A 55,772-nucleotide genomic window follows, 5' to 3' on the forward strand; every position below is an offset into this window, starting at 1 on the left:
GAAATGCGGTATCATGCGCCCGCTGAATGCCGCGCCGCCGACGGTCCCCAGCAGAAGCCCAAGCATCGCGATGCCCGACTCTGCTGCCGACAGGCCGAGCACCGCCTGAAGATAGACGGGCAGGTACACAGCCATGCCGACGCTTGCGGCCTGAAGCAGGAACATCGAAAGCGTGCCTGCCAGAACGATTGGATTGCCAAGCACTTCAAGCGAGATGAGCGGCTCGGCGGCTCGCATAAGCCGCAAGGCAAAAGCGCCCCAGAAAATCGCCGAACCGCAGAGAACGCCGATGACTTCAAGCGAAATCCAGGGATAGGCGCTGCCGCCCCAGTTCAATGCGAGCAGCAGCAGCGCCGTGGCAATGATCAGAAGCAACGCGCCCAGGCCGTCGATACGATGGCGCTTTGCGGCAACGGGCAGTTTCTTGAGCGGCTTGTTGATGATCGCCATCGCAAGAACACCAAGCGGAATGTTGATCCAGAAGATCAGTGACCAGTGCAGGTGCTCGGCGAAAGTGCCGCCGAGCAACGGACCGGCAACGCTGGCGACGGCCCATGTGCCGGAGAGCCAGGCGGCATAGCGTGCCCGCTCGCGCGGCGGAACGAGATCGCCGACGACGGTCTGCGTCAAAGCGAACAAGCCGCCGCCGCCGGCGCCCTGGATCGCCCGCCCGACAACCAGCACAAACATGTTGGGAGCCATTGCACTGACCAGCGATCCCGCCAAAAAGATCAGGATCGCGGCATAGACGGTTGGCCGGCGTCCGTAGACATCGGAAATCTTGCCGTAGAGCGGGGCCACGGCGGTAGCGGTCAGGAGATAACCGGTGACGATCCATGGCAGATAGTGTGCGTTTCCGAGCGCATGCCCGATGGTCGGCATGGCCGGCGCGACAATGGTCTGATCGAGTGCCGCCAACAGCATCGACAACAGCACGCCGCCGATAATGGCGTTCTTTTCGCTCTCTGTTATCGGCGTGCCGGTTTCCGCCATCGTTTTGTTATCGACAGCCTGGTCCATGATCGTTCATCCATAAGCTTGCGATTTGACCGGCGCTGTTCAGCCGTTCCGGTTTCTCGACCGTTCGGATCGCATTGGTGTTTTATGCTCGCGTCTGGCGAGCCTGATATATGTCGTCCCATATAGGCCGGTTTCGACAGCGGCTCGAAAGTTTTTCGAATCTGGCACTACGCTTCGGCGAATTTGGCTTCAGTTCGGGTGCGTTCAGGCCGGCGGCAGTCGGCCGTTGCCGATGCGCTCCATGCGGTAGCGCAGCAGCCGCAGGATGCGGCTTTCGAAATTGACGCTTTCGACGCGGTCGAACTGAAGCTGGGCGCGGTCGTGCCTGGCCAGGACAGCCGCGGTGATCGCGGCCGCCTTGGCCTTGGCGGCGTCGCAGTTCTTTTGCGGGTAGGTGGCCTTCAAGGCCTCTTCGAGTTCGCCGCCATGGTTCTTGGCGATTTCGACATGGCGCTCCTCATGGCGCTTGATGTCGGCGGACAGCGTATCCCAGAACAGCCTGACATCGGCATCGGCCTTGCGCGGGCGGCGCCACTCGGGAAGGATCACCTTCACCTTGACGGTCACCACCGCGTCGGCGATTCGGCAGGAACTCGGTGTCTGCGCATAGCTGATACGGGTGGTGAAGGCCATTTGCGTGGCGCCCGGGTGCCGGGTGCCGGTGCTTTTCACCTCCGGCCCGCGTTTGGAGAGTTGTGCCTCGATGTCGTCGAGCGTGCTGCCGCCGACGGCGAAATAGCTGTACGTCTTGACGAGATTGGCGGCAGCCGCCGGAAGCGGGGTCATGGCGAGCAGCAGCGCGCAAGCCAAGGATTGTTTCACGCCCAAGGACGGTTTTTTCATGCCAAGCATGGATCGTTTCATCATGTTGCCTCTTCGACCACCTTGCTTTACGGCCGTTGCCGGCGCAATGAAATTGATCCGCCAGGGATCACACATGATTGATGAACTCCATGGTCGATGAGCAATGACGGCCAGGCGATGGCAGTTGGCGCATGGACGCCATCTCGACCTTGGCGGCAAGGCCGTGGTCGTCGGCATCCTCAATGTCACGCCCGATAGCTTTTCCGACGGCGGCCAGTTCGACGCCCCTGAAAAGGCGCTGGCCCAGGCGCGCCGCATGATCGGGGAAGGCGCACTGGTCGTCGATGTCGGCGGAGAATCGACGCGCCCAGGTGCTGCCGCGGTATCGGCCAGTCAGGAACAGGACCGCATCCTGCCTGTGATCGAAGCGCTGGCGGGCGTGAGCGAGGTGCTGATTTCGGTCGACACCTATCGCGCCGACACGGCGCGGCTGGCGGTTGCCGCCGGCGCGCATATCGTCAACGATGTCTGGGGTTTGCAGCGCGAGCCCGATATTGCGCGTGTCGCTGCCGACACCGGCGCCGGGCTTGTCATCATGCATACCGGGCGGGATCGCCAGAAGCTGCCGGATGTGGTTGCCGATCAATTGACGTTCCTGCGAAAGTCGCTGGAAATCGCCCGCCAGAACGGCATCGCCGACGATCGTATCGTACTCGATCCCGGTTTCGGATTCGCCAAGGAGACGGCGGAGGAAAATCTCGACCTGATGGCACGCTTTTCGGAATTGCATGCACTCGGCTTGCCGCTGATGGTCGGTACGTCGCGAAAACGCTTCATCGGCACGGTCACCGGCCGTGATGCCGCCGACAGAGGGGTCGGAACAGCGGCGACCAGCGTCATATTGAGGCTCCAGGGCGCCGATCTGTTTCGCGTCCACGATGTCGCATTCAACGTGGACGCTTTGGCGCTCGCGGATGCTATGCTGGCGCGCCAGACGGACCGGGCGAGAAACTGAGCGATGTATGTCATCCGCATGAAGAACTGCGCTTTCTTTGCCCGGCACGGCGTGCTGGACGAGGAGGAAAAGCTCGGCCAGCGCTTCTATGTCGATGCCGTTCTCACCGTCGATCCAGGCCGGGCGCTTGCTGAGGATTCCATCGAGGATACGGTCCACTACGGCATTGCATTCACCGTCATTGAAAAGATCATCACCGGGCAGCGCCGTTTTCTGATCGAGTCGCTGGCGCTCGAAGTGGCCCGTGCGCTGACGGCGCGTTTTCCGCAGATAAAGAAAGCCGAGATCACGGTGCGCAAGCCGAACGCACCGGTGCCCGGCGTGCTCGATTATGTCGAGGTGACCGTTGTCTGGCCCGAATAGTACCGTTTATCTCAGCCTTGGCGGCAATCTTGGCGATCCGGCGAAATCCATGGGCGCGGCGCTGCGAATGCTGGATGCCGACGCGGATACGCGCGTCACCGGCGTCTCGTCGCTTTATCGCACGCCGCCCTGGGGCAAGCTCGATCAGCCGGATTTTCTCAATGCGGCCGCCGAGATTTCCACCGTGCTTGCACCGCGTGCCTTGCTCGACCTCTGCCTCGATGCGGAGCGCAAGCTGAAGCGGGTCCGGGAGGAGCGCTGGGGGCCGCGGCTGATCGATATCGACATTCTGGTGTTCGGCGACCGCGTCATCCACGAGACCGGGCTGGAGGTGCCGCATCCGCGCATGCTGGAGCGCGCCTTCGTGCTGGCGCCACTGGCCGAGATCGCGCCCAGCCTGGTTGTCAGCGGCCGCAGCATCACCGACCGCCTGGTCGCCGTCGATTCTTCAGGCATCGAGCGATTGTCGTCCGGCCGGGATTGGTGGCTGGCCTGATTTCTGGGCAAGGCGACGGCCGAACTTTTAGCCCGAGAAGCCGCCACCATCCAGGAACGCCTGCTCCTGCACCGTGGTTTCGCGGCCAAGCATCCTGTTTCGATGCGGAAAACGGCCGAAATGCTGAATGATATCGCGGTGTTCGACAGCGTATTTCAGGTAGGGCTCGGCCCTGGCCTGCGTCAGCTCGACCGAAATGTCCTGGTCGGCCAGCAGTTCCGAATGCTCGTACGGCAGGTAGAGGAAAACGCGGAGTTCTTCCTCGAGTGCCAGGTCATGGCCGGCCGCGACCGCCCTCTCTGCGAAATATCTGGCGAGCGGATCGGTCGCGTACATATGGCCGGTGCCGCGAAAACAGTTCCGCGGAAACTGATCGAGCAGGATCATCAGCGCCAGCGCGCCTTCGGCATGTTCCAGCCAGTCGTCGCATTCACGCCGAGCGGCGGCATAGTGCAGGCCGAGAAAGCGGTCGCGGAACTCGGCATCGAATGCTTCGTTCTTCTCGAACCAGGCATCCTCGCCGGCATCGCGCCAGAATTTGGTGACCGATAGGGCCCGGCTGTCCAATTCCATGCATAGTTCCTTGCTCAATCGGCGGGTTCGGACTTGTGCAGCACACCCGCGGTCTCTTCATTGAGTGCCTGACCAGGCCGGCGCGGCGTGGAGAGCGGTGTCGGAATCGGCGTGCCGATATTGCCTCTCAGGAAGCGCTGTCCGGCGCGAATGCCTTCGGCAAGCTGGGTTTCGAAGCGATCGGTGTCGCGGCGCCTGACGTCTTCGATCGTTTCAGCCACGTCTTCGGGGTCAACGCCCAGCGATTCCAGTGCCGAGCCACCGAAAACAAGTGCGGATTCGAAGGTTTCGCGCAGCTGGTAGTCGACGCCGGCACGAATGAGCTGCAGCGCCGTTCCACGGTCGAATGCGCGGGCCAGCACTGTGAGCAGTGGGAATTCGGCCTTGATCAGCTGGGCGATGCGAACAGCCACATCGGCCTTGTCGACGCAGATCAGCACGGCGCGCGCCCGGCCGGCACCGGCGGCATGCAGGATGTCCAGTCGCGTGCCGTCGCCATAGTAGACCTTGAAGCCGAAATCGGCCGCCGCCTGGATCATTTCGACATCATTGTCGATGATCGAGACGTCGATGCCGCGCAGCAGCAGCGGCTGGCTCGCGATCTGGCCGAAGCGGCCGAAGCCAATGACCAGCACGCTGCCGGTCAGGCCATCGGCGACATCGACGCCGTCGAGCGACTGCTCGTCGCGCGGCGTCAGATAGCGCAAGGCGATGATCGCCAGCGGCGTCAGCACCATGGAGATGATAACGATCGCCGTCAGCGTCGCGTTGGCGTTGCCGTCGATGATGCCGACCGCTGCGGCCGCCGAGTAAAGGACAAAGGCGAATTCGCCGCCTTGTGCCATGAAGACCGCGCGCTCCAGGGCTTCGCGGTGGCCTGATTTCAGGATGCGGGCGACGATGTAGATACCGAACGCCTTCATCACCATGTAGGCGACGACATAGACGGCGATCAGCCGCCAGTTCGCCGCGACCACATGCAGGTCGAGCGACATGCCCACCGCGAGAAAGAACAGACCGAGCAGGATGCCGCGGAAGGGTTCGATGTCGGCTTCGAGCTGGTGGCGGAAGGTCGATTCGGACAAAAGCACGCCGGCCAGGAAGGCACCCATCGCCATAGACAGGCCGCTGAGCTGCATGGCGAGCGCGGATCCGAGAACGACCAGAAGTGCCGCCGCCGTCATTACTTCGCGGGCGCGGGCATCCGCCAGGATGCGGAAGAACGGATTGAGCAGATAGCGGCCTGCCACCACCAGGCCGACGATCGCGGCGAGCCCGATGCCGACCTCGGTCAGCCGCTCCGACAGGCTGGTGTCGGCCCCACCGGGTGCCAGGAACGCGATCAACGCCAGCAGCGGCACGATGGCAAGATCCTCGAACAGCAGGACCGATACAATGCGCTGGCCTTTCGGCGCAGCGATTTCACCGCGTTCCTCGAGGAGTTGCATGACGATCGCCGTCGAGGTCAGCACGAAGCCTGCGCCGGCGACGAAGGATTGCGCGATCGGAAACCCTCCCGCCATGCCGACACCGGTCAGCAGAAGCGCGCAGACGCCGACCTGCAACGCACCGAGGCCAAAGATCTCACGGCGCAGGCCCCACAGCCGCGATGGCTGCATTTCCAGCCCGATGATGAACAGGAACATCACCACGCCGAGTTCGGCGACATGAAGAATGGCTTCCGATTCGGAAAAGACGCCGAGGCCGAACGGGCCGATCACCACGCCGGCAGCCAGATAGCCGAGGATCGAGCCGAGGCCCATGCGCTTGAAGATGGGGACGGCGACGACACCGGCAGCAAGCAGCGCCACCACCTGAACCAGATCACTGCCCGATGCTTCCGCCGCCATGCCTCTTGTCCCTGTGTCTCACAGCACTCCTTGCATGCAGTTGGAGCGGGAGGCAAGGCGAGAAATCTGCCGGGAAAGGTAGGGTGCCGTTGCAGCGATTTCCCTGGTGGAACAACGGTCCCCGCTTGCCTGCCGGACGTTCGGCATCTATATTGCGTATATGTCTGACTATTCGTCCCGGCCGTCTTCGACGCCACATATCCCGATGGATGCGCTCAGCGAAGTTTTACAAGACTTTCGCTTGAGTGGTGTCAACTATGGTCGCTGCGAGCTCCGGCACCCATGGAGCATAGACTTTCCGCAACAACAGCTGCTTCGGTTTCACTTTGTCGGCCAGGGCCCGTGCTGGATTCATACTGAATCGCAAGGCTGGCAGGAGTTGCGCGATGGCGATCTGGTGCTGCTGCCGCAAGGCATCGCCCATCGGCTGGCCAGCGCGCCGGACGTTGCAGGGGACTCGCTCGAAGGTTGCCAGGTGATCAAGTTGGGGGGCAACGTCTGCGAAGTGGTACGGCAAGGAACGGGCGCGACGAGCACCCTTTTCTGCGGCTCCATGGCCTTGGACTCCTATGCGCTCAACCCATTGATCACGTTGATGCCGCCTGTCATCAAGGGTTGCGACGTGGCCGGCAATGACCCGGTCGTCGGTCCTTTGCTGGCGGCCATGACGGTGGAGGCCTCGCAACCGCAGATGGGCAGCGCCACGATTCTGTCGCGTATGGCCGACTTGCTGACGGCCCGGCTCATACGCTGCTGGGTCAATTGCAACGGAGCCTCGACCACCGGTTGGCTCGCAGCCATCCGCGACCCCCATATAGGCCGCGCTTTGGCGGCCATGCACCGCAGCCCCGGCCACAACTGGACGCTGGGAAGCCTGGCCGGCGTGGCAGGCCAATCGCGTTCGATTTTCGCCGAGCGTTTCAGTGCGGTATTGGGGGAGGGTGCCGCACACTATCTCGCCCGCCTGCGTATGCAGCTTGCCCGCGAATTGCTGGGCCAAAACGGCTTGTCGGTTGCCGAAGTCGCTACCCGTTTGGGCTATGATTCCGAGGCATCCTTCGCGCGCGCGTTCAAGCGCATCACCAATGTCTCGCCGGGCGTTGTGCGCCGCACAATTCCCGGACGAATGGATATGAATTTCGGATTCTAAGATACATATCATCCGAGCGGACTCGCCTATTTAAGACCTCCAAACTTTGGAGATCTTTCCGTGACTGACACAACATTACAGATTGAAGACGCCGCGATTGGCCTTGATGCCGATGCACCAGCCGCGTGGAGTTCAGCCACCTGGTTCGCGGTCATTTCATTGGCGGCCACCAGCTTTGCCCTGGTGTCGGCCGAATTCCTGCCCGCAGGTCTGCTGACGCCAATGGCACGCGATCTCGGCATCAGCGAGGGGACGGCCGGCCAGGTCGTCACCGCCACCGCTTCCGTCGGCGCCGTGACGGCCATGTTGAGCAATGTTCTCATCGGCCGCTTGAACCGCAAGGCGGTGCTGGTTGGTCTCAGCGCTCTTGCGGTCGGTTCCAATATCCTGGCGGCGCTGGCGACCGATTTCTGGCTGTTGCTGTTGGGCCGGGCCGGGCTGGGCATCGCTCTCAGCGCTTTCTGGGCACTTTCGGTCGCCGTCGTGGCGAGGCTGGTTGGCGCCAATGCGACAGGTCGGGGCATGGCGATCGTCACCCTCGGCGTCTCGCTTGCCACCATTGCCGCACCGTCGATGGGCGCGTTGATCAGTGACTGGATAGGGTGGCGCAGTGCCATGGCCATGACGGCGGGGCTGGCCGCGCTTGCCATGCTGCTGCAGTTTCTCAGCCTGCCGACCTTGCCTGCAACGGCAAGCAACAGCCTTGCAGATGTATTTCGGCTGACCCGGCGGCGCGGCATCCAACTCGGCATGCTGGCTATTGTTTTGCTGATGACGGGGCATTTTGCCGGCTCGGTCTATGTGCGTCCCTTCCTCGAACAGGTGACACTCCTTACAACCGGACCGATTGCCCTGGCTCTGCTCGGGTTTGGCATCGCTGCCGTGATCGGTAATGTTGCCGGCGGCCGCATGGCCGACACCAACATCCACATGGCCCTCGCAGTCACCGCGGCGTTGATGGCGGTTGCGGCACTTACTTTGGTGCTTTGGGGCTCGCATATGGGCGTTGCCTTCGGCTTCGTTACGCTGTGGGGTTTCGCCTTTGGCATGGCGCCGGTGGTGCTGCCGACCAATATGTCGCGCGCGGCGCCTGATGCGCTGGAGGCAGCGGGCAGCCTGATGGTCACCTCTTTCCAGATTGCCATCACCATCGGCGCGGTTGTCGGCGGCTATGTCGTGGACACCTATGGCGCGACCGGGCCTTTGACTCTGACTGCTGTCCTTGCCGCATCGACCGCCGTCTTGGCGCTGCTGCAGCCACGCAGCTGAACTTTGCTGCCGCTGACAAAATAGCCTGAATCCGGGCCGCCGCCGATGTTGCAGGCGCGATACACAAGTTGAGGCCGGGAACACGTTGCATCTTGCCGCAATCGAAGGCTAAGGACGCTCGGCTTCGGCCATTGGAGGGTGATCGACGATCAAGTCGCGCCCTTTTTGAGGAGATGACTGACATGAAGAAGTTTTTGTTTGTTGCCGTCGGCCTGGCGGTGCTTGCCGGTTCGGCTTGCTCGAAGGCGCCCGAGTGCACGGCGGAAATCGCGACCAAGAAGGCGCAGGACATGGCTACCGCGCTGCAGGAAGCGATTACCAAGGACCCGTCCAAAGCGGCTGATCTGACGGCCAAGGTCCAGGCGGTGACAACCAAGTATCAGGGCGCTACGACATTGGCCGACGCCTGCAAGGCCTATGACGAACTGACGGCCACAATCAAAGGCTAACGCCCTGATTTGAGATCAAGGCCTAAGCGCCTGATTCGATGGGTCAAGGGAGAGGGCGGTGACCGTTGGGTCGCCGCCTTTTTTTCGGATTTTCAGTTCGGCGCGATTTCAGTTCGGCGCGATGGAGCCGACTTCGACTGCGTCGACGCGCTTCAGGCTCATGCCGATCACCGGCACCAACTGGTCGTCGACGCGCACGGCAATGGTCACTGTCATCGAATTGTCGTCAGGGATGCGAGCCTGCATGACGCCGCGCAGCTGGTTGCGGTTGATGGTGAAGACCACTTTGCGGGGATCGACGACGTTGCCGCCGATGATGTCGAGGCCGGAACCGGTCGCGCCACCCATAAAGCTGCCCTTGTAGCCCTCACGGCCCTTGCGCTCGATCTTGGCCGACATCTGCTGGGTAAACATGCCAACCCGGCAGCCGCCGTCGAGCGACATGCCGACCTTGCCGTCGGGCGTCGAGCCGGTGAAGCTGCAGTTGAACTTGGTGCCTTTGTACTTGCCGGCGACGATTTCGCCGGGACCGATCCACTTGCCTTCAGCAGACTGGAAGAACTGCTTGTCCGGCTCCGCCGCAGAGGCCATTCCGGCAATGCCGACGACTGCCGCAATCACCGTTGCCAAGGGCAGGACGCTGGATAGAATTACGCTTTTCATCGACGACACCCGGCAACAAAGATGCTGTTTGGAACCCGTCTGACCATGAACAAGATTGGTTAATGCTTCGTCACCGAGGGGCCGCCGCAAAGCAGTCCGGTAACGATTCCGAATGTCCGGACACTCCAGCCCGTCTCACTTGCCGGATGGGGTCGTTTCACCATCTTTCCTGGTTGCGAACGATGTCAGCGCCGAGAGGAAGTCGCCCAATCCGGGACGCTTGGCGGCGCTGAAGGGCAGGGGTCGCGCCGTCTCCATCGCGGCGATGCCGATGCGCGCCGTCATCATGCCGTTGACGACGCCCTCGCCAAGCTTGGCCGAAAGACGCGCGGCCAAGCCGTGGCCGACGATCTGCTGGACGAAACTGTCACCGACCGCGATCGAGCCGGTGACCGCCAGATGCGCCAGCACGCTGCGCGCCAGGCGAAAGAAACCCAGCGTTCCGGGCCGTCCGCCATAGAGTTCCGACAGACGGCGAATGAGCCGTCCCGCCTCGAACACGACATAGGCGACATCGACGAGTGCGCGCGGGCTGACCGCCGTCACCAGCGAAACGCGTTTGGCGGCCTCGAGGATCATCACCTTTGCCCTGGCATCGAGGGGGCCCAGAATTTCTGCCTCGGCCAGGCGCACGAGATTGCCGCCGTCGATGATTTCGCCGCGCAGTTCGGCCAGCGCGCGCCGGCCGGCCGCGGTCTCGGGTTTGGCCGCGACAAAGGCCGACAGCTCGTCGACGACCGATCGTGCCGCCTTGGGATCGTCACGCTCGATTGCGTCGAGCGCCCGTTTCTGCAGCTTTTCGACCTCGGCGAGACGGGCGATCGCCAGGAATTCTCGAATCAGGATCACCATAAGCGCCAGCACGGCGATGGCAGCCATGCCGGCGGCCAGCCAGCCCAGCCATTCGGCGCGCGCAAAGAGGTCGCGTATGAGCTGGTCGGTCCACAAGCCGACAGCCAGCGAAACCAGCACGCCAAAGGCGCCGAAGAAGATGCTGCCGAGCAGCGAGCGTTTCCTGGGGGCAATGGCCGGTGGCGGCTCCGCGGCAATGATGTCGGGCTCGTCGAAGACATCGACTTCCGCCGGGAGGACCATCGCGACATCGGTCTTCATCGCGCGCGGTTTGCGCTGAGCATCGGCCTGGGGGCGCGGTTGTGGGTGCATTTGTCTTGATGTGGCTTCCGGCTCGATGCGGAATGCCGCCGGCTTGCGGGGCGCGATCATGCCAAATGATCTCCAATCAGGAACTGCAAGGCACGGTCGAGTCTGATATGCGGCAGCGACAGGGTGATACCTTCGGCCGTGCGTTCTAGCTTTGGGGGACGGAAACGGACGAAGCGGATTGCAGGGTCTGCGGCATCCTGCTTGTGATCGGCTCCCGAAAGATCAAAAACCGCATCAATTTTCTCCGGTAAATCACCAGGAAATATGGCTGTTTCAGTTTTTCCATCGAAGGTTTCGCCGTTGATCTTCTCGCCGGCGATCGGCGTGCCGATAATGACTGGCAACGTCTCTCGGCCTTGCTTGACGGTGCCTTCGCGCGTCGCGCGCACCGCCGCCATGGCGACCACATCGACGTCGGCGCCGGTGAAATTCGCCCGTGCCACGGCGCGGTCGGCAAGCCGCCGCACGATCGACTGCAGGCGGTCATGGCTTTCGTGATGCAGATGGTCGGCTTTGGTCGCGGCAACCAGGATGCGGTCGATGCGCCGCGAGAACAGGTCGGTGAGGAAGCTGCCCCGGCCGGGTCGGAAACAGCTGAGGATCTCGGTTACCGCGCGTTCCAGGTCGGCCATGGCGCCGGGGCCGGCGTTCAGCGCCTGCATGGCGTCGATCAGCACGATCTGGCGATCGAGGCGGGTGATGTGTTCGCGGAAGAAGGGTTTGACGACATGCGTCTTGTAAGCCTCATAGCGTCTGTCCATCATGGCGTGCAGCGACCCTGCGCGCGGACGCTTATCACCGATCCCGGCCAGGGGCGCGAAGGTCAGTGCCGGCGAGCCTTCGAGATCGCCCGGCATCAGGAAACGGCCGGGCGGCAAGGTCGAAAGCGCCCGCTCGTCGAGCTTGCAGGCCTTCAGATAGGCGGCGAAGCTTTCGGCCAGGCGGCGCCCCGTCATCTCGTCGGCGTCGGCGTTCGGATCGATCCCGGCCGACAGCGCCCGCCAGCCCTGCGAAAGGTCCTCGCGCACCGGCAGAACGGCCATTTCAAAGGCTTCGTACGAAAAATCTGCGAAGGATTTGCCGAGCAGCGGCAGATCGAGCAGCCATTCGCCGGGATAGTCGACGATATCGACCGACAATCTGCCCGAGGAAAACATGCGGCTCCAGCCGGAAGCCGATTCATATTCGATGGTCAGCCGCAGTTCCGAAATGGCGCGCGTCGAATCGGGCCAAGCACGATCGTTGACCAGGGCGGCGATGTGGTCCTCGTACTGGAAACGCGGCACCGCGTCGTCGGGCTGCTGCTCGAGGAAGGCGCGGGCGATGCGCCCAGATTTCTGCGCCTCGAACAGCGGCAGGCGGCCGCCATGGATCAAATTGTGGACAAGGGCCGATATGAACACCGTTTTGCCGGCGCGGGACAATCCCGTCACGCCGAGGCGCAGCGATGGGGAAAAAAGCCCGGTGGCGCGGCCCGACAGCGTGTCGAGGGCAATCCTCGCCTCGTCGGTGAAGGTGGTCAGCGATGATGCCAAAATATGCTCTCTCGGACTTCGGTCCGTCCGATATAGGCTCTACAACCAGGCTTTGAAATGGCTTCAGAGATCGGCCGGCGTCAGGAACGCTTCGAGATAGCCGGTGCCTTGGGCGGCGCTGGCAAGATCGCCGTCGAAGCGGACGACCGCCAGGCCCGCGGTCGGGAACCCATGGTTCAGCGTGGCCCGCGCAGTCTCGTCGCCGTCGCCCGAAACTGCCATGGTGAGGTCTTCCATCATCGGGTTGTGGCCAATGACCAGCAATGAGCCTGATCCGCCATTGTCGCGGATAAGGTGGAGGTACCCGGCCGCGTCCGCGCTGTAGAGCGCGTCGAAGAACAGAACCCGGCCGGTGTCGGTCTGGCCGGCCAGGCCTTCCAGCGTCTCCTTGGCGCGCTTGGCATTGGAGCAGAGCGTCCGGTCCGGAAGATAGAGGCGGGAGCGCATGGCGGCCCCCACCATTTCGGCATCGGCGCGGCCGGACGCATCGAGCGGGCGATCGAAATCCCGCATGCCGGGCAGTGCCCAGCCAGCCTTTGCATGTCGCAACAGATAAAGCCTGCTCACCCAACCTCCGAATGCCGAAGCGTCCCGGGATTAGCCACGAGAACGGCGTTGCGCACAATGGCCCGTGCTCTTCAACACGGCGAATCACCCAATGCTGCTTGCTGCAAAGGTCTCTTGCGTATCGGCCCCCGGGGTCACGGCAATCTCGGAAAGCATGTGCCACCGGATCGAAAGTGTCTCGGCGAATTTTGTACCAAAGCGACCGTACGCGGCCGCAGAGACGCGTGACGGGTACTTTAACAATTGCGTGAGACAGCGGCCGATTGCGCTTGTGCAGGCGTCGGACGACGAATATATAGGCGCCAAAATTGGGGCAGTTTGGGTGAGTCGAATGAACGACATCGTTACCGCCGATTACGTACCCTCCGAAGACGAGCCGTTCATGAACGAGCGGCAGAAATCCTACTTCCGCTCAAAGCTCGTCACCTGGAAGAGTGACATATTGCGCGAAGCGCGCGAAACACTGGAAATCCTGCAGCAAGAGAACGCCAACCACCCCGATCTGGCCGATCGCGCCTCTTCGGAAACCGACCGTGCCATCGAACTCAGGGCCCGCGACCGTCAGCGCAAGCTCATTGCAAAGATCGACTCCGCCCTGCAGCGCATCGACGAAGGCACTTACGGCTATTGCGAAGAGACCGGCGAGCCGATCGCGCTGAAGCGGCTCGATGCGCGTCCGATCGCGACATTGTCGATCGAAGCGCAGGAGCGGCATGAGCGCCGCGAAAAAGTCTATCGCGACGACTGAGGTCAAGGCCGGCGGCGCACGGCCGGCTGTCTCGAACGAACTCGATTCTGAAATGGCCGGTTTTCCGGCCATTTCTATTGGTGTGGCATCCACCGCTCTGAGGCGCGCGAAGGCCGCAAACCCTTGATATTTTGCGCTTGGACGAGGTGGTTCGGCAGCGGACCGGCGACGATGTTTCGCGGGATAGCGACCCGGCGGTCGCTCATCTCTTCTGACTGGAGAGTTCGCCGAGAAGCTTGGTCATCTCGTCGTCGAGCGACGGCGGCGCCGCCGCCTTGCCCACGGGGCCGCCCGAACGGGGCTGGTCCAGCGACACTTCGAGTTCCCTCATCAGCGTGTCGTCGATGCTGTCCTGCACCGGCTGCGGTGGTGGCGGCGCGTGCCGGGCGGTGTTGGCATTGGCGGAGCCGTAGGCCGGCAACGGCGTGACATTGGTCGGCTGATAGCTTTGCGTTGCCGGCTTCGGTGCAGGTGCCGGCGGCGCTGTTGTACGCGGGCGGGCGGGTGGCGTCGTGTTCACCGGCTGTGGAGCGGGAGCCTGTCTCGCCGGCGGCGGAGCGGGTTGCGGCGGACGCGGTCTTGCCGGGGCCGCGGCGGCCGGAACCGGCTGCAAGCCGCCATCTCCGGTCAATGCCGGCCGGCGTAGCGCCGAAAGTCGGATATCGCGCTCGACGACGACGTCGGTCGGGCCGCCGATCAGAAGCAGGTGCTCGATATCGTCACGGCGTATCAGCACCAACCTGCGGTGGCTGTCGACGGCGGTGGCATCCATGACGGCCAGTCGCGTCTTGCGGTTCCGGCCACCGGCGACGAAGGTTCCGAATGTCAGGTTGCGCACCAGCTTGATGATGACGAGAACGATAACCAGCAGGACAAGCGCTGCAAACGTCCACAACAATGCTGCGGCATAACCGGGACCTGCCACGCTATCGAGCCATTGCATTGGGTTCCCCTGATCGCCCTTGGAAGTGACGAGACACTAGACCGTTGCAGCGGGCCACCGCAAGTTGCGTTTCACGCTGGTGAACAGCTAGAAAAACTCCGAAGCCTGGAAGACATCATTTTTATCCGACATTTGCCGCCCAGGCCTTTTCCGGACTAGGAGAATGTGATTCAACCCGCTAGGGGCGGGTGTCGGAACACCGGAATTCACGAGCAGGGGGCACATGGCCAAGGAAGCGCGCGGCGATTTCTATCCGGTACCGATCGTCGACCAGAATACGCGACCCGGCGCGGTCACCCGGCTTATCATTTTCATCGTCGTTCTGACGGGGGCGGCGATCGTCTTCGGGCTTTTCCGCGAGCGCCTCGGCGATCCTTTCCTGCTCGGCATGCTCGGCGTGCTGGCGATGATCGGCGTCGGCTTCCTGTTCGCGACGGCGATCGGCTTCGTGCAGGTCACGCCACGCTCGACAGGCGACGAACTGTCGAAATCCTTCGTCGATTCGATGTCGCAGGGGCTTCTCGTCACCGACACCAAGGGCCGCGTCGTCTACGCCAATCGCGCCTATGCGGATATGACCGGAGCATCGTCCGCTGCCGACCTGAAGACCGTCGAGGGATTGCTCTCGGATGTCCCCGAAGCCTCGGTGACGATCTATCGCCTGGCATCCGGCCTGCGCGACGGCCAGCCGGGCGACGGCGAGTTTAGGCTCGCACAGTCCATTCGGCCCGGTGCCGAGCCTGGCGCCCGCTGGTACCGGGCACGCGCCCGCGCCTTCAGCGTTCCAGGCCAGCGGCTGCCGATGCTGGCCTGGCAGCTTGCCGACATCTCGCAGGAGCGGGCCGAGCAGGAGCGCTTCTTCCTCGATCTGCAGAAGGCGATCGATCATCTCGACCACGCGCCGGCCGGCTTCTTTTCGGCCGACCAGGAGGGCCGCGTCACCTATATCAACGCCACGCTCGCCGAATGGCTGGGCATCGACCTCACCAGCTTCACGCCCGGCGCCGTGTCTCTGTCGGAGATCGTGGCTGGCGACGGCATGGCGCTGGTCCGCTCGGTCAAGGCCGACCCCGGCACCACACGCAACGCGGTGATAGATCTCGACCTGACGACCACGACGGGCGAAGCGCTGCCGGTGCGCTTCATGCACCGCGTTTCGGCCAGCCGCGAAGGATTGAACGGGCCGACACGCACGATCGTGCTCAACCGCACGCAAGGCGAGGATGCCTCTGCCGATTTGCGGGCTTCGGAAGTGCGCTTCACCCGCTTCTTCAACTCGACACCGATGGCGATCGCCGGCGTCGACCACAATGGGCGCATCCTGCGTACCAATGCGCCGTTCCTGTCGCTGTTTTCGTCTGTCGTCGATCGCGACGCCGTCGACCGTCGCGTAAGGCTCGACACGGTGATCCACGAACGCGACCGGCCGGCCTTCGCGGCTGCCTTCGAGAAAGCGCAGCAGCGGCAGGCCGACATCGAGCCGATCGACACGCTTTTGCCTGGCAACGACGAACGGCACATCCGCTTCTACGTCAACGCCGTCGCCGACGGCACCGGCGGCGAGGGGGCCGAGGAGTCGGCCATCGTCTACGCCGTCGAGACAACGGAGCAAAAAGCGCTCGAAGGGCAGATGGCGCAAAGCCAGAAGATGCAGGCGGTCGGCCAGCTTGCCGGCGGCATCGCGCATGATTTCAACAATGTGCTGACCGCCATCATCATGGCGTCCGACCTTTTGTTGACCAACCACCGTCCGTCGGACCCCTCCTTCCCCGACATCATGAACATCAAGCAGAACGCCAACCGGGCGGCTTCGCTGGTGCGGCAGCTTCTGGCCTTCTCGCGCAAGCAGACATTGCGGCCGGAAGTGCTCAACCTGACCGACGTACTCGCCGATCTCAGGATGCTGTTGGCTCGGCTGGTCGGCAACGACATCAAGCTGAAGGTCGACCATGGCCGCGATCTGTGGCCGGTCAAGGTCGATATCGGTCAGTTCGAACAGGTGGTGGTCAACCTTGCGGTCAACGCGCGCGATGCTATGCCGGCGGGCGGCGATCTGACAGTGCGCACCCGCAATGTCACCGCCGAGGAGTGCAAGGCCTTTTCCTACCGTGAACTCGCCCCGGCCGACTATGTCGTGGTCGAAGTCGAGGACACCGGCAGCGGCATCGCGCCCGACGTGCTGAAGAAGATATTCGAGCCCTTCTTCACCACCAAGGAAGTCGGCAAGGGCACCGGCCTTGGCCTGTCGATGGTCTACGGTATCATCAAGCAGACCGGCGGCTTCATCTTCTGCGATTCCGAAGTCGGCAAAGGCTCGACTTTCCGCATTTTCCTGCCGCGTCACATCGCCGAAGCGAAAAAAGCAGGCGAGCCCGGCGATGCGCCGGCGGCGCCGGCAAAGGTCGCCGATCCGGCCAAGGATCTGTCGGGCTCGGCCACGGTGCTGCTCGTCGAGGACGAGGATGCCGTGCGCATGGGCGGCATGCGGGCGCTGACCTCGCGTGGCTACACCGTGCACGAGGCATCGTCGGGCGTCGAGGCGCTGGAAGTGTTCGAGGCGCTGGGCGGCAAGGTCGATATCGTCGTTTCCGATGTGGTCATGCCGGAAATGGACGGACCGACACTGCTTGGTGAATTGCGCAAGCGCCAGCCGGACATCAAGTTCGTCTTCGTGTCCGGCTACGCCGAGGACGCATTCGCCAGAAACCTCCCGGCAGATGCGCATTTCGGCTTTCTGCCCAAGCCGTTTTCGCTCAAGCAACTGGCGACGATCGTCAAGGACGTGCTGGAGTCTTAGAGCCTTTCCCATGTTCCTCCTTGCACAACGCCGTGACAACGCCATGATTGCGGGTGAAACGGCAGGAAGGCTTAAGGGAGCAACTGGTGACGCCGCACAACGAAGCGGACAAGGACGACTACGCCGACACGGTATTGTTGCCGGGTGACCCGCAGCGCGCCGAGTGGATGGCGCAAACGTTCCTGGAAGCGCCGCGCTGCATCAATCGCCGCCGCGGCGCGCTTGGCTTCACCGGGCTGTTTGGCGGCAAACCCGTCAGCATTCAGGCGACGGGCATCGGCGTTTCATCATTTCTGATCTATGCGCATGAATTGCTGGACCATTATGGCGCCCGGACGTTGATCCGCACCGGCACCTGCGGCAGCCTGACCGCAAAGGCAAAACTGCGCAGCCTTGTCATCTCACAATCGGCACAGGCGGAAAGCGCCCAGAGCGGCCAGGTTTTCGGCCTTTATGGACCCGCTGGCCCCGACCCGGCGCTCCTCGCATCGTCGCTGGCCAAGGCGGTAGAATTCGGCATCGACCATCATGCCGGCCTGACGGTGTGCAGCGACATCTTCTATCACCCGGAAGGGCGCGCCCGTTTTGCCGTTGCGCAAGCGGAAGGAGCCCTGGCCGTGGATATGGAAACCAGCGCGCTCTATCGCATATCGGAGCATTTCGGAGCGCGTGCGCTGTCGATGTGTGTCGTGGTCGACAACATCGAGACCGGCGAACAGACCGACTATTCCGAGCGCCAGGCGCTTTTCACCGACATGAGCCGTCTGGCGCTCGCTGTCGCAGCCGAGAGCTAGCCGAGTTACGGGAGCAATTGCTTGCGCACGGCTGCCACATCGTCGGAGGCGACCGCTGGGGCGGTGTTGCCCCAGCTGGCGCGCACATAGGTCAGGACGTCGGCGACCTCCTGGTCCTTCAGGCGCCAGGCCAGGGACGGCATGGCGGGCGTTGTCGGCGCATCAGCCGTATGCACGGCCTGACTGCCGGCAAGGACGAGCCGGGCCAATGTTTCGGAACTGCCCTGCGCAACGATAGAATTGCCGGGCCACGATCCCGCCAAGCATCCGGCCTACCTGCCCGGATGCTGGACCGATAGAAACAGCATCGTGCCATCAGCCATGAATCAGGACCTGATCGCTCTTGCTCAGCTGGCAAGCAGCCTAAGGAGTTTACGGCCTGGACGACGCCTTATAGACTGAACACATGGCGCTCAAACGGATGGACAACATAGGAATCGTCGTCGATGACCTCGAAGAGACGATTGGTTTTTTTGGCGAGCTCGGCCTTGAGCTCGAAGGGCGGGCCATGATCGAAGGGGAATGGGCCGGACGTGTCACTGGACTGGGCGATCAGCGCGTCGAGATTGCCATGATGCGGACGCCGGACGGCCACAGCCGGCTCGAACTGTCCCGTTTCCTCACGCCGCCTGTCGTCGCCGATCACCGCAACGCCCCGGTTAACGCCCTGGGCTACCTCCGCGTCATGTTCACCGTGGACGACATTGACGGGACGCTTGAAAGGCTCCGCAATCGCGGTGCGCGGCTCGAAGGCGAAGTCGTCCAGTATAAAGACGTGTATCGGCTATGTTACATTCGAGGGCCTGGAGGGCTTCTCATCGGGCTCGCGCAAGAACTCAGCTGAGCGCAATGCGCTAAGCAGCCTCCCGCTTCGGCACCATCTGCTCATCCATTCCCGGCCGATGGCCCCGCAGATAGAGCGCGCAGGTGGTTCGCAGCATCGACGCAAAGTTCGGGATGGCGCCGTTGATCTCGATGGCTTCGTCATAGAGCTTGGAGATGAATTTCGGCGTCGTCAAATCCTGGTTTTCGGCGATTTCGTCCAGCAAAGCCCAGAATGTCGCTTCGAGCTGGATGCTGGTCGAGTGGCCGTCGATGCGAATCGACCGGTTGATCTGGCGATAGCCTTCGGGATCCTGGCCCGCAAACACCCTGCACATCCGACAAACCTCCCATGATTGTTGGTCTTGGGTGGACGGGCGTGCAGTTTGATACTGCTTGACCTGTCCCCACATGCATTCTCGGGCAAAATTGCCGGTCCGGCAATCGGACTTTCGTCCCGTTCGCGGCTGCGGGCGTGGTAACCGGCTGCCACCACCTTTTGTCCGTGCCGCGCATAATCGCCTCCACACCAGAACGGAGACTGATTTGGCCAAGGCGATCCACAGTATGATCCGGGTTCTCGACGAAGCCCGATCGGTCGATTTCTACAGAAACGCCTTCGGGCTCGATGTCGCCGACAGGCTGGATTTCGAGACATTCACGCTCATTTACCTCAGCAATGCCGAGGCAGGGTTCGAGCTCGAACTGACCGTGAACAAGGATCGGCAGGAGCCTTACGGGCTCGGCGACGGCTACGGTCACCTGGCGGTCTCGGTCGCCGACCTCGACAGCGAACATGACCGTCTCGGCGCGCTTGGCCTCAATCCGAAGAAGATCGTCGAGTTCAACCGCGACGGGTCGCTGATCGCCCGCTTTTTCTTCATCGAGGATCCCGACGGCTACAAGATCGAGGTTCTGCAACGCGGAGGTCGCTTCCAATAGGAGACATCGCGCTGTCCCCTGACGGGGGCAGCGCGCCAGCAACGGCGTTCTGAAGAGAGCGCACATAGCAAGCAGGGAGGAATAAAATGGTCACGATCTATGACGCGAAGCCCGGGCTTTCCCGTCGAGAGCTTCTTAAACGCGGCGGCATCGGCGCGCTGCTCGTCATTTCAGGCAGCGCCGTCATCAGCCCCGAGCATGCCTGGGGACTGGAGACATCGGCACTCAAGCCCGAAACCATGGCGACGCTGATCCAGATGGCGCGTGACATCTATCCGCACGATCAGGTTCCGGACAAATATTACGCCATTGCCGTGAAAGGCCACGACGAACAGGCCGGCAAGGACGCCGCCTACAAGACTATGCTCGAAGATGGCATCGCCGACCTCGACAAGAAGTCCGGTGACGGCGGCTACCGCGGCCTTGGCTGGGAGGACCAGCGGATCGCCGTGCTGAAGCAAATCGAGGCGACGCCGTTCTTCCAGGCCATTCGGGGTGGCCTCGTGGTCAGCCTCTACAACCAGAAAGAGGTGTGGCCGATCTTCGGTTACGAGGGCGAGTCCTATTCCAAGGGCGGCTACATCGCGCGCGGTTTCGACGACATCGAGTGGCTCTGAGCCCCGTCGTTCTTGAACCCGCAAACAGAAATCATGGGAGGAAACCATGGCAGCTTCATTTGATCTGAACAACGACGGCGTGGTCGTCATCATCGGCTCGGGTGCCGGCGGCGGCACGCTCGGCAACGAACTCGCCCAGAAGGGTGTCGACGTCGTCATCCTGGAAGCCGGCGCGCGCCACGAATACGAAGACTTCATCAATGACGAGTGGGGTTCGTTCAGCCAGCTCGCCTGGACGGACAAGCGCACCACGTCGGGTGACTGGCGTGTGGCCAAAGACTTTCCCAACCTGCCGGCCTGGATCGTCAAGTCGGTCGGCGGTTCGACCACGCATTGGGCCGGAGCTTCGCTGCGCATCCAGGAGCATGAGTTCAAGACGCTGTCGACCTACGGCAAATTGGAAGGCGCCAACCTGCTCGATTGGCCGATCACGCTGGCCGAGCTGGAGCCCTACTATGCCAAGGCTGAAGCCAAGATGGGCGTCACCGGCACCAATGACTGGCCGCGGCTGCCGGGCAACAACAATTTCAAGGTGCTGAAGGCCGGCGCCGACAAGCTCGGCTATAAGGAATGCCACACCGGCAACATGGCGATCAATTCGGTCGATCGTGACGACCGCATGTCTTGCCAGCAGACCGGCTTCTGCTTCCAGGGCTGCAAATGGGGCGCCAAATGGTCGACGCTCTACACCGAGATCCCCAAGGGCGAGGCGACAGGCCATCTCGAAGTCAGGCCGAATGCCATGGCGATCAAGATCAACCATGACGCCAGCGGAAAGGTGACCGGCGTTGTCTACGCCGACAAAGACGGCAAGCTGCAGGAGCAGAAGGCGCGCATCGTCGCGGTTGCCGGCAATTCGATCGAGAGCCCGCGGCTGCTGCTCAATTCGGCGTCGGGGAAATTCCCCGATGGGCTTGCCAACTCGTCGGGTCAGGTCGGCAAGAACTACATGCGTCACACCACCGGCTCGGTCTATGCCATCTTCGACAGACCGGTGCACATGTATCGCGGCACGACCATGGCCGGCATCATCCGCGACGAGGCGCGGCATGATCCATCGCGCGGTTTCGTTGGTGGCTACGAGTTCGAGACGCTGTCGCTCGGCCTGCCGTTCATGGCAGCGTTTCTTGATCCGGGCGCATGGGGGCGCTCGTTCACCACAGCACTCGATCACTACGACCACATGGCCGGCCTTTGGATCGTCGGTGAGGACATGCCGCGCGCGGAGAACCGCATCACGCTGCATGCCGACGAGAAGGACGCGCACGGCATGCCGATCGCCGACGTGCATTTCGACGATCATCCAAACGACACCGCGATGCGTAACCACGCCTACAAGCAGGCTACGGCACTCTATGATGCGGTCGGCGCCACCCGCACCTTCCCGACGCCGCCCTATCCGTCGACCCACAATCTCGGTACCAACCGGATGAGCGAGAAAGCGGAAGACGGCGTCGTCAACAAGCACGGCCAGGCGCACGACATCAAGAACCTGTTCGTGTCGGATGGCAGCCAGTTCACCACCGGGGCCGCCGAAAACCCGACCCTGACGATCGTGTCGCTCGCGATCCGCCAAGCCGACTACATCGCCGCGCAAATGTCGGCAAAGACGATCTAGTCACATCCTCCCGACAGACTGCTGGCGCGGAACCCGCAAGGTTCCGCGCCTTTTTCTTGCCGCCTCATTGCTTGGTGCAGGTCGAGGCGGTGAAGGCGCCGTCGGGCTGCTTCATGATGATGTCGAAGGAGGGCACGGTTTCGCCGTCCAGCGTCGCCTGGGTCAGCGACAGTGAATTGCCGCCGGCGGTATATCCGCCCAGCGGCCCCAGCCACGAGATCACGCCGTTTGCGTCCATTTGGTAGTTGTAGCCCTGCCGCGCGGTGCCGAAGACGCTAAGGCTGGTGTAGACGGGGCCGCTGTAGACGTTCCCCTTGATGGTGATGTCGCCGAGGCTGAGGAACATGCCAAGCAGGTACACTTCGCAATGATAGGCGCCGTCAGGCATCTTGCCGTCGCTGAAATCGGCTCGCGCTGCCCCGGTTGCTGCCGTCAGAAGCAGTACGCCGATGAAAATACGTGAAATACCTGAAACCATGGCGTCGCTCGCTTGAAGAGCGAGCTTGCCCCATTTTTGCACCGCGCCGCAACATCGGTCGCCCTGAGGTAATTGGTGAGGTCAAAATCTAGGCAGATTATGAAAATGGTCGAAAATTAGGCAGAGGCTGCGCAAGCTGCGCAAAATTCCCTCAATCGATTTCTGGCCACCTCTCTTTGTTTTGTAAGCCCTATATTCCAAGGTGCTGATATCTATAATTTATTTGTGCCTTTTCGGGATTGCCAGAGCGGTTGGCATGGGGGTTGCTTTGTAGTGTTGCGGTGCAATCAACTAGCTTGGGAGTCTGTAATATGAGGGGTAATTTCTCGACAATAACAAAAATGTTTTCGGCGAGCGTGGTCGCCGCCGGCCTGTTGATGTCCGCTCCGGCGAAGGCCGCCGACGACACGATCAAGGTCGGCATTCTCCATTCGCTGTCGGGGACCATGGCGATTTCGGAGACGACGCTGAAGGACGCCATGCTGATGCTCATCGACGAGCAGAACGCCAAGGGCGGCCTGCTCGGCAAGAAGCTCGAGGCGGTCGTTGTCGATCCGGCTTCCAACTGGCCGCTGTTTGCCGAAAAAGCGCGCGAACTGATCTCCAAGGACAAGGTCGCGGCGGTGTTCGGCTGCTGGACCTCGGTGTCGCGCAAATCGGTGCTGCCGGTGTTCTCGGAACTCGACAACATCCTGTTCTACCCCGTCCAGTATGAGGGCGAGGAAAGTGAGCGCAACGTGTTCTACACCGGTGCGGCGCCAAACCAGCAGGCCATTCCGGCCGTCGACTATCTGATGAGCGAGGATGGCGGTTCGGTGAAGCGCTGGGTGCTGGAAGGCACCGACTACGTCTATCCGCGCACCACCAACAAGATCCTCGAAGCCTATCTGAAGGCCAAGGGCGTGGCTGCGGAAGACATCATGGTCAATTACACGCCGTTCGGCTTCTCCGACTGGCAGACCGAGGTTTCGGCGATCAAGAAGTTCGGTTCGGCCGGCAAGAAGACCGCCGTCGTCTCGACCGTCAACGGCGACGCCAACGTGCCGTTCTACAAGGAACTCGGCAACCAGGGCGTCAAGGCCGAGGATATTCCGGTCATGGCCTTCTCGGTCGGCGAGGAAGAGCTTGCAGGTCTCGACACCGCGCCGCTGGTCGGCCATCTCGCTGCCTGGAACTATTTCGAGAGCATCGATACGCCCGAGAACAAGAAGTTCATCGCCGACTGGCACAAGTTCATCAAGAACGACAAGCGCACCACCAACGATCCGATGGAGGCCCATTATATCGGCTTCAACATGTGGGTGAAGGCGGTCGAGAAGGCCGGCACCACCGATCCGGACAAGGTCATCGACGCCATGATCGGCGTGTCGGTGCCGAACCTGACCGGCGGCTATTCGACGATGATGCCGAACCACCACATCACCAAGCCGGTGCTGATCGGCGAAATCCAGGCCGACGGCCAGTTCGAAACCGTGTCGCGCACGCCGGGCCTGGTGATGGGCGACGAATGGTCCGACTATCTGCCTGATTCCAAGGACCTGATCTCCGATTGGCGCGCGCCTCTGTCCTGCGGCAACTTCAACGTTGCCACCGGCAAGTGCGGCGGCAAGGGCACGAACTGATCCCTCCCAGGGCTGACCTAGTCAGACCGCGCGCGTCCGGACGGCTACTACCGCCGTCCGGACGCCCACTTCAACCTTCAGGGGTTACCAGAAACCGATGAACCTGTTTCGTACGATTGGTTCGACGCTGTTGTTCCTGCTGGCGACGCTGTCGTCTTCGGGCGCCGGCCAAGCCGATCTGCGCGGCATCATCGCCAAATTCGCCACGGCCAAGGGCTTTTCCGAGATCGGAGCCGTCGTCCACGAACTGGCTGCCGCCGGCGATCCGGCTGTAGAGCGGCCGCTTGCGGCACTTGCCGACGGCAACCTGTATGTCCGCAAGGCTGATTCCCTGGTGTTTGTCGGCAAGGAAGCGGGCGAAAGCGTCCAGCTTTCCGACCCGTTGAGCGGCGAGGCATCGGGCGAGGCGGCCAAGGACGGCATCACCAAGGTCAAGGTCAACAACACGCTGCGTCGCGTCATCCGCGATGCGTTGGGCACGCTGACGCTTGGCGCCAAGGATCCGGCCGTGCGCATTGCCGCCGCCGACACCATGTTCAAGACGCCCGACGCCGCAAACATCGGACCGCTCGACACGGCAATCGCCAGTGAGAGCGTGGCAAGCGTCAAGGCGCTGCTCGAACAGGCTCGTGCCGCCTCCGTTCTGGTCTCCGACCGGCCTGAAGCCGACAAGCTCGCTGCCATCGCGCTGATCGGGGCGCGGGGCGACCGCGACGCGGTTTCGTTGCTCACGTCTGTCGAGGTGAATTCCACCGACGCGGTCAGGCAAGCGGCGACAGCCGCGATCGCCAACATCAATTCGACGCTGGCCTTCTGGGATGCCGGCCAGAACATCTGGTACGGCATTTCGCTGGGCTCGGTGCTGCTGCTGGCGGCAATCGGCCTTGCCATCACCTTCGGCGTCATGGGCGTCATCAACATGGCGCATGGCGAGATGGTCATGCTCGGCGCCTACACGACCTTCGTCGTCCAGCAGGTGATCCGCACCTCCTTTCCCGGCCTGTTCGACTGGTCGCTGGTTATTGCGCTGCCGCTGGCTTTCCTCGTCGCGGCCCTGGTTGGCCTGATCATCGAGCGCGGCGTCATCCGTTTCCTCTATGGCCGGCCGCTTGAAACGCTGCTGGCGACATGGGGCGTCTCGCTGATCCTGCAACAGGCCGTGCGTTCGATCTTCGGGCCGACCAACCAGGAGGTGGGCAACCCCTCGTGGATGTCGGGCTCGTTCAATGTCGGACAGTTGGCGATCACCTGGAACCGCCTGTGGATCCTGGTTTTCGCGCTCGCTGTCTTCGGCATCCTGCTCTACGTGATGAAGCGCACGCCCTGGGGCCTGCAGATGCGCGCCGTCACCGCCAACCGGCGCATGGCCGCCTCGATGGGCATCAGGACGCCATGGGTAGACGCGCTGACTTTCGCGCTCGGCTCCGGCATTGCAGGCATTGCCGGTGTCGCGCTCAGCCAGATCGACAATGTCTCGCCCAATCTCGGTCGCGGCTACATCATCGACAGCTTCATGGTCGTCGTCTTCGGCGGTGTCGGCAATCTGTGGGGCACGCTGGTCGGCGCCTTCTCGCTTGGCATCGTCAACAAGTTTCTCGAGCCCTATGCGGGCGCGGTGCTCGGCAAGATCGTCGTGCTGGTGCTGATCATCCTGTTCATCCAGAAGCGCCCGCGCGGCCTGTTCGCGCTCAAGGGCAGGGCGGTGGAAGCATGATCACGGGACGCTTCTTTGCCGCCGGCGCGGACCGCCGCATCGCCATCACGATCTTCATCCTGCTGGCGGTGGCCGTCATCGTGCCGTTGCTCAACCTTGCGGTGTCTCCCACCAGCGCCTTCTACGTCCCATCCTACATCGTCGCGCTCACCGGCAAATATCTTTGTTATGCGCTGCTCGCCTTGGCGCTCGATCTTGTCTGGGGCTATTGCGGCATTCTCTCGCTCGGCCACGGCGCCTTCTTCGCGCTCGGCGGCTATGCGATGGGCATGTATCTGATGCGCCAGATCGGCTCGCGCGGCGTCTACGGCAACCCCATCTTGCCCGACTTCATGGTGTTCCTGAACTACAAGGAATTGCCGTGGTTCTGGTATGGCTTCGACCATTTCTGGTTCGCCGGCCTCATGGTGCTGGCGGTGCCTGGCCTGCTGGCTTTCGTCTTCGGCTGGTTCGCCTTCCGCAGCCGCGTCACCGGCGTTTATCTCTCGATCATCACACAGGCGATGACGTACGCGCTGCTGCTTGCCTTTTTTCGCAACGACATGGGGTTCGGCGGCAACAACGGCCTGACCGATTTCAAGGATATTCTGGGCTTCAACGTGCAGGCCGACGCGACGCGCTCGGCGCTGTTTGCCGCCAGCGCCGTGATGCTGGCACTTGCCGTCTTCGTCACCTGGGCGATCGTCGGCTCCAAATACGGCAAGCTCTTGATGGCTGTGCGCGATGCCGAGAGCCGCACGCGCTTCCTCGGCTGGCGGGCGGAGAACGTAAAACTGTTCGCCTTCACCGTCTCGGCCGTCATGGCCGGCATAGCCGGCGCGCTCTACGTGCCGCAGGTCGGCATCATCAATCCGGGTGAATTCGAGCCGGCCAATTCGATCGAGGTCGTTGTTTGGGCCGCCGTCGGCGGGCGCGGCACCATTGTCGGACCGATCATCGGTGCGTTGCTGGTCAATGCCGGCAAATCCTGGTTCACCGGCGTGCTGCCGGAATTCTGGCTGTTTGCCTTGGGTGGGCTGTTCGTCGCCGTGACGCTCTTGCTGCCCAAGGGCATCATCGGCATGTGGGACAGCTGGCGCGGCAACGCCAGGGCGTTGCGGGCAGCTTCGATTGCCGAGGAAGCCGGCACCGATGCCGACGTCCCGCCGCCGGCGAAAATCGTTCGCAGCGAGGCGAGAAAGCCCGGCGACTGGTCCGCCAGCAACCCCGAACCGCAGCCGGCGGAGTGAGCGACCATGTCAAAGTCGAACACGATCCTTTATCTCGACGGAGTTTCGGTCTCCTTCGACGGCTTTCGCGCCATCAACAATCTGTCGCTGGTGCTCGACAAGGGTGAGATGCGCGCCATCATCGGCCCCAACGGCGCCGGCAAGACGACGATGATGGACATCGTCACCGGCAAGACGCGGCCCGACGAAGGCGACGTGTTCTTCGACGGCCAGGTCGATCTGACCAAGCATGATGAGGCCGAGATCGCCATGATGGGCATCGGCCGCAAGTTTCAGAAGCCGACCGTGTTCGAAAGCCACACGATCGAGGAAAACCTGATGCTGGCGCTGAAGGGGCCGCGCTCGATCTTCCCGGCGCTGTTCCATCGCCGCTCGGCCGCCGAGACGCGGCAGATCGATGACATCCTCGGCATCATCCGGCTTGGCGACAAGCGTGACGAACTGGCGGCCAATCTGAGCCATGGGCAAAAGCAGTGGCTCGAGATCGGCATGCTCTTGGCGCAGGACCCGAAACTGCTTCTGGTCGACGAACCGGTCGCCGGCATGACCGATGCCGAGACCGAGGAAACCGCGCGGCTGCTCAAGGATATTGCCCGCGACCATTCGGTCATCGTCGTCGAGCACGACATGCATTTCGTGCGCGAGCTCGGCGTCAAGGTCACCTGCCTGCATGAGGGCTCGGTGCTGAGTGAGGGCACACTCGATTTTGTGTCGGCCGACGAGCGTGTCGTCGAAGTCTATCTGGGGAGATGAGCATGGTTTGGCGGGTGCAGTTCCATCACTTCGATTTGTCGTTTCTGCGGTTCTGGAAAAGGCGCTGACATGCTCGAAGTTTCCAATGCCACGCTGCACTACGGCGCCGCCCAGGCGCTGCGCGGCGTGTCGCTGAAGGCGGGCGCCGGCAAGATCACCTGCGTGCTCGGCCGCAATGGCGTCGGCAAGACCAGTTTGATGAGATCGATCGTCGGCCACCACCGGCTGACGAGCGGAAGCGTTGCCTTCGAGGGGAAGGCGCTCGACCGGAGCGCGGCGTATGACCGCGCCCGGTCGGGCATCGCATTCGTACCGCAGGGCAGGGAGGTCTTTCCGCTGCTCACCGTGCGGGAGAACCTGGAATCAGGCTTCGCGCCGCTGAAACGGGCCGACCGCAACATTCCTGCACATGTCTTCGAATTGTTCCCGGTGCTGAAGCAGATGCTCGGCCGTCGCGGTGGCGATCTTTCCGGGGGCCAGCAGCAGCAGCTCGCCATCGGGAGGGCATTGGTGATGCGGCCGAAGCTGCTGGTGCTCGACGAGCCGACCGAAGGCATCCAGCCGTCGATCATCAAGGACATCGGCCGCGCCATCCGCTACCTGCGCGACCAAGCCGGCATCGCCGTGCTTTTGGTCGAACAATATCTCGATTTCTGCCGCGAACTCGCCGACGAGGTCAACATCATGGACCGGGGCGTGATCGTCCATACCGGTCCGGCGGAAGATCTGGACCGTGCCGATGTCCGGAAGTTCCTGACGGTGTAGAATCGCCGCCGCACTTCAGTTGACGATCCGAAGTCCTTGCCAAGTCCAATATTTCTCCGGCCCTGCATCAGCGTCTCTGGTGCATCGGCAACTGCGTGCTAGTCTTTTCCTAGGCTTTTGTGAGTCGGCCGCTTCCGTACCAGTCTGGTTTATCGCAGATCGAGGCCGCGGCTATCACTGGCAAGTCTCACGCAAGCAAGGCTTCCTAGCTTCTCTCCTGCGATCTTTGTCGTTCAACACGTTTGGGCACACAGGCTAAGGGACAGCCATGGAACGTTACGTCGAGGACTACCAGAAGCGGCGGCTTACCGAGCGCGTCGATATCATCACTGCCATCAACATCTTGAAGTCCCAAGGCTACGGCCATGACGACCTGATCGAGGAGATCACCAAGGTCTTCTATGTCGACCTGGATGCATTCAATGAAATCGTGATGGCGGCGTAGAGCAATTCTGGGAAAGTGCGAAGCTTTCCCTGGATAATTGCATCAGGGTTAGAGCAGCTCCCCGTTTCCTTGAAACGGTGAAATGCTCTGGAAGTCGCACCGCTCATCGTGATCGTGGCTGCCACAGATGCGCGATCAGCCTGCGCGCCTGAACGGAGAGGCGGTGACGCGGTTGCGGCCACCGCGCTTGGCGTCGTAGAGCGCCTTGTCGGCGGTATTGAGCACCTTGTCGAAGCCGAGACCTTCCTTGGTGCCGAAAGCAAATCCGGCACTGACCGTGCATATCAGCGAGCCTGTCTCGGTTTCGATGCGGTGCGCGGCAAAAGCTGTCCGTATGGCCTCGGCGGTGGCCTCCACCGTTTCGGGCAAGGTCCGCTTCAGCACCAGCGCGAATTCTTCGCCGCCCATACGCGCGGCGACGTCGGCCGGGCGGAGATTGCCGGCGAGTTCCCGTGCAAATACCTTCAGCACCTCATCGCCGGCGGCGTGGCCGAATTCGTCGTTGATGGCCTTGAAGTTGTCGAGATCGAAGACGACCACCGCCGTGAAGGCGCCGACCGGCGCATCGCCGTGCAGGTCGAACAGGGCGCGGCGGTTGAGCAGGCCAGTCAGCGGGTCGGTCAGGGCATTGTGGCGGTGATGCCGGGCCAGACGTCCCTGGTTCAGGGCCAGGGAAAGCGCTCCGATGCCGGTCATGCTGGCAATGACGATGATGAGGCTCAGTTCCTCGGCCCAGTTGCTTGGTGCATGTCCAAGGACCTGCTTTCCCTCCCAGGCCAAAACCATGGCGCAGAGAGCGAAGGATGCGGCCGTGGCCGAATAGAGCGCGGTGATACCGATCGTCAGGGCAGGGGCTTCGTCGCGGCCTTTCCAGTATTCGACCGCCGTTGCGAACAGAAGCAAGGCGGCGAAGGCATTTTCGAACATGAAGCCCAGCCCGTCATAGCCTAGAGCCATGGGAGGCAACGTCACGGCCAGCGAAATGGCGCTGCCAAGCACCGTTCGCGGCACTGGCGAGCCGCCGGTTCTGAACTGGTAGGCTGCGCCCAGCATGGTCGAAAAGCCAAGCAGGAGCAGGGCAAGGGTTGCAATGCCGAGCAGGCGCCCGGGCATGTCGATATAAGCATCATAGATAAAAATATCGCCGACCACGAACACCAGGCTGATCGCCCATGTCAGCAGGAATTTCTCCGAGCGAGCGGTCAGCCACATGCCAAACAATGTCAGGCTCAGGCAGGCAGCGGAAAAACCGACAGCCAGCAGAAGTGAAGTGTAGTCGAGCGACATGCCCCTCGTCCTTGCCCGCGGCGGCCCAGATCTGCGACTGGTTTAGCTGGATTCATGCAGCAAGGAGGTATCGATAAGGTTACGACAGTGGCGAAGATGCCATGATTCCGCTGCGTCAGGACGCCGGCAGTCCCTGGTCCACTCGCTTCATCAGTGCCATGGCGCCGAACGGCGCGCGCACCTTGCCCTCGGTGATGAAGTAGACGAACACGTCGCGCGGCTTGACCGGCGCATCGATCGAAGGATCAGCACGTCGGAGATCGCTGGGCACCTTGCCTTCCGCCCAGACCTTTGCCCGCGCGGCCCATTCATCGAGGCCCTTCGGCGTGTAACAGTCGGGATTGTCGTCACTGCCGGTCTGCAGCCGCGCATAGACGAAATCGGCGGTGACGTCGGCGATATCGGGATATTTGGCATGGTCGGCGTAGACGATCGCGGCCTTGTATTTTCGGGCAAGTGCTGCGAATTCCGGCACGACAAAACTGTCGTTGCGGACTTCGAGCGCATGGCGCAGCGCAACGCCGTCCTGCTTTTCCGGCAGCAGCTTCAGGAAGGCTTCGAAATCGTCCGGATCGAATTTCTTGGTCGGCGCGAACTGCCACAGGATCGGCCCGAGCTTTTCACCGAGCGCGGCAACGCCCGAGCCGAGGAAGCGCATCATCGATTCGCCGGCCTCGCCCAGCACGCGCCGGTTGGTGACGAAGCGGTTGCCCTTCAGCGAGTAGACAAAGCCGTCGGGTGCCTCGCCGGCCCATTTGACGAAGGTCGGCTCCTTGAAGCTGGAATAATAGGTGCCATTGACCTCGATGCTCGGCACCTGCCGAGTGGCGTAATTCAGCTGCTTGGCCTTGGAAAGCTTGTCGGGATAGAAGGACGTATCCCAGGGCTCGAAGGTCCAGCCGCCCATGCCGGCGCGGATTGTTCCCGATGTGCTCATTGTCGTCCTCCCAAGTGCTGAAAAATCAGGCCGCGGTGGTCTCATCGACGACTTTTGCCATGTCGACGAGCACCCATCCTGGCCGGTAGGGATTGGGCCGGCGACCCGTTTCGTGGAAACCGTAGGCCAGGTAAAGTGCGATGTTCCGCTCCATCCTGGCGTTGGTATAGAGCCGCACCTCGGGCAGGCCCCACAGGCGCGCCTGTTCGTCGGCGTGTTTGAGCAAGGTAATCCCGAAGCCCTTGCCCTGAAAATCAGGGGAGACCGCGACGGAGAAGATCATCGCGTGATCGTCGTGCCGTTCCAGTGTGAGTACTCCGGCAATTTCGCTGCCGCTTTCCAACACCCACACCTCGCCGCGCGCGATGCGCGGCGTATAGTCTTCGGTGACTGGGATCGGCGGTGCGCCTAACAGTGCAGTGTAAGGCGCATAGGCCGCTTCCGCCAGCGAGACGACAGTTTGGAGATCACCGGCAAGCGCTCTTCTGATTTTCATTCAAAAGCTCTCCAGGCGCCAACCGGTCCGATCACTCCGCCGCTTCGCGCTTGCCTCCGGGGCGCCGCTCCAGAAGCTCCTTGAGGAACTGGCCGGTGTAGCTGCGCTTCTCGCGCACGATTGCTTCCGGCGTGCCGGAGGCAACCAGTTCGCCGCCGCCGTCGCCGCCTTCGGGGCCGAGGTCGAGCACCCAGTCGGCGGTCTTGATCACTTCGAGATTGTGCTCGATGACCACCACCGTGTTGCCCTGGTCGACCAGTTCATGCAGCACTTCCAACAGCTTGGCGACGTCGTGGAAATGCAGCCCGGTGGTCGGCTCGTCGAGGATATAGAGCGTCTTGCCAGTTGCCTTGCGCGACAGTTCCTTGGCGAGCTTGATGCGCTGCGCCTCGCCGCCGGACAGCGTCGTCGCCTGCTGGCCGATGTGGATGTAGCCGAGGCCGACCTGCTTCAGCGTTTCGAGCTTGTCGCGCACGCCGGGCACGGCGGCGAAGAAGTCGACGCCTTCCTCGACCGTCATGTCGAGCACGTCGGCGATCGACTTGCCCTTGAACACGACATCGAGCGTCTCTCTGTTGTAGCGCTTGCCGTGGCAGACGTCGCAGGTGACGTAGACGTCGGGCAAAAAGTGCATCTCGATCTTGATGACGCCGTCGCCCTGGCAGGCCTCGCAGCGGCCGCCCTTGACGTTGAAGGAGAAGCGTCCCGGCTGGTAGCCGCGCGCCTTGGCTTCGGGCAGGCCAGCGAACCAGTCGCGGATCGGCGTGAAGGCGCCGGTATAGGTGGCGGGATTCGAACGCGGCGTGCGACCGATCGGCGACTGGTCGATGTCGATGACCTTGTCGAGGAATTCGAGGCCCTCGATGCGGTCGTGGTCGGCCGGATGTTCGCGCGAGCCCATGATGCGGCGCGAGGCAGCCTTGAACAGCGTCTCGATCAGGAAGGTCGACTTGCCGCCGCCGGACACGCCGGTGACGGCGGTGAAGGTGCCGAGCGGTATTTCGGCGGTGACGTTCTTCAGATTGTTGCCGCGCGCGCCGACGATCTTCAGGCGGCGGTTCTTCTTCGCTTCACGTCGCACGCCGGGCGTCGCCACTTCGAGCGCGCCCGACAGGTATTTGCCGGTGATCGAATTGGGATTGGCCATCACCTGCTGCGGCGTGCCCTGGGCGATGATCTCGCCGCCATGGATGCCGGCGGCCGGGCCCATGTCGACGACATAGTCGGCATGCAGGATGGCGTCCTCGTCATGCTCGACGACGATCACCGTGTTGCCGATGTCGCGCAGGTGCTTCAGCGTATCAAGCAGGCGGGCATTGTCGCGCTGGTGCAGGCCGATCGATGGCTCATCCAGCACATAGAGCACGCCGGTGAGACCGGAGCCGATCTGCGACGCCAGCCGGATGCGCTGGCTTTCGCCGCCCGACAGCGTGCCGGAATTGCGCGACAGCGTCAGATAGTCGAGCCCGACATCGTTGAGGAAGCGCAGCCGTTCGCGGATTTCCTTGAGCACGCGCACCGCGATCTCGTTCTGCTTGTCGTTGAGCGACGCTGGCAGGTCGGTGAACCACTGGTCGGCCTTGCGGATGGAAAGCTCGGTGACTTCGCCGATGTGCTTGCCGGCGATTTTCACCGCCAGCGACTCGGGCTTCAGCCGATAGCCCTTGCAGACCGGGCAGGGCGTCGCCGACATGAAGCGCTCGATTTCTTCGCGCATCCAGGCGGATTCGGTCTCTTTCCAGCGCCGCTCGAGATTGGGAATGACGCCTTCAAAGGTCTTGGTGGTCTTGTAGGAGCGCAGGCCGTCATCATACTGGAAGGTGATTTCGCGCTCGCCCGTGCCGTGCAGGATGGCTTCCTTGGCCTCTTCGGACAAATCCTTGAACTTGTCGCCAAGCTTGAAGCCATAGGCCTTGCCCAGCGCTTCCAGCGTCTGCGCGTAATAGGGCGAGGTCGACTTCGCCCACGGGCTGACGGCGCCGTCGCGCAGCGAGATGTTCTCGTCCGGCACGATCAGATTGCCGTCGATGGCGCGCTGGCTGCCGAGACCGTCGCAGGTCGGGCAGGCGCCGAACGGGTTGTTGAACGAGAACAGCCGCGGTTCGATTTCCGGAATGGTGAAGCCGGAGACCGGGCAAGCGAACTTTTCCGAGAACAGGATGCGCTCATGCGTCTCGTTCTTCGACTTGTTGACCGAATCCTCGCCGGTCTGGCTGGCATCGAGCGGCTTGTCGGCGAATTCGGCGACCGCCAGCCCATCGGCCAGCTTCAGGGCGGTCTCGATGGAATCGGCAAGCCGCGTCGCCAGATCGCCGCGCACGACGATGCGGTCGACGACGACGTCGAGGTCATGCTTGTACTTCTTGTCCAGCGCCGGCACGTCGGCGATTTCGTAGAAGACGCCATCGACCTTGACGCGCTGAAAGCCCTTTTTTTGCAACTCCAGCAATTCCTTGCGGTATTCGCCTTTGCGGCCGCGCACCATCGGCGCCAGGATGAACAGCCGCGTGCCTTCCTCGACCGCCAGCACGCGGTCGACCATCTGCGAAACCGTCTGGCTCTCGATCGGCAGGCCGGTGGCCGGCGAATAGGGGATGCCGACGCGCGCAAAAAGCAGCCGCATATAGTCGTAGATCTCGGTGACGGTGCCGACGGTCGAACGCGGGTTCTTCGAGGTGGTCTTCTGCTCGATGGAGATGGCGGGCGACAGGCCGTCGATCTGGTCGACGTCAGGCTTCTGCATCATCTCAAGGAATTGCCGCGCGTAGGCCGACAGGCTTTCGACGTAGCGGCGCTGGCCTTCGGCATAGATCGTGTCGAAGGCAAGCGATGACTTGCCGGACCCCGACAGGCCGGTCATGACAATCAGGCTGTCACGCGGCAATTCGAGATCGACATTCTTCAGATTGTGTTCGCGCGCCCCGCGAATGGAAAGATATTTATGGTCGGCCATAGCCGGTCGCCGCCTCAGAATCTGGAATTTCCTGGAATGGCGGGTTTTCCCGGCCATCCCCTATGTAGGTAGTTTTGCCGCCACGTCGAGAGACGCCACAATTCCCGACCAAAGCGTTTAACCGTCTTTCGCGTGAACGGGCAAGCGGAAAGAACAAAGGCCGAACACGCTCCTGACAAAGCTGTGCAAAAGCTGACCTGCACGTAACCTTCCGGCGATCACATTTTTCGGTAACCGGCTATTGATGGTTGACGCCACCAGCTGACGGGAGCAGTCTCCAGCAGTCAACGAAGACGGCCGTCTTTCGATGGCCTCGCCGCCCAAAGGCGGCCTGCGAGACGCCGCAGGCATTTGCGATTTGTGCTTCGTGACGACAACGTCGCAATGGACAAAGGAGCGGAGCTATGACGCCACCGGATCGTCCCATAGGGTTCCAGTTGTTACTGGAGCGGCGGCAGGCATAAGTGCCAGGGTTTAGCGTTTTCGCCACCCGACAAACCGTGACCTGCCATATCCCCGTAAAAATCAGAGACTGTTAGTCGGATCGTCGGTTGAACGCCGCGTTGCATCCGAAATCAAATGCCGGCAGTACACTCCCGGTAGAGATTGGATTTGAGATCCAAAAAGGCCCCGTCCGTTTGCGCAAAGCACGGCGGGGCCGTTTTCATGTGCGGATTGTCTGTTGGCGACAGGCGCAACGCAGCACGCGCCGACAGACTGTCAGTGGCGCGGCGGCCCGATCGAGCCGGCGCCGACATCGACGGTGATGCTGCCGGAAATCCTGACATCCGTATCGCCGATCTTGAACTGGCCGTTGCCGTTGCCGGGAAACGCGTCGTCGGGCTCCGGAGCCGGCTTGGCGATGCGGTAGTCACCGGTTACGCCGGGCAGGGCGCCTTTTTGCGTTGACGGCGAACTGTCTTCGGCAAGTGCCGCGCCGCTGATGAGGCCCGCAATGGCGAGCGCTACAACGGCGATGACGCGGTGCAATGATCTGGACTGATGAGTGTCGGTCATCCCAAGACTATAGTGGCGCGCCGCCGATGGAACCAGACCGGCATCGTCAAATCTTCGACAGCCGGACGGACTCCGATCCGGCCCTGGCTCACGCCGCCTTTTTTCGCGTGTCGAAAACATGGTCGACGATGCCCCATGCCTGGGCCTCGCGGGCGGTCATGAAGTGGTCGCGGTCCAGCGTGCGCTCGACCTCTTCATAGCTGCGGCCGCAATGCTGCGCGTAGAGTTCGGCCATGTGCCGTTTCGTCCGGCCGATGCGCTCGGCATGGCGCTGGATGTCGGAGGCCTGGCCCTGGAACCCGCCCAGCGGCTGATGCAGCAGGATGGTGGCGTTCGGCAGCGAGATCCGGCGCCCCGGTGCGCCTGCCATCAGCAGGAACGAGCCCATCGATGCGGCAAACCCCATGCATACGGTCGACACCGGGCAGCTGATGTATTGCATTGTGTCGTAGATGGCGAAGCCGCTGGTGACCACGCCGCCCGGCGAGTTGATGTAGAGCGAGATCTCCTTGTCGGGATTGTCCGATTCCAGCGACAGAAGCTGCGCGCAGACCAACGCCGAGATGTCGTCGTTGATCTCACCGTTGATGAAGACGATGCGCTCGCGCAGCAGTCGTGAAAAGATGTCGAAGGCGCGTTCGCCGCGGCTCGATTGCTCGATCACCATCGGAACCAGATTGGCAACACCGCTCATTGTCTCTCTCCGTCTGTTTGTTTTCAGGCCGCGCGCAGCAGGAGGCGAGGCGTGTTTGCGGCGATTGGCTTAGGTGACCTGTTTGCATCGAGCGAAAGCCGGCAGCCGGCGCCTGCCATGGCGACGGCAGGCATGGCCTTGCGGGCAAAGCCGTCATGGACGATGCGCAGATGCGTGCCGACGGAAACGGTGCGCGCAAGCGTAAAAGTGACGGTACTGTCAAGCGGATCCTGCCGCGCGCCATCGCCTGGCTGCGAGCGCTCCCGCCAGGAATAGCGCAACAGGCGTTCGGGCTCGGCGTCGAGGATTTCGCAATCGATCGGCGCATCCGGTCCGGCGAGGGCAAAACGGTTGCCCATCTCGGGTCTGATGTCGTTCGGCATCATCCAGGCGGCGAGCAATTCCGGTACGGTCAGGGCCCGCCAGACCTTTTCCGGCGGCTCGGCAAGCTCGTACTCGAACTCGAGCGCATCCGCGGCGTCGCTTTGGCCCGCGTTGGTCGTTGATCCCGCCTTCTTCATTGATCCATGTCCTTCAAAACCGCCTTCAGCCTTTCGATGCGCTCCGGCCAGAAGGTCCGGTAGCGTTCGATCCAGGAGAGCAAGGGGGCGAGCCCCTGCGGATCGGCGCGGTAATAGGCGTTGCGGCCGGCTCGCCGCTCGACCACCAGCCCGGCCCCACGCAGCACCGCCAGATGCTGCGACACCGCGGGCTGCGACACCGTCATCCCGGTGCGCAATTCCGACACGCTCATCTCGCCGGCGGCCAGCCGCTCAAAGACGGCGCGGCGCGTCGGGTCGGCCAGTGCCCGGAAAATCTCTGCTTCGATCATGCCAAAAGCATAAGTGAATACTTATTGATTTGGCAAGCGGTCTTTTCAAACCCATATGAGCGGCTTCGGCATTGCTGCCATTCCTTGACAATAAGCAGCGATGCGGATAAGAACGAAAAGGGAACAAAAACCTTGTGGGTAAAGGCAGCCATGGCAAGCGGCGATCGCCTGCAGCCTGTAAGGTGCTGCGACAAAAATTTGTTTCGGATGAGCGCGGAGAAATATCATGGCGGGTAGCGTCAACAAGGTCATTCTGGTCGGCAATCTCGGCGCGGATCCCGAAATCCGTCGCCTGAATTCGGGTGAACCGGTCGTCAACATCCGCATCGCCACATCGGAAAGCTGGCGCGACAAGAATTCCGGCGAACGCAAGGAAAAAACCGAGTGGCACAACGTCGTCATCTTCAATGAGGGCATCGCCAAGGTGGCGGAGCAGTATCTGAAGAAGGGCATGAAGGTCTATGTCGAGGGCCAGTTGCAGACGCGCAAATGGCAGGACCAGACCGGTGCCGACAAGTACACGACGGAAGTCGTGCTGCAGAAATTCCGCGGTGAGCTGCAGATGCTCGACGCACGCGGACAGGGCGAGGGCGGTCAGGTCGGCGGCTATACCGGTGGCGGCAGCAGCCGTGGTTCCGATTTCGGTCAGTCCAGCCCGAGCGAAGGCTTCAATCGCGGCGGCGGCGGTACCAAGAGCGGCGGCGGTGGCGGTTCGTCGCGCGAATTGGATGACGAAATCCCGTTCTGATCGCAACAGTTATGTCAGACACAGTGCCCCGAGAGTCATTCATGGACTTTCGGGGTTTTGCATCGTGATTGAGGCTGACCGGGCCGATCAAGGAAATACGGTGAAAGGACGAGTTCGGTGAAAGCACGCGTAAAGTGGGTCGAGGAGCGCACCTTCGTCGGGGAATCCGGCAGCGGTCACAAGGTCGTGCTCGGAACAGCGCACGGATCGGAAGGCAAGACGCCGGGTCCAAGCCCGATGGAGCTGGTGCTGATCGGCACCGGTGGCTGTTCGGCCTATGATGTCGTGCATATCCTCGAAAAAGGCCGCGAGGCGGTCGAGGACTGCGTCGTCGAACTCGACTCCGACCGGGCCGAAACCGAGCCCAGGGTTTTTACACGCATCCATATGCATTTCGTCGTCAAGGGCAGGGCACTCTCCAGCGACAAGGTGAAACGCGCGATCGACCTTTCGATCGAAAAATATTGCTCGGCGTCTGCGATGCTGGCCAAGACCGCGACGATTACCCACGATTTCGAAGTGATCGACACGACGGTGAAATAGGGCCGGCTTCGGCGGCAGCTCGTCGCGTTACCCCGCCATCAGCGCCTTGATGCCGTCGGCCACGAATTGCACGGCCAGTGCCGCCAGGATGACGCCAAGCAGCCGGGTCAGGATCGAACGACCAGTCTGGCCGAGGATGCGGTCGATGCGTTCCGACAGCACGAACACCAGATAGGTGATGGCGAGGCAGACGAAGATGATGCCGACCAGGGCTGCCTGCGCGGCAAATCCCTGAAATGAACCGGAAAGCAGCACCGTCGCCGAAATCGCGCCGGGGCCGGCGATCAGCGGGATCGCCAGCGGGAAGGCGGCGATGTTGTGGATCATGTCCTTGGTGATGGCGACGTCGCCGATCTTCTCCTTACGGTCCTGCCGGCGCTCGAACACCATCTCGAAGGCGATGAAGAACAGCAGGAAACCGCCGGCGACGCGGAAGGCCGGCAACGTTATGCCGAACACCGACAGGATCGATGCGCCGGCAACTGCAAACAACGCCATCACCAGGAAGCCGATGATCGAGGCACGGACGGAAACCTGCTGGCGCTCCTCGCGGTTCATGCCGCGCGTTACGGCCAGGAACAGCGGCGCCAGGCCAGGCGGATCGATGGTCACGAGAATGGTGACGAAGGCGTTGAACAGGCTGTCGAAACTCGGCATCTCTGACCCTCCCGCCGGGCCGTGCCCGGACAGAATATTGGTAGAGCAAAGCCCGGTCGGTGGGAACTGTCAGCGGGAAAGTGGTTGATGCCGGCGCAAAGGATCGCGACGCTTTTATTCTGGGCTGCTGCTGCATTCCTCGGCGATCAAACCTCTCGGCGCGCCAGGAACTCGACTTCCAGCCGCCATGTCGCGCCATTGTCTTGCGAGCGTTCGCCCAGCCATCGGAAGGAGTTTTCGGTGATGCGTGAAAAGCTCCAGCGTACTGAACTGCCGGTGCCGTCGGCGCCCACTTGCATGATCGTGTCGCCCTCGGCGCGACCGAGCTGGCGGCTGTAATACTGGTTGCGCGGATCGCTCCAGAAGATGTGCCAGGCATCCGCGCCGGGATCATAGACGCGCAGCGTCGTGCCATAAAAAGTCCATTTGCCGAGCGAAGGCTGGGAACCAGTGTCCCGCGCGGGCAGGATCCACACGTCCTGAATCGCCCGGCCTTCCAGCACCCAGCCGAAATGCACCTCGCCACGCCCGGTCAGCACCGTACCGTCCTCGAGATGGCGCGAGGCGTTGAAAGTCCAGGCGCCGACGAAGCGGCCGTAAAGGCTCAGTTTTTCGGCAAGCCCTTCGATCGGTCCGGGGCTATGCAGGGCTTCGGCAAACGAGGATTGATCGAACATGGTTGTGGCCTCTTCTTGTCAGGAGACCGGGAAGGGTAGGCGGTGAAGGGGTTCTGGGCTTGGGAAAAATTGCTATATTTCGGCCATGACAGCGACCACACATATTCTCGCCTCCGGACCTGGCTGGCACGTGACGGATGTCATCTGCACGGCCGGTGCCGGCGACCGGCCGTTCGAGGAAGCACATCAGGATTTCTGCGTGGCTGCCGTCACCAGCGGCACGTTCCGCTACCGTGCGCAACAAGGCACGGCGATGCTGGCGCCCGGCGCGCTCCTGCTCGGCAATCCCGGCACATGCTACGAATGCGGGCATGAGCATGGCGGCGGCGACCGTTGCCTGTCGTTTCATTTCGGACCGTCTTACATGGAGCGGGTCGTGGCCGGCGTGCCGGGCGCCAGGAAGCTGGCCTTCGCCACGCCGCGCCTGCCGCCTTTGCCGGTGCTGGCGCCACTGCTGGCCGAGGCGGAAGCCGCGCGCGAGACTGCTGACATGGATGCCTTCGAGGAACTTTCCCTGCGCATGGCCGGTGCCGCCGCGACGATTGCCACCGGAGCCACGCATGTCAGGCGCGCGCCGAGCCGCCGCGATCAGAAACGGGTGGCCGAAGCGGTGCGGCGGATAGAGTTGGATGCCGACGGGCCGGTCTCGCTTTCAGCGCTTGCGGATGAGACTGCGACCAGTCCTTACCATTTCCTGCGCATCTTCCGGCAGGTCGCGGGCATGACGCCCTATCAGTTCTTGCTCAAGACGCGGCTGCACAGGGCAGCGGTGCGGCTGCAGATGTCGGATGATGCGGTCTCGGCGATCGCCTTCGGGGCCGGCTTCAACGACCTGTCGACCTTCAACCGCCGGTTTCGTCGTGTCATGGGCGAAACGCCCGGTAAGTATCGCGCCCGCCGTGGCGCTATGGGCCTTCGCGTCTCGTGAATCGGCTCAGGTGCTCGCAAGGGCAGCCACAGGGTCCAATCCATCGCGCTCGTGGCTTTTGCTCGGGGAAAACGTCCATTGCAGGCTTTTGCGTCGATGGCGGCGAAACCGCCTTGGCCATATCGTCGCAATCAGTGGTATCCATTTGAAATTACCACCAAAAATGACACTGGAAAAGTGCTGGGAATGTTGGAGTTTCAGCCTTGCTTCCTATATAAGCACCAAGTGATTCCTGATTAGATTGTGATCCGATTTGACCGACCAGAAGACACCGCGCGGCGCCGACGGCGGCCCCACCGGCATCGAGCCGATATCCATCGTCGAGGAGATGCAGCGCTCCTATCTCGATTACGCCATGAGCGTCATCGTCAGCCGTGCGCTGCCGGACGTGCGCGACGGCCTCAAGCCGGTGCATCGCCGCATTCTCTTCGCCGCCCATGAGAGCGGTTACCACTGGAACCGCAAATATGTGAAGTCGGCGCGTCCTGTCGCCGACGTGATGGGTAAATACCATCCGCATGGCGACGCCTCCATCTATGATGCCTTGGTGCGCATGGCACAGGACTGGTCGCTGCGCGTTCCGTTGATCGACGGGCAGGGCAATTTCGGCTCGATCGACGGCGATCCGCCTGCGGCGATGCGCTACACGGAAGCGCGCCTGACCAAGGTCGCGCACGAGCTCCTGGAGGATATCGACAAGGATACCGTCGATTTCCAGGACACTTATGACGCGTCGGGCAGCGAACCGAAGGTTCTGCCGGCACGGTTTCCCAACCTTTTGGTCAACGGCTCGGGCGGCATCGCCGTCGGCATGGCGACCAACATCCCGCCGCACAATCTCAGCGAAATCTGCAACGGCGCCATTGCCCTAATCGACAATCCGGCGATCGACCTGCCGGCGTTGATGGAGATCATTCCGGGACCGGATTTCCCGACCGGCGGCATCGTGCTTGGCCGTTCGGGCATCTACAACGCCTATTCGACCGGCCGTGGCTCCATCGTCATGCGCGGCAAGGTCAACATCGAACAGCGCGGCAATGACCGCGAGTCGATCATCATCACCGAAGTTCCCTACCAGGTGAACAAATCGTCGATGATCGAGAAGATGGCTGAACTGGTGCGCGACAAGCGTATCGAGGGCATTTCCGATATCCGCGACGAGAGCGACCGCCAGGGCTACCGCGTCGTCATCGAGTTGAAGCGCGACGCCGTTGCCGACGTCATCCTCAACCAGCTCTATCGCTTCACGCCGCTGCAGACCTCTTTCGGCGCCAATATGGTGGCACTGAATGGCGGCAAACCGGAAGTGATGAACCTGACCGATATGCTGAAGGCGTTCGTCGCCTTCCGCGAGGAGGTGATCACAAGGCGGACAAAATTCCTGCTGCGCAAGGCGCGCGACCGCGCCCATGTGCTGGTCGGTCTCGCCATCGCCGTCGCCAATATCGACGAGATCATCAAACTGATCCGCACCGCTCCGGATCCGCAGACAGCGCGTGAGCAGTTGATGGAGCGGCGCTGGCCCTCTGGCGACGTGGAATCTCTGATCCTCCTGATCGATGACCCGCGTCATCGGATCAATGAAGACGGCACCTACAATCTGTCAGAGGAACAGGCGCGCGCCATCCTCGAACTGCGCCTGCAGCGCCTGACCGCGCTCGGCCGCGACGAGATCGCCGACGAGTTGAACACGATCGGCGCTGAAATCATTGATTATCTGGACATTTTGTCGTCCCGAGCGCGTGTCCAGAAGATCGTCAAGGACGAGCTTGCCGCCGTGCGCGACGAGTTCGGCACGCCGCGCCGCACCGAACTCACCGACGGCGGTTCGGACATGGAAGACGAGGATCTGATCCAGCGCGAGGACATGGTCGTGACGGTGAGCCATTCCGGCTACATCAAGCGCGTGCCGCTGTCGCTCTACCGGGCGCAGCGCCGCGGCGGCAAGGGCCGCTCCGGCATGTCGACCAAGGAAGAGGATTTCGTCACCCGGCTGTTCGTCGCCAACACCCATACACCGGTGCTGTTCTTTTCCTCGCGCGGCATCGTCTATAAGGAAAAGGTCTGGCGGCTGCCGATCGGCAATCCGCAATCACGCGGCAAGGCGCTGATCAACATGCTGCCGCTGGAGCAGGGCGAGCGCATCACCACCATCATGCCGCTGCCCGAGGACGAGGCCAGCTGGAGCGAACTCTACGTGATGTTCGCCACCACACGTGGCACCGTGCGCCGCAACGATCTATCCGACTTCGTCCAGGTCAACCGCAATGGCAAGATCGCCATGAAGCTGGAGGAAGCAGGCGACGAGATCCTCGGCGTCGAGACCTGCACCGACAAGGACGACGTGCTGCTGACCGCCAGTTCCGGCCAGTGCATACGCTTCTCCGTCGGCGACGTGCGCGTCTTCCAGAGCCGCAATTCGGTCGGCGTGCGTGGCATAACCATGGCCGAGACCGACCGCATCATCTCGATGTCGGTGATAGAGCATGTCGATGCTTCGCCGGCGGAACGCGCCGCTTACCTGAAGCGCGCGGCGGCGGAGCGGCGTCTTGCCACAGAAACGGCCGGCGAAGAGGAAGAGATCGCGCTGACCAATGAGGAGATCGGCGAGGAGACGGAGCTTTCCGAAAGCCGATACGAAGAGCTCAAGGCGCACGAACAATACGTGCTGACGGTGACCGAGTTCGGCTACGGCAAGCGTTCGTCGTCTTATGATTTCCGGCTGACTGGACGCGGCGGCAAAGGCATCCGCGCCACCGACGTGTCGAAGGCAGCCGAGATTGGCAGGCTGGTGGCGACGTTCCCGGTCGGCAATGACGACCAGATCATGCTGGTGTCGGACGGCGGCACCGTCATCCGGGTGCCGGTCAACGGCATCCGTTTCGCCAGCCGCGCCACCAAGGGCGTGACCATCTTCAACACGGCTGAAGGTGAAAAGGTGGTTTCGGTCGAGCGGATATCGGAACCGCAAGCGGACGAAGAAAGCGACGAGACGGTCGAGGGCGGTCCCGATGCCGCTCCGGCGCCTGACGCCGGTCCGGAGGGTACGGACTAAGTCCGGCACCCAGGTTTTGACATGGCAACGCCGGCCAGTTGGCCGGCGCAGCAGCAAATCAGGCTTTATCAGTAGTGACGATATGGCTTGCGCAGGCCGAAGCCTTCGAAGCGCTTGGTGTTTGCCTTGACGCGGATGCGTTGTGCCTCGTGATGCAGCCCAAAGACGGTGGCGATCAGCATGGCGACGGTCATTGCGGTGGCGAGCATGTAGATCAGCATGTGCGTGTTCTCCTGCGCCTAACAACGGATAGATGGGATTTTGGTTTCATCTTATTAAGGTGCAACCTAGTGAACGCTGCGTGAAGGCTTCGTGATCAGCGTGTTCATCTGTCGTTCATGTGCCGGAAAAGGTTCATGGCCGGCGCGCCGATCGGATTTGCCTTTGCGAGAGAGGCTCGCTAGAGCCTGTTCCATCTTGATGGACGGAAGATGGAACAGGCTCTAGCTTTCATTTGAGCATGATCTCTAGGACAAACGAAAAACCGTTTGTCCGCAAAAACCGGTTTCCACTTTTTGGGATCATGCATTAGAAGCACCAGCCATGACTGAACGCATCGCCCTCTATGCCGGCTCCTTCGACCCGCTGACCAACGGCCATCTCGATGTGCTGAAGGCCTCGCTGGCCGTGGCCGATATCGTTTATGCGGCGATCGGCATCCATCCGGGCAAGCAGCCGCTGTTTTCCTTCGAGGAGCGGGTGAAGCTGATCGAGACGGCGACGAAGACGGAATTCGGCAGCGATGGTGCCCGCATCAAGGTCGTCGCCTTCGACGGGCTGGTCATCGACGCCGCCAGGAAGCACGGCGCCTCGATCATGATCCGCGGCCTGCGCGACGGCACCGACCTCGACTATGAGATGCAGATGGCCGGCATGAACGAGACCATGGCGCCTGAACTGCAGACGGTTTTTCTGCCCGCCAGTCCTTCGGTACGCACCATTACCGCCACACTTGTCCGCCAGATTGCCTCGATGGGCGGCGACATTCGCCCCTTCGTGCCGGCGGCGGTTGCCGGCGCGCTCACAGCCAAGTTCAAGAAGTAAGTTTTCGGAGAAAACCATGCAGCTGAAAAAGCTAGCCTCGTTCCTTGTCGTGCTCGCCGGTCTTGTGGCTGCGTCGGTCTCGGCTTTCGCCGCCGACCCGGAAAACACAATGATCATCACGCTGAAGGACGGCGACGTCACCATTGCGCTGAGGCCCGATCTGGCGCCAAAGCATGTCGAGCAGATCAAGAAGCTGGTGCGCCAAGGCGCCTATGACAACGTCGCCTTCCACCGCGTCATCGACGGCTTCATGGCGCAGACCGGCGACGTCAAGTTCGGCAATATGAAAAAGGGTTTCAGCGCCGAGGCCGTTGGCACCGGCGGTTCCGACCTGCCCGACCTGCCCGCCGAATTCTCACAGACCGAACATTATAAGCGCGGCGTGGTCGGTATGGCCCGCTCGCAGGACCCCAATTCGGCCAATTCGCAGTTCTTCATCATGTTCGCTCCGGCACCGCCCCTCGATGGCCAGTACACGATCGTCGGCAATGTCGTCAGCGGCATGGAACTGGTGGATCACATCAAGAAGGGCGACCAGGCGGACAACGGCACGGTCACCGATCCCGACCGGATGATCAAGGTGCGCATCGCCGCCGACAAGTAAATTGTCGAATAACTCTGTTTTTCTGAAAAAGGATATCTGACATGGCCGAAATCAAGGACCGCGAGAACGCGCTCATCATGGAAACGACCAAGGGCAATGTGGTCATCGAACTTTTCCCCGACCTGGCGCCGGGCCATGTCGCCCGCATCAAGGAACTGGCCAGGGAAGGCGCCTATGACGGCGTGGTCTTCCACCGCGTTATCGAGGGTTTCATGGCGCAGACCGGCGACGTCAAGTTCGGCAATTCCAGCAAGCATTCCTTCGCGCCGTCCCGCGCGGGCATGGGCGGCTCTGAAAAGCCGGATTTGAAGGCTGAATTCTCCAACGCCAACCATGCTCGCGGCACCTGCTCGATGGCCCGTTCGCAGAACCCGAACTCGGCCAATTCGCAGTTCTTCATCTGCTTCGACGATGCCGCCTTCCTCAATCGTCAGTACACGGTCTGGGGCCAGGTCATCGAAGGCATGGACAATGTCGACAAGATCAAGCGCGGCGAGCCGGTGCAGGATCCCGACAAGATCGTCTCGCTGAAGGTCGCGGCCGACGTCAAGTAAGGGCAAACGACAATGATGGGCGTCGTCTGGTCGCTTCTCGGCATCCTGTCCGGCGCCTTCATTGCCATTCAGGCGCCGATCAATTCGCAACTGGCGCGCGGCCTGGGCCTCCCGGTCGCGGCGGCTGCGTTTTCGTTCCTGTCGGGCGCGATCGTGCTCGGCATTATTTCCGTCACGGTGGTGAAGCTGCAGGGCATCTCGCTCGACTGGAAGGCGCCGGCGCCCTGGCTGTTCGTGGCCGGCGGCATGCTGGGCGGTTTCTATGTCACGCTGTCGACGATTCTCACGCCACGCATGGGTGCGGCCGCGCTGATGGCGTTTCTGGTCGCCGGCCAGTTGCTGGCCGGCATGCTCATCGACCGCATCGGCTTCCTCGGCGTCGCGGTGCGTGAAATCTCGCTCGGTCGCATCGCCGGCGCGGTGCTGCTGCTGGTCGGAGCGCTGCTCGTCCGGCTCTACTGATGCGCGTCGATCTCTTTGACTTCGATTTGCCGGAGGAGCGCATCGCGCTTCGCCCGGCGGAGCCGCGCGACAGCGCCAAGATGCTGGTGGTCAAGCCGGGCGAGGCGCTCGACGACCGGACGGTTGGCAACCTGCCATCGTTGCTCAGGGCCGGCGACGTGCTGGTGTTCAACGACACCAAGGTCATTCCAGCGCAGCTCAAAGGCATCCGGCGGCGGGGTGAGGCGACGGCGCAGGTCGAAGCCACGCTGCATATGCGCATGGCGCCGGACCGCTGGCTGGCCTTCATGCGGCCGGGCAAGCGCATCGCAGCCGGCGACCGTATCCATTTCGGCCATGACGGCAATTCCTGTTTCCTCGGTCAGCTCGACGCCACGGTGATCGAGAAAGGCGAGGGCGGCGAAGCGCTGCTTGACTTCGATCTGTCGGGGCCGTTCCTCGACGAGGCGCTGCACGCGGTCGGCCACATTCCGCTGCCGCCCTACATCGCCTCGAAACGCGACGACGACGAACGCGACCGGGCCGACTACCAGACCATCTATGCAAGCGAGGAAGGCGCCGTTGCGGCTCCGACAGCGGGCCTGCATTTCACGCCGGAGCTTTTTGCAGCGCTTGACAGCAAGGGCATCGAACGCCGCTTCGTCACCTTGCATGTCGGCGCAGGCACGTTCCTGCCGGTGAAGGCGGACGATACCGCCGACCACAAGATGCATGCCGAGACCGGTTCGGTCAGCGAAGCCACTGCGGACGCCCTGAATGCCGCAAGAGCAAGGGGCGGGCGCATCGTCGCTGTCGGCACGACCTCGCTGCGTCTGCTGGAGAGTGCGGCGCGTGAGGACGGTACTCTGGCTGCGTGGTCCGGTCCGACCGATATCTTCATCACGCCCGGCTACCGTTTTCGCACCGCCGACGTGCTGATGACCAATTTCCATCTGCCGCGCTCGACGCTGTTCATGCTGGTCTCGGCCTTCAGCGGCCTCGGCACGATGCGCGCGGCCTATGCGCATGCCATCGAGAGCCGCTACAGATTCTATTCCTATGGCGACGCAAGCCTGCTTTTCCGAGCGGAGACGAGCGATGGACGATGATCTGCAAGCCTTTGACCGTGATGCGCTGGTCGCGGAAGTGAAAAAACTGCGCGCGGGCATTCGCCAGCACCGCGATTCCACCATGCGCGGCATCCACTACCGCCAGTCGCTTGACAATCAGGCGCCGGACGCCCCGGTCCACGACAAGGAATTCAATGGCTAAGCCGTTCAGCTTCAAGGTTCTGGCAACCGACGGCAAGGCGCGACGCGGCGTGATCGACATGCCGCGCGGCGAAATCCGCACGCCGGCCTTCATGCCGGTCGGCACCGGCGGCACCGTCAAGGCGATGTATATGGACCAGGTGCGCGGTGTCGGCGCCGACATCATCCTGGGCAACACCTATCATCTGATGCTGCGGCCCGGCGCCGAGCGCGTCGCGCGGCTCGGTGGCCTGCACGAGTTCGCCCGCTGGCCGCATCCGATTCTGACCGACAGCGGTGGTTTCCAGGTGATGTCGCTGTCGAAGCTGAGAAAGCTGACCGAAAAGGGCGTCACCTTCCGTTCGCATATCGATGGCGCTGCCTACGAGATGTCGCCGGAGCGGTCGATCGAGATCCAGGGACTGCTTGATTCCGACATCCAGATGCAGCTCGACGAATGCACGGCGCTGCCGGCCGAGATGAAGGAGATCGAGCGCGCCATGGAGCTGTCGCTGCGTTGGGCCGAGCGCTGCAAGACGGCGTTCGGCGATCAGCCGGGCAAGGCGATGTTCGGCATCGTGCAAGGCGGCGACAACGCAGCGCTCAGGGTGCGTTCGGCGCAGGCGCTGAGCGCGATGGAGCTGAAGGGCTACGCGGTTGGCGGCCTGGCCGTCGGCGAGCCGCAAGCGGTGATGCTCGAAATGCTCGACATCACCTGTCCGGAATTGCCAGCGGACAAGCCGCGCTATCTGATGGGCGTCGGCACGCCTGACGATATCCTGAAATCGGTGGCGCGCGGCATCGACATGTTCGACTGCGTAATGCCGACGCGGGCCGGCCGCCATGGTCTTGCCTATACCAGGCGCGGCAAGGTCAATCTGCGCAACGCCCGCCATGCCGATGATCCGCGTCCATTGGACGAGGAGAGCGACTGCCCGGCGGCCCGGGACTACTCACGCGCCTATCTCCACCATCTGGTGCGCTCGCAAGAGGCGCTCGGCGCCATGCTTTTGACTTGGAACAACCTGTCCTACTACCAGAAACTGATGCAGGACATCCGCGCTGCGATCGAGGCCGGCACCTTCGAGGCGCGCGGCGCGGAAATCACCGAGGGCTGGGAGAGGGGCGATATCCCGTTGCTGTGAGGCCTCAAGTGCTGAGCGAATTGGAGGCGCGCAGGCTGCAGCCGGTGATCTGGAACGTGCCGTCGGGCTGTTGCTGCAACGTGTAAACCGCCTCGTAGTCCTTGCCGTCGGGACCGACGATCAGTACTTGCTGGACAATCGAACCCGGAGCCGTCTCCTCGACCTTGCCGAAGGAATAGGTTTGCGGCTTGCGCACCGGCGGGTAGCCGTTTGTCACCATGTTCATGAAGGCGTCGACGGTCGGGAAGATACGCTTCACATTCGGGGCGGCGAAGCTGTAGGCGGTGGCGCCGTCATTGGCGATGAGGGCCTTCAACTGGCCATCAATGACGGACTGGCCTGCCTTGATCTCGGCATCGCCTGCCAATGCCGACGACACAAAGAGGAATGGAACGACTGCGATTGCGAAAAAGGCGTGGCGCATGGCCTGTCTCCGTTATCCCGCGAAATATCTTCCCTCAAAAATGGTGCTGTCCGAAGACGCATCATAACATACGCTTGGCAGCGCATCGCGGTTTCAGCGATTGCGAATAATCGCTGGCGATCGGCGGCAGATTGCATGCTGGTGTAGGGGCTGCGGGAGGTTGCAGCCCAGGCCTGGGCCGGCTGAGTACGGATTCCAGCGCTTGAAAGCCCGCCTCCAGTCTGCCAGAAGGGCCGCTGGACTTGGACGTTTAGCGGGACGAAGCCATGAAGGCGTTTTTCGTGCAGATCAAATGCGAGCTCGGCAAATCCTATGAGGTTGCCAGCGCGCTTGCCGATGCCGAGATCGCCTCGGAAATCTACTCCACCGCCGGCAATTACGATCTGCTCGCCAAATTCTACGTCGACGACGAGGAAGACGTCGGCCATTTCGTCAACGAAAAGGTGCAGATTCTCCCCGGCATCAAGGACACGTTCACCGTCGTCACGTTCCGCGCTTTCTAGCTAGCAAACGCATTTGCCCGGGCACGAGGCAAAGGCTGACCAAGGTCATATTTCACCTGCCTCAATTTTAGGCAGGCGCAACATACTGATCGCCCGTATCTCCCAAATCACCGATTGCGCTTGATTTTCTCCGGCGACGCCAGTGAAATGGCGTCACAGGGGAGTATGCGATTGGCAGCGTTCGATGAAATGCTTCCGGAAGTCTCCGGATTGAGAAGACCGTATTCGGCTTATGATCGCTGGCTGAAGGAGCAGGACCCAGCCAGGTTGACCGAGAAGATGCAGGACGCCGAACGCGTCTTCCGCAAGACCGGTATCACCTTCGCCGTTTATGGCGAGCAGGAAGCCTCCGAGCGGCTGATCCCGTTCGACATCGTTCCCCGCATCATTTCAGGCAATGAATGGCGGCGCCTCACGCAGGGCATAGAGCAGCGCGTGCAGGCGCTGAACGCCTTCCTCGACGACATCTATCATCGCCAGGAAATCCTGCGCGCAGGGCGCGTCCCCAGGGAATTGATCGCCAGGAACGAGGCCTTCCTGCCGGAGATGATCGGGGTCAGGCCGCCGGCCGGCGTCTACACCCATATCATCGGCGTCGACATCGTCCGCATCTCGGAGGACGAATTCTACGTGCTGGAGGACAATGCGCGCACACCGTCGGGCGTCTCCTATATGCTGGAGAACCGCGAGACGATGATGCAGCTGTTCCCCGAGCTGTTCCAGAAGATCAAGGTGCGGCCGGTGGAAAACTACCCTCAGCTTCTGCGCCAGTCGCTGGCGGCGGTGCGGCCGCAAAGCACAAAGGGTGCGCCGACCATTGCGGTGCTGACGCCCGGCAGTTTCAACTCCGCCTATTTCGAACACGCCTTCCTCGCCGACCAGATGGGCGTGCAACTGGTCGAAGGCCAGGATCTGCGGGTCGTCGACGGGCATGTCGCGATGCGCACGACCGAAGGCTACAAGCAGATCGATGTGCTTTACCGCCGCGTCGATGATTCCTTCCTCGACCCGCTGACCTTCCGGCCGGACTCCGCACTTGGCATACCCGGCATCATGGATGTCTATCGGGCCGGCAACATCACCATCGCCAACGCGCCGGGCACCGGCATTGCCGACGACAAGGCGATCTATTCCTACATGCCCGAGATCATCGAATTCTACACCGGCCGCAAGGCGATCCTGGGCAACATCCCAACCTGGCGCTGCTCGGAGCCGGACAGCCTGAAATACGTGCTCGAACACATCGACGAACTGGTGATCAAGGAAGTGCACGGTTCCGGCGGCTACGGCATGCTGGTTGGGCCGGCAGCAACCAAGAAGGAATGCGAGACGTTTGCCAAGAAACTCCAGGCAAAACCTTCGAATTACATCGCCCAGCCGACGCTCGCGCTGTCGACATGCCCGATCCTGACGGAAAAGGGGTTGGCGCCGCGCCATGTCGATCTCAGGCCTTATGTGCTGGTCTCCGACCGCATCCAGATCGTGCCCGGCGGGCTGACCCGCGTCGCGCTGAAGGAAGGCTCGCTGGTGGTCAATTCCTCGCAGGGCGGCGGGACGAAGGATACGTGGGTGCTGGATGATTGAAGTGAGTGAGTAAGGAATTAGGCAGTAGGCAGCAGGCAGCAGGCAGTAGTGGAAGCAGAGGACAGGGAAATGCCATATTCCATTGAGATTCAAACTCTTACTATTCCCTACTGCCTATTCCCTACTCACTAGCCCGAGGGGCCAATTCAATGCTTTTAGGCCGCACCGCCAACGGGCTCTATTGGATGAACCGCTATATCGAGCGGGCGGAAAACATGGCGCGCTTGGTCGATGCCGGCCTGCGCATGGCGCTGACCCGCACGCAGAGCGCCTCGGAAGAGTGGAGTTCGGTGCTGCTCAGCGCCGGTTCCGACGTCACCTTCAGCCAGAAATATTCTGACTATTCCGCCGCCAATGTCGCCGACTTCCTGTTGCGCGACACGTCGAACCCGTCGAGCACGATGGCGTCGATCGAGACGGCCCGCAACAATGCCCGCATGGTGCGTACCGCGCTGACGCGCGAAACCTGGGAAAGCATCAACGAAGCCTGGATGTCGCTGAAGCGGATGCTGGCCAGGCCGATCGACGAGCGCGACCTACCCAGCGTGCTCGACGCCATCAAGCGCGAGACGGCGCTGATCCGCGGCTCATTCTACGGCACCATGCTGCGCAACGAGATCTTCGACTTCTCGCAGCTCGGCACTTATGTCGAGCGCGCGGACAACACGGCGCGCATCCTCGACGTGAAATATTATGTGCTGCTGCCGTCGATCTCCTGGGTCGGCTCGACGCTCGACAATTATCAGTGGGAATCGATCCTGCGTTCGGTCTCGGCGCATCGCTCCTATCGCTGGGTCTACGACGCCGATTACAAGCCGACCAACATTGCCGATTATCTGATCCTCAATGTCCGGATGCCGCGCTCGCTGATGTTCTGCTATCGCTTCCTGTCGGAGCATCTGAAATTCCTCGGCGACGATTACGGCGAACGCCATGCCTGCCACGCAACGGCCGAGAAGACGCAGACAATGCTGAGAGCCGGGTCGATCAAGGGCATATTCGACGCCGGCCTGCATGAATTCCTGGCCAATTTCATTCGCGACAACACCAAGCTGGGCGAAGAGATCGCACAAGATTATCGGTTCAATTGAGCATGGTCCCGAAAGGTGGAGCCGGTTTTCTCAGACAAATGGAAACCGTTTGTCCGGAGATCGTGCTCACAAACGGAATAGAAGCATGCGGCTGAAGATCACCCATCGGACCGAATACCGCTACGATGCGCCGGTGCACTATCTGTTGCAGCGGCTGCGGTTGCTTCCGGTCAGCGGATCGACGCAGACTGTTCTGTCCTGGGCTCTGGCGATCGAAGGCGCGCGCGAAGAGGTCCGCTTCGTCGACCATTTCGGCAACGACACAAGGCTGTTGAGCGTCGAGGGCGAGCGCGACTTCATCACTGTGGAAGCATCAGGCGAAGTGGTGACGCGCGACACCGCGGGTGTCTCGGGACCACACCAGGGCTTTACGCCGCTCTGGCTGTACAGCCATGAGACACCATTGACGACGATCGGCAGCGGTGTTCGCGATCTCGCCGCGTCGGTCGGCAAGGGCAGCGACATTGAAAGGCTGCACCGGCTGATGGCCATCATCGGCGAACGCGTCGCCTACACGCCCGGCACCACCAACGCGACGACGCCGGCGGAGGAAGCCTTGGCGCTCAAGACCGGGGTCTGCCAGGATCATACCCATATCTTTGCCGCCGCCGCCCGGGCCATGGGCTTTCCAGCTCGCTATGTCAGCGGCTATCTGATGCTGGATGCCACGGTCGAGCAGGCGGCCAGCCATGCCTGGGCCGAAGCGCATGTCTCGGGTCTCGGCTGGGTTGCCTTTGATGCCGCCAATGGCATTTCACCCGACGAGCGTTATGTAAAGGTGGCAACGGGCCGCGATTACCGCGACGCCACGCCGGTGTCGGGAATTCGGCTGGGACAGGCGGAAGAACGGCTTGCGGTCACCGTCACGGTGGAGCAGTAATCCTCCGCACGATTGCTGCCGAGCGATTCATCGTTTCAAGGAACGCCGAACCGCTCTATCCCCTTGTTTTAACGCAATTCCGCACGGAAAACCGCTTCACACTTTTCCTGGAATTGCTCTAGAAGAGATTCCATGACCTATTGCGTTGGCCTGAAGATCGACCGCGGGCTCGTGTTCATGTCGGACACGCGCACCAATGCAGGCATGGATTCCATCTCCACCTTTCGCAAGATGCATGTCTGGGAAGAGCCGGGCGAGCGTGTCATCGTTTTGATGTCGGCGGGCAATCTGGCGACGACGCAGGCCGTGGTCAGCCTGCTCGACGAGCGCACCAAGGCGATCTCCGAAAGGCATTCTACGGTGCTCGAAACGCCGTCGATGTACCAAACGGTCCGCATTGTTGGCGACACGGTCAAGGAGGTCATCGCCAATTCGTCACCCGCTGGCGAAAAGGCGGATTCCTATTTCAATGCGTCCTTCATCCTCGGCGGTCAGATCAAGGGCAGCGAGCCGCGCCTGTTCATGATCTATCCCGAAGGCAATTTCATCGAATCGACCGATGACACGCCGTTTTTCCAGATCGGCGAGACCAAATACGGCAAGCCGATCATCATCCGCGCCTACGAAAGGACGATGAGCCTGGCCGAGACGGTGAAGCTGCTTTTGGTGTCGTTCGATTCGACGTTGAAGTCGAACCTGTCCGTCGGCTTGCCGCTCGACCTGCTCTTTCTGGAGAAGGACGCCTTCAAGGTCGGATTGAAGAAGCGGATCGGCCAGGATGACCAGTACTACCGCACGATCTCCGACGGCTGGTCGAATGCGCTGAAGACGGCCTTTGCCAGCCTGCCGGATTTCCCCGGCTGAGGCATGCGGCATCCGTTGCTGGTTGCATATATTTCACGCGTTAATTAATAAGGAGGCCAGCCGCGATGGATGGTGGCGGTCGATCATGTCGGGAGGACAGGATGAACAACGATGATTTCCGGCAATGGTCGCGGCGCGCCGCCGACTGGGGCGCTGACTATCGCAACAATCTGCGCGACCGCCCCGTGCGGCCACTGGTAGAACCCGGCGCCATTTCTGGAAGCATTGAGGTTTCGCCGCCCGAAGACGCCGAACCGATGGACCGGATCTTCGCCGACTTCGAAGAGAAGATCCTGCCGGGAATGACGCATTGGCAGCATCCGCGTTTCTTCGCCTATTTCCCGGCCAATGCGGCGCCGGTCTCGGTGGTGGCGGAATATCTGGTTTCGGCGATGGCCGCGCAATGCATGCTCTGGCAAACGTCACCGGCAGCGACCGAACTCGAAACGCGCACCGTCGACTGGATGCGCCAGGCGCTCGGTCTGCCCGAAGGGTTTTCCGGGGTGATCCAGGATTCGGCTTCGTCGGCGACACTGGCCGCGGTGCTCACCATGCGCGAGCGGGCACTCGAGTGGCAAGGCAACAAACAAGGCCTGGCAGGGCAGGCGCGGCTGCGCATCTATTCCTCCGATCAGGTGCACACATCGATCGACCGGGCGATCTGGGTGTCAGGCATCGGCGAGGACAATCTCGTGCGCATTCCGGTCGGCGGCCGCTTTCGCGCCATGGACACCGCAGCGCTCGAGGCGGCAATCATCGCCGACCGGGAAGCGGGCATGCTGCCGGCCGGCATCATCGCTTGCGTCGGTGGCACCAGCACCGGCGGCACCGACGACATCGCCGCGGTGGCAGAGGTGGCGCGGCGGCATGGGCTCTATCTCCACGTCGATGCCGCATGGGCGGGGTCGGCGATGATCTGTCCGGAGTATCGGCATTTCTGGACAGGCGTCGAAGGCGCCGATTCGATCGTCTTCAACCCGCACAAATGGCTGGGCGCCCAGTTCGACTGCTCGATCCAGTTCCTGCGCGACCCCGAAAGCCATGTGAAGACGCTGGCCATCAAGCCGGATTATCTGAAGACGCACGGTCATGACGGCATCATCAACTATTCGGAATGGTCGGTGCCGCTCGGCAGGCGCTTCCGCGCCCTGAAATTGTGGTTCCTGCTGCGCGCCCATGGTCTGGAAAACCTGCGCATGATGATCCGCAATCATGTCGCGTGGAGCGAAGGGTTGGCGGCGCGGCTGGCAAGGGAGCCGGATTTCGAGATCGTCAGCGAACCGATGCTGTCGTTGTTCTCGTTCCGACACAAGACCGCAACCGATGCGGACGAGCACAATCTGCGCCTGGTCAATGCGA

60 protein-coding genes (2 of these 60 cut by a window edge) are annotated in these 55,772 nt (G+C 62.1%); 36 read left to right on the forward strand and 24 right to left on the reverse strand.

Annotated elements, in window-relative coordinates:
- Both EOA19_RS10765 and EOA19_RS10770 read right to left on the reverse strand, forming a co-directional pair.
- A protein-coding gene (locus tag EOA19_RS10765) for an MDR family MFS transporter (protein ID WP_128303566.1) crosses the window boundary here: on the reverse strand, positions 1–1,020 show its 5' portion. Its footprint begins 462 nt before the window's first position; the window shows 1,020 of its 1,482 coding nt (coding positions 1–1,020); the start codon lies at positions 1,018–1,020; its stop codon lies off the left edge, out of view.
- 204 nt (positions 1,021–1,224) lie between these two features.
- Positions 1,225–1,884: a DUF922 domain-containing protein gene (locus EOA19_RS10770; protein ID WP_128303669.1), complete on the reverse strand. Its 660-nt coding sequence runs from the start codon at positions 1,882–1,884 to the stop codon at positions 1,225–1,227.
- A 103-nt stretch (positions 1,885–1,987) separates the two neighbouring features.
- Between EOA19_RS10770 and folP the strand changes: the two genes are divergently transcribed.
- Genes folP through folK form a run of 3 tightly spaced genes read left to right on the forward strand, consistent with a single transcriptional unit; the run spans position 1,988 to position 3,698 of the window.
- On the forward strand, positions 1,988–2,839 hold the full coding sequence (folP, locus tag EOA19_RS10775) for a dihydropteroate synthase (protein WP_128303567.1): 852 nt from the start codon (positions 1,988–1,990) through the stop codon (positions 2,837–2,839).
- A gap of 3 nt (positions 2,840–2,842) precedes the next feature.
- Positions 2,843–3,202, forward strand: coding sequence for a dihydroneopterin aldolase (gene folB, locus EOA19_RS10780; protein WP_128303568.1), 360 nt, complete (start codon positions 2,843–2,845; stop codon positions 3,200–3,202).
- Positions 3,186–3,698: a 2-amino-4-hydroxy-6-hydroxymethyldihydropteridine diphosphokinase gene (folK, locus tag EOA19_RS10785; protein ID WP_128303569.1), complete on the forward strand. Its 513-nt coding sequence runs from the start codon at positions 3,186–3,188 to the stop codon at positions 3,696–3,698. Before folB ends, folK begins: the two co-directional genes overlap by 17 nt.
- 27 nt (positions 3,699–3,725) lie before the next feature.
- On the opposite strand, the gene EOA19_RS10790 is transcribed toward folK, so the two are convergent.
- Positions 3,726–4,271: a DUF924 family protein gene (locus EOA19_RS10790; protein ID WP_127295930.1), complete on the reverse strand. Its 546-nt coding sequence runs from the start codon at positions 4,269–4,271 to the stop codon at positions 3,726–3,728.
- A 14-nt stretch (positions 4,272–4,285) separates the two neighbouring features.
- Positions 4,286–6,121 (reverse strand): monovalent cation:proton antiporter-2 (CPA2) family protein, encoded by a 1,836-nt coding sequence (locus EOA19_RS10795; RefSeq protein ID WP_127295929.1) that lies wholly within the window; start codon positions 6,119–6,121, stop codon positions 4,286–4,288.
- 160 nt (positions 6,122–6,281) lie between these two features.
- Here EOA19_RS10795 and EOA19_RS10800 point away from each other — a divergent pair, with 160 nt between their 5' ends.
- From EOA19_RS10800 to EOA19_RS10810, 3 genes are all read left to right on the forward strand, one after another.
- Positions 6,282–7,271 (forward strand): AraC family transcriptional regulator, encoded by a 990-nt coding sequence (locus tag EOA19_RS10800; RefSeq protein WP_206638027.1) that lies wholly within the window; start codon positions 6,282–6,284, stop codon positions 7,269–7,271.
- Between the two features lie 60 nt (positions 7,272–7,331).
- Positions 7,332–8,540, forward strand: a complete 1,209-nt coding sequence (locus tag EOA19_RS10805; RefSeq protein ID WP_127273253.1) for an MFS transporter — start codon at positions 7,332–7,334, stop codon at positions 8,538–8,540.
- 182 nt (positions 8,541–8,722) lie between these two features.
- Positions 8,723–8,989, forward strand: a complete 267-nt coding sequence (locus tag EOA19_RS10810) for a hypothetical protein (protein WP_127271315.1) — start codon at positions 8,723–8,725, stop codon at positions 8,987–8,989.
- A 108-nt stretch (positions 8,990–9,097) separates the two neighbouring features.
- On the opposite strand, the gene EOA19_RS10815 is transcribed toward EOA19_RS10810, so the two are convergent.
- The 4 genes from EOA19_RS10815 to EOA19_RS10830 all read right to left on the reverse strand — a co-directional run bounded on the left by EOA19_RS10815 (position 9,098) and on the right by EOA19_RS10830 (position 12,918).
- The gene (locus tag EOA19_RS10815; RefSeq protein WP_128303571.1) at positions 9,098–9,652 is read right to left on the reverse strand and encodes a hypothetical protein; all 555 of its coding nucleotides are present in this window, start codon (positions 9,650–9,652) and stop codon (positions 9,098–9,100) included.
- A 135-nt stretch (positions 9,653–9,787) separates the two neighbouring features.
- Positions 9,788–10,876, reverse strand: a complete 1,089-nt coding sequence (locus EOA19_RS10820) for a YcjF family protein (protein WP_128303572.1) — start codon at positions 10,874–10,876, stop codon at positions 9,788–9,790.
- Positions 10,873–12,351 (reverse strand): YcjX family protein, encoded by a 1,479-nt coding sequence (locus EOA19_RS10825; RefSeq protein ID WP_128303573.1) that lies wholly within the window; start codon positions 12,349–12,351, stop codon positions 10,873–10,875. Before EOA19_RS10825 ends, EOA19_RS10820 begins: the two co-directional genes overlap by 4 nt.
- Before the next feature lie 63 nt (positions 12,352–12,414).
- The gene (locus EOA19_RS10830) at positions 12,415–12,918 is read right to left on the reverse strand and encodes a histidine phosphatase family protein (protein ID WP_128303574.1); all 504 of its coding nucleotides are present in this window, start codon (positions 12,916–12,918) and stop codon (positions 12,415–12,417) included.
- Between the two features lie 331 nt (positions 12,919–13,249).
- Here EOA19_RS10830 and dksA point away from each other — a divergent pair, with 331 nt between their 5' ends.
- The gene (gene dksA / locus EOA19_RS10835) at positions 13,250–13,666 is read left to right on the forward strand and encodes an RNA polymerase-binding protein DksA (protein WP_023813023.1); all 417 of its coding nucleotides are present in this window, start codon (positions 13,250–13,252) and stop codon (positions 13,664–13,666) included.
- A gap of 202 nt (positions 13,667–13,868) precedes the next feature.
- On the opposite strand, the gene EOA19_RS10840 is transcribed toward dksA, so the two are convergent.
- Positions 13,869–14,609 (reverse strand): flagellar biosynthetic protein FliO, encoded by a 741-nt coding sequence (locus EOA19_RS10840; protein ID WP_023813022.1) that lies wholly within the window; start codon positions 14,607–14,609, stop codon positions 13,869–13,871.
- Positions 14,610–14,832: 223 nt separating this feature from the next.
- Here EOA19_RS10840 and EOA19_RS10845 point away from each other — a divergent pair, with 223 nt between their 5' ends.
- Both EOA19_RS10845 and EOA19_RS10850 read left to right on the forward strand, forming a co-directional pair.
- Entirely contained in the window at positions 14,833–17,406 is a 2,574-nt protein-coding gene (locus EOA19_RS10845) for an ATP-binding protein (RefSeq protein ID WP_023813021.1), read from the forward strand.
- An 86-nt stretch (positions 17,407–17,492) separates the two neighbouring features.
- On the forward strand, positions 17,493–18,200 hold the full coding sequence (locus EOA19_RS10850) for a purine-nucleoside phosphorylase (protein ID WP_128303575.1): 708 nt from the start codon (positions 17,493–17,495) through the stop codon (positions 18,198–18,200).
- 5 nt (positions 18,201–18,205) lie between these two features.
- Here the strand turns inward: EOA19_RS10850 and EOA19_RS10855 are convergent, their stop codons facing one another.
- The gene (locus EOA19_RS10855; protein WP_245466288.1) at positions 18,206–18,463 is read right to left on the reverse strand and encodes a hypothetical protein; all 258 of its coding nucleotides are present in this window, start codon (positions 18,461–18,463) and stop codon (positions 18,206–18,208) included.
- Between the two features lie 143 nt (positions 18,464–18,606).
- Here EOA19_RS10855 and EOA19_RS10860 point away from each other — a divergent pair, with 143 nt between their 5' ends.
- Positions 18,607–19,044 carry a VOC family protein gene (locus EOA19_RS10860; protein ID WP_128303576.1) on the forward strand — a complete coding sequence of 146 codons (438 nt, stop codon included), beginning with the start codon at positions 18,607–18,609 and terminating at the stop codon, positions 19,042–19,044.
- 10 nt (positions 19,045–19,054) lie between these two features.
- Here the strand turns inward: EOA19_RS10860 and EOA19_RS10865 are convergent, their stop codons facing one another.
- On the reverse strand, positions 19,055–19,360 hold the full coding sequence (locus EOA19_RS10865) for a ribbon-helix-helix domain-containing protein (protein WP_127268969.1): 306 nt from the start codon (positions 19,358–19,360) through the stop codon (positions 19,055–19,057).
- Positions 19,361–19,568: 208 nt separating this feature from the next.
- Between EOA19_RS10865 and EOA19_RS10870 the strand changes: the two genes are divergently transcribed.
- The 3 genes from EOA19_RS10870 (at position 19,569) to EOA19_RS10880 (ending at position 22,199) form a co-directional block, all read left to right on the forward strand.
- Positions 19,569–19,964: a VOC family protein gene (locus EOA19_RS10870; RefSeq protein WP_128303577.1), complete on the forward strand. Its 396-nt coding sequence runs from the start codon at positions 19,569–19,571 to the stop codon at positions 19,962–19,964.
- A gap of 86 nt (positions 19,965–20,050) precedes the next feature.
- A complete protein-coding gene (locus tag EOA19_RS10875) occupies positions 20,051–20,581 on the forward strand; it encodes a gluconate 2-dehydrogenase subunit 3 family protein (protein WP_128303578.1) in 531 nt (176 codons plus the stop codon).
- Positions 20,582–20,627: 46 nt separating this feature from the next.
- Positions 20,628–22,199 carry a GMC family oxidoreductase gene (locus EOA19_RS10880; protein WP_128303579.1) on the forward strand — a complete coding sequence of 524 codons (1,572 nt, stop codon included), beginning with the start codon at positions 20,628–20,630 and terminating at the stop codon, positions 22,197–22,199.
- A 64-nt stretch (positions 22,200–22,263) separates the two neighbouring features.
- Here EOA19_RS10880 and EOA19_RS10885 read toward each other — a convergent pair whose 3' ends face one another.
- Complete coding sequence (locus tag EOA19_RS10885; RefSeq protein ID WP_128303580.1) at positions 22,264–22,677, reverse strand: hypothetical protein; 414 nt, start codon at positions 22,675–22,677, stop codon at positions 22,264–22,266.
- 311 nt (positions 22,678–22,988) lie between these two features.
- Here EOA19_RS10885 and urtA point away from each other — a divergent pair, with 311 nt between their 5' ends.
- The 6 genes from urtA (at position 22,989) to EOA19_RS10915 (ending at position 29,205) form a co-directional block, all read left to right on the forward strand.
- Complete coding sequence (urtA, locus tag EOA19_RS10890; RefSeq protein ID WP_128303581.1) at positions 22,989–24,299, forward strand: urea ABC transporter substrate-binding protein; 1,311 nt, start codon at positions 22,989–22,991, stop codon at positions 24,297–24,299.
- 97 nt (positions 24,300–24,396) lie between these two features.
- The gene (urtB, locus tag EOA19_RS10895) at positions 24,397–26,013 is read left to right on the forward strand and encodes an urea ABC transporter permease subunit UrtB (RefSeq protein ID WP_128303582.1); all 1,617 of its coding nucleotides are present in this window, start codon (positions 24,397–24,399) and stop codon (positions 26,011–26,013) included.
- Positions 26,010–27,242, forward strand: coding sequence for an urea ABC transporter permease subunit UrtC (urtC, locus tag EOA19_RS10900; RefSeq protein ID WP_128303583.1), 1,233 nt, complete (start codon positions 26,010–26,012; stop codon positions 27,240–27,242). Before urtB ends, urtC begins: the two co-directional genes overlap by 4 nt.
- A gap of 6 nt (positions 27,243–27,248) precedes the next feature.
- Positions 27,249–27,995: an urea ABC transporter ATP-binding protein UrtD gene (urtD, locus tag EOA19_RS10905; RefSeq protein WP_023813007.1), complete on the forward strand. Its 747-nt coding sequence runs from the start codon at positions 27,249–27,251 to the stop codon at positions 27,993–27,995.
- Positions 27,996–28,064: 69 nt separating this feature from the next.
- On the forward strand, positions 28,065–28,760 hold the full coding sequence (gene urtE, locus EOA19_RS10910; protein WP_023813006.1) for an urea ABC transporter ATP-binding subunit UrtE: 696 nt from the start codon (positions 28,065–28,067) through the stop codon (positions 28,758–28,760).
- 268 nt (positions 28,761–29,028) lie between these two features.
- Positions 29,029–29,205, forward strand: coding sequence for a hypothetical protein (locus EOA19_RS10915; protein ID WP_023759335.1), 177 nt, complete (start codon positions 29,029–29,031; stop codon positions 29,203–29,205).
- Between the two features lie 135 nt (positions 29,206–29,340).
- Here EOA19_RS10915 and EOA19_RS10920 read toward each other — a convergent pair whose 3' ends face one another.
- The 8 genes from EOA19_RS10920 to EOA19_RS10955 all read right to left on the reverse strand — a co-directional run bounded on the left by EOA19_RS10920 (position 29,341) and on the right by EOA19_RS10955 (position 37,421).
- Entirely contained in the window at positions 29,341–30,492 is a 1,152-nt protein-coding gene (locus EOA19_RS10920) for a GGDEF domain-containing protein (protein ID WP_128303584.1), read from the reverse strand.
- Positions 30,493–30,607: 115 nt separating this feature from the next.
- Entirely contained in the window at positions 30,608–31,429 is an 822-nt protein-coding gene (locus EOA19_RS10925; protein ID WP_128303585.1) for a DUF72 domain-containing protein, read from the reverse strand.
- Between the two features lie 25 nt (positions 31,430–31,454).
- Positions 31,455–31,925 carry a GNAT family N-acetyltransferase gene (locus EOA19_RS10930; RefSeq protein WP_128303586.1) on the reverse strand — a complete coding sequence of 157 codons (471 nt, stop codon included), beginning with the start codon at positions 31,923–31,925 and terminating at the stop codon, positions 31,455–31,457.
- Between the two features lie 31 nt (positions 31,926–31,956).
- The gene (uvrA, locus tag EOA19_RS10935; RefSeq protein WP_128303587.1) at positions 31,957–34,878 is read right to left on the reverse strand and encodes an excinuclease ABC subunit UvrA; all 2,922 of its coding nucleotides are present in this window, start codon (positions 34,876–34,878) and stop codon (positions 31,957–31,959) included.
- A gap of 720 nt (positions 34,879–35,598) precedes the next feature.
- Positions 35,599–35,895 (reverse strand): hypothetical protein, encoded by a 297-nt coding sequence (locus EOA19_RS10940; protein ID WP_128303588.1) that lies wholly within the window; start codon positions 35,893–35,895, stop codon positions 35,599–35,601.
- A gap of 88 nt (positions 35,896–35,983) precedes the next feature.
- Positions 35,984–36,589, reverse strand: a complete 606-nt coding sequence (locus EOA19_RS10945; RefSeq protein ID WP_128303589.1) for an ATP-dependent Clp protease proteolytic subunit — start codon at positions 36,587–36,589, stop codon at positions 35,984–35,986.
- A gap of 23 nt (positions 36,590–36,612) precedes the next feature.
- Positions 36,613–37,110, reverse strand: a complete 498-nt coding sequence (locus EOA19_RS10950) for an SRPBCC domain-containing protein (RefSeq protein ID WP_128303590.1) — start codon at positions 37,108–37,110, stop codon at positions 36,613–36,615.
- Positions 37,107–37,421 (reverse strand): metalloregulator ArsR/SmtB family transcription factor, encoded by a 315-nt coding sequence (locus EOA19_RS10955; protein ID WP_013531836.1) that lies wholly within the window; start codon positions 37,419–37,421, stop codon positions 37,107–37,109. Before EOA19_RS10955 ends, EOA19_RS10950 begins: the two co-directional genes overlap by 4 nt.
- A gap of 226 nt (positions 37,422–37,647) precedes the next feature.
- On the opposite strand from EOA19_RS10955, the gene EOA19_RS10960 reads away from it, so the two are divergent.
- Together EOA19_RS10960 and EOA19_RS10965 are read left to right on the forward strand one after the other, a co-directional pair.
- Entirely contained in the window at positions 37,648–38,169 is a 522-nt protein-coding gene (locus tag EOA19_RS10960; protein ID WP_023812999.1) for a single-stranded DNA-binding protein, read from the forward strand.
- Positions 38,170–38,286: 117 nt separating this feature from the next.
- Complete coding sequence (locus EOA19_RS10965) at positions 38,287–38,712, forward strand: OsmC family protein (protein ID WP_023812998.1); 426 nt, start codon at positions 38,287–38,289, stop codon at positions 38,710–38,712.
- A 27-nt stretch (positions 38,713–38,739) separates the two neighbouring features.
- Here the strand turns inward: EOA19_RS10965 and EOA19_RS10970 are convergent, their stop codons facing one another.
- Positions 38,740–39,369, reverse strand: coding sequence for a MarC family protein (locus tag EOA19_RS10970; protein WP_023670949.1), 630 nt, complete (start codon positions 39,367–39,369; stop codon positions 38,740–38,742).
- A 146-nt stretch (positions 39,370–39,515) separates the two neighbouring features.
- The gene (locus EOA19_RS10975; RefSeq protein WP_023812997.1) at positions 39,516–40,046 is read right to left on the reverse strand and encodes a hypothetical protein; all 531 of its coding nucleotides are present in this window, start codon (positions 40,044–40,046) and stop codon (positions 39,516–39,518) included.
- An 85-nt stretch (positions 40,047–40,131) separates the two neighbouring features.
- Here EOA19_RS10975 and EOA19_RS10980 point away from each other — a divergent pair, with 85 nt between their 5' ends.
- The gene (locus EOA19_RS10980) at positions 40,132–40,974 is read left to right on the forward strand and encodes an AraC family transcriptional regulator (protein ID WP_023812996.1); all 843 of its coding nucleotides are present in this window, start codon (positions 40,132–40,134) and stop codon (positions 40,972–40,974) included.
- Between the two features lie 253 nt (positions 40,975–41,227).
- Positions 41,228–44,029 (forward strand): DNA gyrase subunit A, encoded by a 2,802-nt coding sequence (gene gyrA / locus EOA19_RS10985; protein WP_023812995.1) that lies wholly within the window; start codon positions 41,228–41,230, stop codon positions 44,027–44,029.
- Positions 44,030–44,097: 68 nt separating this feature from the next.
- On the opposite strand, the gene EOA19_RS10990 is transcribed toward gyrA, so the two are convergent.
- On the reverse strand, positions 44,098–44,250 hold the full coding sequence (locus EOA19_RS10990; RefSeq protein WP_023812994.1) for a hypothetical protein: 153 nt from the start codon (positions 44,248–44,250) through the stop codon (positions 44,098–44,100).
- A gap of 322 nt (positions 44,251–44,572) precedes the next feature.
- On the opposite strand from EOA19_RS10990, the gene coaD reads away from it, so the two are divergent.
- The 7 genes from coaD to tgt all read left to right on the forward strand — a co-directional run bounded on the left by coaD (position 44,573) and on the right by tgt (position 49,067).
- A complete protein-coding gene (coaD, locus tag EOA19_RS10995; protein ID WP_023812993.1) occupies positions 44,573–45,073 on the forward strand; it encodes a pantetheine-phosphate adenylyltransferase in 501 nt (166 codons plus the stop codon).
- 109 nt (positions 45,074–45,182) lie between these two features.
- The gene (locus EOA19_RS11000) at positions 45,183–45,677 is read left to right on the forward strand and encodes a peptidylprolyl isomerase (RefSeq protein WP_245273275.1); all 495 of its coding nucleotides are present in this window, start codon (positions 45,183–45,185) and stop codon (positions 45,675–45,677) included.
- Between the two features lie 41 nt (positions 45,678–45,718).
- Positions 45,719–46,231: a peptidylprolyl isomerase gene (locus EOA19_RS11005; protein ID WP_023812991.1), complete on the forward strand. Its 513-nt coding sequence runs from the start codon at positions 45,719–45,721 to the stop codon at positions 46,229–46,231.
- A gap of 12 nt (positions 46,232–46,243) precedes the next feature.
- A complete protein-coding gene (locus EOA19_RS11010) occupies positions 46,244–46,693 on the forward strand; it encodes a DMT family transporter (RefSeq protein ID WP_023812990.1) in 450 nt (149 codons plus the stop codon).
- The gene (queA, locus tag EOA19_RS11015; protein WP_023812989.1) at positions 46,693–47,781 is read left to right on the forward strand and encodes a tRNA preQ1(34) S-adenosylmethionine ribosyltransferase-isomerase QueA; all 1,089 of its coding nucleotides are present in this window, start codon (positions 46,693–46,695) and stop codon (positions 47,779–47,781) included. Before EOA19_RS11010 ends, queA begins: the two co-directional genes overlap by 1 nt.
- On the forward strand, positions 47,771–47,944 hold the full coding sequence (locus EOA19_RS35245) for a hypothetical protein (RefSeq protein WP_023812988.1): 174 nt from the start codon (positions 47,771–47,773) through the stop codon (positions 47,942–47,944). Before queA ends, EOA19_RS35245 begins: the two co-directional genes overlap by 11 nt.
- Positions 47,937–49,067: a tRNA guanosine(34) transglycosylase Tgt gene (gene tgt / locus EOA19_RS11020; RefSeq protein ID WP_128303591.1), complete on the forward strand. Its 1,131-nt coding sequence runs from the start codon at positions 47,937–47,939 to the stop codon at positions 49,065–49,067. Before EOA19_RS35245 ends, tgt begins: the two co-directional genes overlap by 8 nt.
- 4 nt (positions 49,068–49,071) lie before the next feature.
- On the opposite strand, the gene EOA19_RS11025 is transcribed toward tgt, so the two are convergent.
- A complete protein-coding gene (locus EOA19_RS11025) occupies positions 49,072–49,491 on the reverse strand; it encodes a DUF4864 domain-containing protein (RefSeq protein ID WP_128303592.1) in 420 nt (139 codons plus the stop codon).
- 266 nt (positions 49,492–49,757) lie between these two features.
- Between EOA19_RS11025 and EOA19_RS11030 the strand changes: the two genes are divergently transcribed.
- From EOA19_RS11030 to EOA19_RS11055, 6 genes are all read left to right on the forward strand, one after another.
- Positions 49,758–49,994 (forward strand): Lrp/AsnC family transcriptional regulator, encoded by a 237-nt coding sequence (locus EOA19_RS11030; protein ID WP_010909609.1) that lies wholly within the window; start codon positions 49,758–49,760, stop codon positions 49,992–49,994.
- 171 nt (positions 49,995–50,165) lie between these two features.
- The gene (locus EOA19_RS11035; RefSeq protein WP_023812984.1) at positions 50,166–51,578 is read left to right on the forward strand and encodes a circularly permuted type 2 ATP-grasp protein; all 1,413 of its coding nucleotides are present in this window, start codon (positions 50,166–50,168) and stop codon (positions 51,576–51,578) included.
- A 149-nt stretch (positions 51,579–51,727) separates the two neighbouring features.
- Positions 51,728–52,669, forward strand: a complete 942-nt coding sequence (locus EOA19_RS11040) for an alpha-E domain-containing protein (protein WP_128303593.1) — start codon at positions 51,728–51,730, stop codon at positions 52,667–52,669.
- Positions 52,670–52,754: 85 nt separating this feature from the next.
- Positions 52,755–53,549: a transglutaminase family protein gene (locus tag EOA19_RS11045; RefSeq protein WP_023812982.1), complete on the forward strand. Its 795-nt coding sequence runs from the start codon at positions 52,755–52,757 to the stop codon at positions 53,547–53,549.
- Positions 53,550–53,681: 132 nt separating this feature from the next.
- Complete coding sequence (locus tag EOA19_RS11050) at positions 53,682–54,413, forward strand: peptidase (RefSeq protein ID WP_023812981.1); 732 nt, start codon at positions 53,682–53,684, stop codon at positions 54,411–54,413.
- A 101-nt stretch (positions 54,414–54,514) separates the two neighbouring features.
- Positions 54,515–55,772 carry the 5' portion of an aspartate aminotransferase family protein gene (locus tag EOA19_RS11055; protein WP_128303594.1) on the forward strand. Its footprint extends 152 nt past the window's final position, so only the first 1,258 of its 1,410 coding nucleotides appear in the window; it begins with the start codon at positions 54,515–54,517; its stop codon lies off the right edge, out of view.

Origin of the sequence: Mesorhizobium sp. M7A.F.Ca.US.010.02.1.1 (assembly GCF_004023085.1) — a bacterium.
Classification (GTDB): Bacteria; Pseudomonadota; Alphaproteobacteria; order Rhizobiales; family Rhizobiaceae; genus Mesorhizobium.

Coding starts and splice junctions, on each gene's coding strand:
- EOA19_RS11010 (WP_023812990.1), top strand. CDS start 46,244: ATGATGGGCGTCGTCTGGTCGCTTCTCGGCATCCTGTCCGGCGCCTTC.
- EOA19_RS10790 (WP_127295930.1), bottom strand. CDS start 4,271: ATGGAATTGGACAGCCGGGCCCTATCGGTCACCAAATTCTGGCGCGAT.
- EOA19_RS10915 (WP_023759335.1), top strand. CDS start 29,029: ATGGAACGTTACGTCGAGGACTACCAGAAGCGGCGGCTTACCGAGCGC.
- EOA19_RS11030 (WP_010909609.1), top strand. CDS start 49,758: ATGAAGGCGTTTTTCGTGCAGATCAAATGCGAGCTCGGCAAATCCTAT.
- folB (WP_128303568.1), top strand. CDS start 2,843: ATGTATGTCATCCGCATGAAGAACTGCGCTTTCTTTGCCCGGCACGGC.
- EOA19_RS10875 (WP_128303578.1), top strand. CDS start 20,051: ATGGTCACGATCTATGACGCGAAGCCCGGGCTTTCCCGTCGAGAGCTT.
- EOA19_RS10820 (WP_128303572.1), bottom strand. CDS start 10,876: ATGATCGCGCCCCGCAAGCCGGCGGCATTCCGCATCGAGCCGGAAGCC.
- EOA19_RS10800 (WP_206638027.1), top strand. CDS start 6,282: ATGTCTGACTATTCGTCCCGGCCGTCTTCGACGCCACATATCCCGATG.
- folP (WP_128303567.1), top strand. CDS start 1,988: ATGACGGCCAGGCGATGGCAGTTGGCGCATGGACGCCATCTCGACCTT.
- EOA19_RS10770 (WP_128303669.1), bottom strand. CDS start 1,884: ATGAAACGATCCATGCTTGGCATGAAAAAACCGTCCTTGGGCGTGAAA.
- EOA19_RS10975 (WP_023812997.1), bottom strand. CDS start 40,046: ATGTTCGATCAATCCTCGTTTGCCGAAGCCCTGCATAGCCCCGGACCG.
- EOA19_RS10880 (WP_128303579.1), top strand. CDS start 20,628: ATGGCAGCTTCATTTGATCTGAACAACGACGGCGTGGTCGTCATCATC.
- urtB (WP_128303582.1), top strand. CDS start 24,397: ATGAACCTGTTTCGTACGATTGGTTCGACGCTGTTGTTCCTGCTGGCG.
- EOA19_RS10960 (WP_023812999.1), top strand. CDS start 37,648: ATGGCGGGTAGCGTCAACAAGGTCATTCTGGTCGGCAATCTCGGCGCG.
- urtE (WP_023813006.1), top strand. CDS start 28,065: ATGCTCGAAGTTTCCAATGCCACGCTGCACTACGGCGCCGCCCAGGCG.
- EOA19_RS10940 (WP_128303588.1), bottom strand. CDS start 35,895: ATGACCGACACTCATCAGTCCAGATCATTGCACCGCGTCATCGCCGTT.
- EOA19_RS11025 (WP_128303592.1), bottom strand. CDS start 49,491: ATGCGCCACGCCTTTTTCGCAATCGCAGTCGTTCCATTCCTCTTTGTG.
- urtD (WP_023813007.1), top strand. CDS start 27,249: ATGTCAAAGTCGAACACGATCCTTTATCTCGACGGAGTTTCGGTCTCC.
- EOA19_RS10990 (WP_023812994.1), bottom strand. CDS start 44,250: ATGCTGATCTACATGCTCGCCACCGCAATGACCGTCGCCATGCTGATC.
- urtA (WP_128303581.1), top strand. CDS start 22,989: ATGAGGGGTAATTTCTCGACAATAACAAAAATGTTTTCGGCGAGCGTG.
- EOA19_RS11005 (WP_023812991.1), top strand. CDS start 45,719: ATGGCCGAAATCAAGGACCGCGAGAACGCGCTCATCATGGAAACGACC.
- EOA19_RS10980 (WP_023812996.1), top strand. CDS start 40,132: ATGACAGCGACCACACATATTCTCGCCTCCGGACCTGGCTGGCACGTG.
- EOA19_RS10840 (WP_023813022.1), bottom strand. CDS start 14,609: ATGCAATGGCTCGATAGCGTGGCAGGTCCCGGTTATGCCGCAGCATTG.
- EOA19_RS10925 (WP_128303585.1), bottom strand. CDS start 31,429: ATGAGCACATCGGGAACAATCCGCGCCGGCATGGGCGGCTGGACCTTC.
- EOA19_RS10795 (WP_127295929.1), bottom strand. CDS start 6,121: ATGGCGGCGGAAGCATCGGGCAGTGATCTGGTTCAGGTGGTGGCGCTG.
- EOA19_RS10955 (WP_013531836.1), bottom strand. CDS start 37,421: ATGATCGAAGCAGAGATTTTCCGGGCACTGGCCGACCCGACGCGCCGC.
- EOA19_RS11040 (WP_128303593.1), top strand. CDS start 51,728: ATGCTTTTAGGCCGCACCGCCAACGGGCTCTATTGGATGAACCGCTAT.
- EOA19_RS10810 (WP_127271315.1), top strand. CDS start 8,723: ATGAAGAAGTTTTTGTTTGTTGCCGTCGGCCTGGCGGTGCTTGCCGGT.
- urtC (WP_128303583.1), top strand. CDS start 26,010: ATGATCACGGGACGCTTCTTTGCCGCCGGCGCGGACCGCCGCATCGCC.
- EOA19_RS35245 (WP_023812988.1), top strand. CDS start 47,771: ATGGACGATGATCTGCAAGCCTTTGACCGTGATGCGCTGGTCGCGGAA.
- EOA19_RS10885 (WP_128303580.1), bottom strand. CDS start 22,677: ATGGTTTCAGGTATTTCACGTATTTTCATCGGCGTACTGCTTCTGACG.
- dksA (WP_023813023.1), top strand. CDS start 13,250: ATGAACGACATCGTTACCGCCGATTACGTACCCTCCGAAGACGAGCCG.
- EOA19_RS10970 (WP_023670949.1), bottom strand. CDS start 39,369: ATGCCGAGTTTCGACAGCCTGTTCAACGCCTTCGTCACCATTCTCGTG.
- EOA19_RS10950 (WP_128303590.1), bottom strand. CDS start 37,110: ATGAAGAAGGCGGGATCAACGACCAACGCGGGCCAAAGCGACGCCGCG.
- tgt (WP_128303591.1), top strand. CDS start 47,937: ATGGCTAAGCCGTTCAGCTTCAAGGTTCTGGCAACCGACGGCAAGGCG.
- EOA19_RS11000 (WP_245273275.1), top strand. CDS start 45,183: ATGATCATCACGCTGAAGGACGGCGACGTCACCATTGCGCTGAGGCCC.
- EOA19_RS11045 (WP_023812982.1), top strand. CDS start 52,755: ATGCGGCTGAAGATCACCCATCGGACCGAATACCGCTACGATGCGCCG.
- queA (WP_023812989.1), top strand. CDS start 46,693: ATGCGCGTCGATCTCTTTGACTTCGATTTGCCGGAGGAGCGCATCGCG.
- EOA19_RS11050 (WP_023812981.1), top strand. CDS start 53,682: ATGACCTATTGCGTTGGCCTGAAGATCGACCGCGGGCTCGTGTTCATG.
- uvrA (WP_128303587.1), bottom strand. CDS start 34,878: ATGGCCGACCATAAATATCTTTCCATTCGCGGGGCGCGCGAACACAAT.
- coaD (WP_023812993.1), top strand. CDS start 44,573: ATGACTGAACGCATCGCCCTCTATGCCGGCTCCTTCGACCCGCTGACC.
- EOA19_RS10865 (WP_127268969.1), bottom strand. CDS start 19,360: ATGTGCAGGGTGTTTGCGGGCCAGGATCCCGAAGGCTATCGCCAGATC.
- EOA19_RS10920 (WP_128303584.1), bottom strand. CDS start 30,492: ATGTCGCTCGACTACACTTCACTTCTGCTGGCTGTCGGTTTTTCCGCT.
- EOA19_RS10945 (WP_128303589.1), bottom strand. CDS start 36,589: ATGAGCGGTGTTGCCAATCTGGTTCCGATGGTGATCGAGCAATCGAGC.
- EOA19_RS10860 (WP_128303576.1), top strand. CDS start 18,607: ATGGCGCTCAAACGGATGGACAACATAGGAATCGTCGTCGATGACCTC.
- EOA19_RS10845 (WP_023813021.1), top strand. CDS start 14,833: ATGGCCAAGGAAGCGCGCGGCGATTTCTATCCGGTACCGATCGTCGAC.
- EOA19_RS10815 (WP_128303571.1), bottom strand. CDS start 9,652: ATGAAAAGCGTAATTCTATCCAGCGTCCTGCCCTTGGCAACGGTGATT.
- EOA19_RS10930 (WP_128303586.1), bottom strand. CDS start 31,925: ATGAAAATCAGAAGAGCGCTTGCCGGTGATCTCCAAACTGTCGTCTCG.